The sequence below is a fragment of the Deinococcus apachensis DSM 19763 genome (assembly GCF_000381345.1).
Classification (GTDB): Bacteria; Deinococcota; Deinococci; order Deinococcales; family Deinococcaceae; genus Deinococcus; species Deinococcus apachensis.
Genome location: NZ_KB906399.1, coordinates 1 through 53684, shown reverse-complemented (window position 1 = coordinate 53684; position 53684 = coordinate 1). Strand labels below are relative to the sequence as shown.

59 protein-coding genes, 1 tRNA gene and 1 pseudogene (1 of these 61 running past the window's edge) are annotated in these 53684 nt (G+C 69.9%); 30 read left to right on the top strand and 31 right to left on the bottom strand.

The window, feature by feature from the left end; genetic code table 11:
- From F784_RS0104795 to F784_RS0104785, 3 genes are all read left to right on the top strand, one after another.
- On the top strand, window positions 1–691 hold the 3' portion of the coding sequence (locus F784_RS0104795) for a hypothetical protein (RefSeq protein WP_019585572.1). The gene continues 260 nt to the left of window position 1, outside the view; 691 of the gene's 951 nt are visible here — the last part of the coding sequence; the start codon falls outside the window, past its left edge; it ends in the stop codon at window positions 689–691.
- Between the two features lie 63 nt (window positions 692–754).
- Window positions 755–1573 carry an alpha/beta fold hydrolase gene (locus F784_RS0104790; protein ID WP_019585571.1) on the top strand — a complete coding sequence of 273 codons (819 nt, stop codon included), beginning with the start codon at window positions 755–757 and terminating at the stop codon, window positions 1571–1573.
- A gap of 10 nt (window positions 1574–1583) precedes the next feature.
- Complete coding sequence (locus F784_RS0104785; RefSeq protein ID WP_019585570.1) at window positions 1584–2990, top strand: MFS transporter; 1407 nt, start codon at window positions 1584–1586, stop codon at window positions 2988–2990.
- Here F784_RS0104785 and F784_RS0104780 read toward each other — a convergent pair.
- From F784_RS0104780 to F784_RS0104765, 4 genes are all read right to left on the bottom strand, one after another.
- Complete coding sequence (locus tag F784_RS0104780) at window positions 2976–3443, bottom strand: DinB family protein (RefSeq protein WP_019585569.1); 468 nt, start codon at window positions 3441–3443, stop codon at window positions 2976–2978. The two genes, F784_RS0104785 and F784_RS0104780, sit on opposite strands and share 15 nt — an antisense overlap.
- Before the next feature lie 8 nt (window positions 3444–3451).
- Complete coding sequence (gene recQ, locus F784_RS0104775; protein ID WP_019585568.1) at window positions 3452–5698, bottom strand: DNA helicase RecQ; 2247 nt, start codon at window positions 5696–5698, stop codon at window positions 3452–3454.
- 53 nt (window positions 5699–5751) lie between these two features.
- A complete protein-coding gene (locus tag F784_RS0104770; RefSeq protein WP_019585567.1) occupies window positions 5752–6759 on the bottom strand; it encodes an MDR family oxidoreductase in 1008 nt (335 codons plus the stop codon).
- Between the two features lie 265 nt (window positions 6760–7024).
- Window positions 7025–7720: a tryptophan-rich sensory protein gene (locus F784_RS0104765; protein WP_019585566.1), complete on the bottom strand. Its 696-nt coding sequence runs from the start codon at window positions 7718–7720 to the stop codon at window positions 7025–7027.
- A 118-nt stretch (window positions 7721–7838) separates the two neighbouring features.
- Between F784_RS0104765 and F784_RS24405 the strand changes: the two genes are divergently transcribed.
- Window positions 7839–8435, top strand: coding sequence for a TetR/AcrR family transcriptional regulator (locus F784_RS24405; protein ID WP_019585565.1), 597 nt, complete (start codon window positions 7839–7841; stop codon window positions 8433–8435).
- A gap of 17 nt (window positions 8436–8452) precedes the next feature.
- On the opposite strand, the gene F784_RS0104755 is transcribed toward F784_RS24405, so the two are convergent.
- Window positions 8453–8899, bottom strand: a complete 447-nt coding sequence (locus F784_RS0104755) for a hypothetical protein (RefSeq protein WP_026332274.1) — start codon at window positions 8897–8899, stop codon at window positions 8453–8455.
- A gap of 78 nt (window positions 8900–8977) precedes the next feature.
- Here F784_RS0104755 and F784_RS22325 point away from each other — a divergent pair, with 78 nt between their 5' ends.
- The 3 genes from F784_RS22325 to F784_RS0104745 are packed head-to-tail and all read left to right on the top strand — an operon-like array spanning window position 8978 to window position 10971.
- Entirely contained in the window at window positions 8978–9547 is a 570-nt protein-coding gene (locus F784_RS22325; RefSeq protein WP_019585563.1) for a carbohydrate kinase family protein, read from the top strand.
- Window positions 9453–9779 carry a PfkB family carbohydrate kinase gene (locus tag F784_RS27500; protein WP_281166694.1) on the top strand — a complete coding sequence of 109 codons (327 nt, stop codon included), beginning with the start codon at window positions 9453–9455 and terminating at the stop codon, window positions 9777–9779. Before F784_RS22325 ends, F784_RS27500 begins: the two co-directional genes overlap by 95 nt.
- Before the next feature lie 52 nt (window positions 9780–9831).
- Window positions 9832–10971, top strand: a complete 1140-nt coding sequence (locus F784_RS0104745; protein ID WP_019585562.1) for an acyl-CoA dehydrogenase family protein — start codon at window positions 9832–9834, stop codon at window positions 10969–10971.
- Window positions 10972–10990: 19 nt separating this feature from the next.
- Here the strand turns inward: F784_RS0104745 and fni are convergent, their stop codons facing one another.
- Complete coding sequence (gene fni, locus F784_RS0104740) at window positions 10991–12019, bottom strand: type 2 isopentenyl-diphosphate Delta-isomerase (RefSeq protein ID WP_019585561.1); 1029 nt, start codon at window positions 12017–12019, stop codon at window positions 10991–10993.
- A 105-nt stretch (window positions 12020–12124) separates the two neighbouring features.
- Here fni and F784_RS0104735 point away from each other — a divergent pair.
- Window positions 12125–12201: transfer RNA gene (locus F784_RS0104735), tRNA-Met, on the top strand.
- Between the two features lie 155 nt (window positions 12202–12356).
- Here the strand turns inward: F784_RS0104735 and F784_RS0104730 are convergent.
- The 3 genes from F784_RS0104730 to hpf all read right to left on the bottom strand — a co-directional run bounded on the left by F784_RS0104730 (window position 12357) and on the right by hpf (window position 14479).
- A complete protein-coding gene (locus F784_RS0104730; protein WP_026332273.1) occupies window positions 12357–12731 on the bottom strand; it encodes a hypothetical protein in 375 nt (124 codons plus the stop codon).
- A 1-nt stretch (window position 12732) separates the two neighbouring features.
- A complete protein-coding gene (locus tag F784_RS0104725) occupies window positions 12733–13812 on the bottom strand; it encodes a butyrate kinase (RefSeq protein ID WP_019585559.1) in 1080 nt (359 codons plus the stop codon).
- A 100-nt stretch (window positions 13813–13912) separates the two neighbouring features.
- Window positions 13913–14479 (bottom strand): ribosome hibernation-promoting factor, HPF/YfiA family, encoded by a 567-nt coding sequence (gene hpf / locus F784_RS0104720; RefSeq protein WP_019585558.1) that lies wholly within the window; start codon window positions 14477–14479, stop codon window positions 13913–13915.
- Between the two features lie 423 nt (window positions 14480–14902).
- Here hpf and F784_RS0104710 point away from each other — a divergent pair, with 423 nt between their 5' ends.
- On the top strand, window positions 14903–15823 hold the full coding sequence (locus F784_RS0104710) for a nucleoside hydrolase (protein WP_019585556.1): 921 nt from the start codon (window positions 14903–14905) through the stop codon (window positions 15821–15823).
- A gap of 45 nt (window positions 15824–15868) precedes the next feature.
- Here the strand turns inward: F784_RS0104710 and F784_RS0104705 are convergent, their stop codons facing one another.
- Window positions 15869–16627: an SDR family oxidoreductase gene (locus tag F784_RS0104705; RefSeq protein WP_019585555.1), complete on the bottom strand. Its 759-nt coding sequence runs from the start codon at window positions 16625–16627 to the stop codon at window positions 15869–15871.
- 93 nt (window positions 16628–16720) lie between these two features.
- Here F784_RS0104705 and F784_RS0104700 point away from each other — a divergent pair, with 93 nt between their 5' ends.
- A complete protein-coding gene (locus F784_RS0104700; protein ID WP_040382465.1) occupies window positions 16721–17122 on the top strand; it encodes a winged helix-turn-helix transcriptional regulator in 402 nt (133 codons plus the stop codon).
- 451 nt (window positions 17123–17573) lie between these two features.
- Here F784_RS0104700 and F784_RS0104695 read toward each other — a convergent pair whose 3' ends face one another.
- Complete coding sequence (locus tag F784_RS0104695; RefSeq protein WP_019585553.1) at window positions 17574–18776, bottom strand: acyl-CoA dehydrogenase family protein; 1203 nt, start codon at window positions 18774–18776, stop codon at window positions 17574–17576.
- A gap of 193 nt (window positions 18777–18969) precedes the next feature.
- Complete coding sequence (locus F784_RS0104690) at window positions 18970–20652, bottom strand: acyl-CoA carboxylase subunit beta (RefSeq protein ID WP_019585552.1); 1683 nt, start codon at window positions 20650–20652, stop codon at window positions 18970–18972.
- 100 nt (window positions 20653–20752) lie between these two features.
- On the opposite strand from F784_RS0104690, the gene F784_RS0104685 reads away from it, so the two are divergent.
- Entirely contained in the window at window positions 20753–22096 is a 1344-nt protein-coding gene (locus tag F784_RS0104685) for a cytochrome P450 (RefSeq protein WP_019585551.1), read from the top strand.
- A 52-nt stretch (window positions 22097–22148) separates the two neighbouring features.
- Here F784_RS0104685 and F784_RS0104680 read toward each other — a convergent pair whose 3' ends face one another.
- A complete protein-coding gene (locus tag F784_RS0104680) occupies window positions 22149–22778 on the bottom strand; it encodes a CoA transferase subunit B (protein ID WP_026332271.1) in 630 nt (209 codons plus the stop codon).
- Between the two features lie 3 nt (window positions 22779–22781).
- Window positions 22782–23516 (bottom strand): CoA transferase subunit A, encoded by a 735-nt coding sequence (locus tag F784_RS0104675; protein WP_019585549.1) that lies wholly within the window; start codon window positions 23514–23516, stop codon window positions 22782–22784.
- Between the two features lie 207 nt (window positions 23517–23723).
- On the opposite strand from F784_RS0104675, the gene F784_RS0104670 reads away from it, so the two are divergent.
- Window positions 23724–24791 (top strand): SGNH/GDSL hydrolase family protein, encoded by a 1068-nt coding sequence (locus F784_RS0104670; protein ID WP_019585548.1) that lies wholly within the window; start codon window positions 23724–23726, stop codon window positions 24789–24791.
- Between the two features lie 40 nt (window positions 24792–24831).
- Here F784_RS0104670 and F784_RS26555 read toward each other — a convergent pair.
- Together F784_RS26555 and F784_RS0104660 are read right to left on the bottom strand one after the other, a co-directional pair.
- A pseudogene (locus F784_RS26555) lies at window positions 24832–25203 on the bottom strand (Imm7 family immunity protein); the annotation flags it as partial.
- A 17-nt stretch (window positions 25204–25220) separates the two neighbouring features.
- A complete protein-coding gene (locus tag F784_RS0104660; RefSeq protein WP_026332270.1) occupies window positions 25221–25961 on the bottom strand; it encodes an alpha/beta hydrolase family protein in 741 nt (246 codons plus the stop codon).
- Window positions 25962–26064: 103 nt separating this feature from the next.
- Here F784_RS0104660 and F784_RS0104655 point away from each other — a divergent pair, with 103 nt between their 5' ends.
- Window positions 26065–26592, top strand: coding sequence for a pyridoxamine 5'-phosphate oxidase family protein (locus F784_RS0104655; protein ID WP_019585545.1), 528 nt, complete (start codon window positions 26065–26067; stop codon window positions 26590–26592).
- 67 nt (window positions 26593–26659) lie between these two features.
- Here F784_RS0104655 and aspS read toward each other — a convergent pair whose 3' ends face one another.
- Window positions 26660–27979, bottom strand: a complete 1320-nt coding sequence (aspS, locus tag F784_RS0104650) for an aspartate--tRNA(Asn) ligase (RefSeq protein WP_019585544.1) — start codon at window positions 27977–27979, stop codon at window positions 26660–26662.
- Window positions 27980–28215: 236 nt separating this feature from the next.
- On the opposite strand from aspS, the gene F784_RS0104645 reads away from it, so the two are divergent.
- From F784_RS0104645 to F784_RS0104625, 5 genes are read left to right on the top strand one after another with little or no spacing between them, the layout of a single operon-like run.
- A complete protein-coding gene (locus F784_RS0104645; protein ID WP_019585543.1) occupies window positions 28216–28764 on the top strand; it encodes a TetR/AcrR family transcriptional regulator in 549 nt (182 codons plus the stop codon).
- Window positions 28749–30041, top strand: coding sequence for an MFS transporter (locus F784_RS0104640; protein ID WP_019585542.1), 1293 nt, complete (start codon window positions 28749–28751; stop codon window positions 30039–30041). Before F784_RS0104645 ends, F784_RS0104640 begins: the two co-directional genes overlap by 16 nt.
- Window positions 30038–31075, top strand: coding sequence for a 3'(2'),5'-bisphosphate nucleotidase CysQ family protein (locus tag F784_RS0104635; protein ID WP_019585541.1), 1038 nt, complete (start codon window positions 30038–30040; stop codon window positions 31073–31075). Before F784_RS0104640 ends, F784_RS0104635 begins: the two co-directional genes overlap by 4 nt.
- Before the next feature lie 5 nt (window positions 31076–31080).
- A complete protein-coding gene (locus F784_RS0104630) occupies window positions 31081–31647 on the top strand; it encodes a GNAT family N-acetyltransferase (RefSeq protein ID WP_019585540.1) in 567 nt (188 codons plus the stop codon).
- A complete protein-coding gene (locus F784_RS0104625; RefSeq protein ID WP_019585539.1) occupies window positions 31628–32518 on the top strand; it encodes an NAD(P)-dependent oxidoreductase in 891 nt (296 codons plus the stop codon). Before F784_RS0104630 ends, F784_RS0104625 begins: the two co-directional genes overlap by 20 nt.
- On the opposite strand, the gene F784_RS22315 is transcribed toward F784_RS0104625, so the two are convergent.
- The 3 genes from F784_RS22315 to F784_RS0104610 form a co-directional block, all read right to left on the bottom strand.
- On the bottom strand, window positions 32515–33141 hold the full coding sequence (locus F784_RS22315; RefSeq protein ID WP_019585538.1) for a DUF4037 domain-containing protein: 627 nt from the start codon (window positions 33139–33141) through the stop codon (window positions 32515–32517). The genes F784_RS0104625 and F784_RS22315 overlap by 4 nt on opposite strands.
- Window positions 33142–33461: 320 nt before the next feature.
- Window positions 33462–34583 carry a tRNA 2-thiouridine(34) synthase MnmA gene (gene mnmA / locus F784_RS0104615; RefSeq protein WP_019585536.1) on the bottom strand — a complete coding sequence of 374 codons (1122 nt, stop codon included), beginning with the start codon at window positions 34581–34583 and terminating at the stop codon, window positions 33462–33464.
- Window positions 34584–34637: 54 nt separating this feature from the next.
- On the bottom strand, window positions 34638–35798 hold the full coding sequence (locus tag F784_RS0104610) for a S1C family serine protease (protein WP_026332269.1): 1161 nt from the start codon (window positions 35796–35798) through the stop codon (window positions 34638–34640).
- Window positions 35799–36007: 209 nt separating this feature from the next.
- On the opposite strand from F784_RS0104610, the gene F784_RS0104605 reads away from it, so the two are divergent.
- The 5 genes from F784_RS0104605 to F784_RS0104585 all read left to right on the top strand — a co-directional run bounded on the left by F784_RS0104605 (window position 36008) and on the right by F784_RS0104585 (window position 40822).
- Window positions 36008–36982, top strand: coding sequence for an HD domain-containing phosphohydrolase (locus F784_RS0104605; RefSeq protein ID WP_019585534.1), 975 nt, complete (start codon window positions 36008–36010; stop codon window positions 36980–36982).
- Window positions 36983–37029: 47 nt separating this feature from the next.
- The gene (gene lysA, locus F784_RS0104600; RefSeq protein ID WP_019585533.1) at window positions 37030–38172 is read left to right on the top strand and encodes a diaminopimelate decarboxylase; all 1143 of its coding nucleotides are present in this window, start codon (window positions 37030–37032) and stop codon (window positions 38170–38172) included.
- Window positions 38173–38216: 44 nt separating this feature from the next.
- On the top strand, window positions 38217–39206 hold the full coding sequence (locus F784_RS0104595; protein ID WP_019585532.1) for a nuclease-related domain-containing protein: 990 nt from the start codon (window positions 38217–38219) through the stop codon (window positions 39204–39206).
- A gap of 48 nt (window positions 39207–39254) precedes the next feature.
- A complete protein-coding gene (locus F784_RS0104590; RefSeq protein ID WP_019585531.1) occupies window positions 39255–39869 on the top strand; it encodes a TetR/AcrR family transcriptional regulator in 615 nt (204 codons plus the stop codon).
- A 182-nt stretch (window positions 39870–40051) separates the two neighbouring features.
- Window positions 40052–40822 carry a TerC family protein gene (locus tag F784_RS0104585; RefSeq protein ID WP_019585530.1) on the top strand — a complete coding sequence of 257 codons (771 nt, stop codon included), beginning with the start codon at window positions 40052–40054 and terminating at the stop codon, window positions 40820–40822.
- 45 nt (window positions 40823–40867) lie between these two features.
- Here F784_RS0104585 and F784_RS22310 read toward each other — a convergent pair whose 3' ends face one another.
- Complete coding sequence (locus F784_RS22310) at window positions 40868–41614, bottom strand: endonuclease III domain-containing protein (protein WP_051086929.1); 747 nt, start codon at window positions 41612–41614, stop codon at window positions 40868–40870.
- Between the two features lie 107 nt (window positions 41615–41721).
- Window positions 41722–42294 (bottom strand): hypothetical protein, encoded by a 573-nt coding sequence (locus F784_RS0104575; RefSeq protein ID WP_019585528.1) that lies wholly within the window; start codon window positions 42292–42294, stop codon window positions 41722–41724.
- A 141-nt stretch (window positions 42295–42435) separates the two neighbouring features.
- Here F784_RS0104575 and F784_RS0104570 point away from each other — a divergent pair, with 141 nt between their 5' ends.
- Both F784_RS0104570 and hisG read left to right on the top strand, forming a co-directional pair.
- A complete protein-coding gene (locus F784_RS0104570; protein ID WP_019585527.1) occupies window positions 42436–43575 on the top strand; it encodes an ATP phosphoribosyltransferase regulatory subunit in 1140 nt (379 codons plus the stop codon).
- Window positions 43572–44225 (top strand): ATP phosphoribosyltransferase, encoded by a 654-nt coding sequence (hisG, locus tag F784_RS0104565; RefSeq protein ID WP_019585526.1) that lies wholly within the window; start codon window positions 43572–43574, stop codon window positions 44223–44225. The genes F784_RS0104570 and hisG overlap by 4 nt, the downstream gene beginning before the upstream one ends.
- A gap of 31 nt (window positions 44226–44256) precedes the next feature.
- On the opposite strand, the gene F784_RS0104560 is transcribed toward hisG, so the two are convergent.
- The 6 genes from F784_RS0104560 to F784_RS0104535 all read right to left on the bottom strand — a co-directional run bounded on the left by F784_RS0104560 (window position 44257) and on the right by F784_RS0104535 (window position 47824).
- Complete coding sequence (locus F784_RS0104560) at window positions 44257–44757, bottom strand: DUF2262 domain-containing protein (RefSeq protein ID WP_019585525.1); 501 nt, start codon at window positions 44755–44757, stop codon at window positions 44257–44259.
- Window positions 44754–45968 carry a MalY/PatB family protein gene (locus tag F784_RS0104555; RefSeq protein WP_019585524.1) on the bottom strand — a complete coding sequence of 405 codons (1215 nt, stop codon included), beginning with the start codon at window positions 45966–45968 and terminating at the stop codon, window positions 44754–44756. The genes F784_RS0104560 and F784_RS0104555 overlap by 4 nt, the downstream gene beginning before the upstream one ends.
- A gap of 35 nt (window positions 45969–46003) precedes the next feature.
- Window positions 46004–46684 (bottom strand): Crp/Fnr family transcriptional regulator, encoded by a 681-nt coding sequence (locus F784_RS0104550; protein WP_019585523.1) that lies wholly within the window; start codon window positions 46682–46684, stop codon window positions 46004–46006.
- A 98-nt stretch (window positions 46685–46782) separates the two neighbouring features.
- Window positions 46783–47190 (bottom strand): group III truncated hemoglobin, encoded by a 408-nt coding sequence (locus F784_RS0104545; RefSeq protein ID WP_019585522.1) that lies wholly within the window; start codon window positions 47188–47190, stop codon window positions 46783–46785.
- Window positions 47187–47591, bottom strand: coding sequence for a hypothetical protein (locus F784_RS0104540; protein ID WP_019585521.1), 405 nt, complete (start codon window positions 47589–47591; stop codon window positions 47187–47189). Before F784_RS0104540 ends, F784_RS0104545 begins: the two co-directional genes overlap by 4 nt.
- A complete protein-coding gene (locus tag F784_RS0104535; protein WP_019585520.1) occupies window positions 47588–47824 on the bottom strand; it encodes a ferredoxin in 237 nt (78 codons plus the stop codon). The genes F784_RS0104540 and F784_RS0104535 overlap by 4 nt, the downstream gene beginning before the upstream one ends.
- A 146-nt stretch (window positions 47825–47970) precedes the next feature.
- Between F784_RS0104535 and ada the strand changes: the two genes are divergently transcribed.
- The 5 genes from ada (at window position 47971) to F784_RS0104510 (ending at window position 51953) form a co-directional block, all read left to right on the top strand.
- A complete protein-coding gene (gene ada / locus F784_RS0104530) occupies window positions 47971–49032 on the top strand; it encodes a bifunctional DNA-binding transcriptional regulator/O6-methylguanine-DNA methyltransferase Ada (protein ID WP_019585519.1) in 1062 nt (353 codons plus the stop codon).
- A gap of 65 nt (window positions 49033–49097) precedes the next feature.
- Complete coding sequence (locus tag F784_RS0104525) at window positions 49098–50000, top strand: DMT family transporter (protein WP_019585518.1); 903 nt, start codon at window positions 49098–49100, stop codon at window positions 49998–50000.
- A 153-nt stretch (window positions 50001–50153) separates the two neighbouring features.
- Entirely contained in the window at window positions 50154–50849 is a 696-nt protein-coding gene (locus F784_RS0104520; RefSeq protein ID WP_019585517.1) for a 5'-methylthioadenosine/adenosylhomocysteine nucleosidase, read from the top strand.
- 2 nt (window positions 50850–50851) lie between these two features.
- Window positions 50852–51232, top strand: coding sequence for a CidA/LrgA family protein (locus F784_RS0104515; RefSeq protein WP_019585516.1), 381 nt, complete (start codon window positions 50852–50854; stop codon window positions 51230–51232).
- A gap of 64 nt (window positions 51233–51296) precedes the next feature.
- Window positions 51297–51953, top strand: a complete 657-nt coding sequence (locus F784_RS0104510; RefSeq protein WP_019585515.1) for an LrgB family protein — start codon at window positions 51297–51299, stop codon at window positions 51951–51953.
- Window positions 51954–51959: 6 nt separating this feature from the next.
- Here the strand turns inward: F784_RS0104510 and F784_RS0104505 are convergent, their stop codons facing one another.
- The 3 genes from F784_RS0104505 to F784_RS27685 form a co-directional block, all read right to left on the bottom strand.
- Entirely contained in the window at window positions 51960–52634 is a 675-nt protein-coding gene (locus F784_RS0104505; protein ID WP_019585514.1) for a phosphatidylserine decarboxylase, read from the bottom strand.
- A 46-nt stretch (window positions 52635–52680) separates the two neighbouring features.
- Window positions 52681–53352, bottom strand: a complete 672-nt coding sequence (locus F784_RS0104500; RefSeq protein WP_019585513.1) for a peptidylprolyl isomerase — start codon at window positions 53350–53352, stop codon at window positions 52681–52683.
- An 81-nt stretch (window positions 53353–53433) separates the two neighbouring features.
- A partial coding sequence (locus F784_RS27685) for a transposase (protein WP_019585512.1) occupies window positions 53434–53684 on the bottom strand: 251 nt, incomplete at its 5' end.

The window sequence follows — 53684 nt, the reverse complement described above, 5'->3', positions numbered from 1 at the left end:
CGCAATGACCCACAGCGACGCCACCCTCACCGGCCTGGTGACGGGCGGCCTGCTCGTGCTGCTCTCGACCCTGTTCGCCTTCAACACCGCCAGCCGACTGATCGGCACCGCGAGCAACATCGTGGGCAACGTGGCGGGCGCGGCGGCCAACGCGGCGGGGACCGCGGCGGACGCGGCCGGGAACGCGGCCAACCAGAATGGCGGCATCCAGAGCTTCCTGAACGGCATCGACCAGCAGGACGTGTCGAACCTGATCGCCGACGCCAGCCCCAACCTGGGTCAGGAGCAGGTGACGGCCGCCGCCAACGTGGTGACCGGCATTTTCCGCCGCGCGCAGTATGACCTGGGCAACCAGAGCCTGGGGAACATCACCGACTTCGCCACCGCCCGCGTGAACGCAATCAAGAACGCGCTCACCGGCGAGCAGTTCGTGAGCCGCCTGACCCGTCAGGGGCTGAGCCAGGCCCAGGCCGAGGAAGTTCGCACGACGGTAACGAACGAGGTCGACCGCCTTCAGAAGCAGGCGACCGACCTGGCGAACGCCGCCGAGCAGACCGCCCGCACCACCGCGCGCAACACCGGCCTGGCCTGGCTGCTGGGCGCGGGCCTGACGCTGCTCCTCGCCACGATGGGTGCTCGCGGCGCCGCCACCCACCGCGCGATCTCCACCCTGCCCACGGATCGCCGCTAAAGCCTTCCTCTCCCGCGCCGCCCTCCTCCCGGGGGCGGTCTTTCTTTGCCCTACGCTGGCCCCATGTCTCGCCTCCAAGGCCGCCTCTCCTTCTCGCCCCGGCTCCGCACGGTCCTGGCCCTGATCCTGGTGCTCCTCGTGGGCGGGGCGGTCGGCAGGCTGAGCACGGTCCTCCTGCGCCCACCCCTGGTGTTGGGGCAGGACGCGGCCTATCCGGGCGCGGTAGCGACGGTGAGGCTGGAGGGGGAACCGCACCCCTTCATCGACATTCGGCCTCGGAACGGGAGGGCGCACACCCTGCTCGTCCTCTACCCCGGCGGGCTGGTGCGGCCCCAGGCGTACGAGTGGCTGGGCCGCGCGCTCGCAGCGGACGGGGTGCAGACAGTCATCCCGGTCTTTCCGCTCGACCTGGCCGTGCTGGGGGTGAACCGGGCGGGGGAGTTGATCTCGCGGTTCGGACAGGGCAAGCGGGTCGTTCTCGCCGGGCACTCGCTGGGCGGGGCGATGGCTGCGAGCTATGCGGCGAAACACCCACAGGACCTCTCCGGCCTGATCCTGATGGCCGCCTACCCGGCGCAGAATGTGAGCCTGCAGAATGCCCCTTATCCAGTTCTCTCCCTCCTCGCCGAACGGGACGGGGTGGCGAGCGCGGCGGACGTGCGGGGTGGCCTCGCCCGGCTGCCACCGGACACAACCCTGACGGTACTGCCAGGAGCGGTCCACGCCTTCTTCGGGCGGTACGGGCCGCAGAGGGGGGACGGCCAGCCCACCGCCACCCGGGAGGAGACCGAGCGGCGGATCGTGACGGCGGTCAGAGCGTTCCTTCATGCTTTGCCAGAAAGAGATGCGGCATCCAGGCAGCCCGCTCACCAGGGACGTTAGCCTGCGCCCCATGAGTGAGGCCTCCCCCCTGTCCCCCGACGCGCGGCGTGCCCGACAGATCGCCACCACTGGCCTCGTGCTGGGCGTGTTTCTCGCTGCGCTGGAATCGAGCGTGGTGGCGACCGCCATGCCCAGCGTGATCGCGGACCTGGGGGGCCAACGGCTGTACGCGTTGCCCTTCGCGGTCTACCTGCTCACGAGCACCGTGAGCAGCCCGCTGTGGGGCCGGGCGTCGGACGTGCTGGGGCGCAGGCGGCTGTACCTGATCGGGGTGGTGCTGTTCCTGCTGGGGAGCGCGCTGTGCGGCCTCGCGCAGAGCATGGGCTGGCTGGTGGCGGCGCGGGCGCTCCAGGGACTCGGGGCGGGGGCAGTGCTCCCCCTCACGCTGACGATCATCGGGGAGACGTACTCGCTCGCCGAGCGCGGGCGGGTGCAGGCCTTCATCAGCGGGGTGTGGGGCCTGTCGGGCCTGCTGGGTCCGCTGCTGGGCGGGTGGCTGACGGACACGCTGTCGTGGCGCTGGACCTTCTACGCGAGCCTGCCGTTCGGGCTGGCCTCCCTGCTGATCGCCTGGCGGCACCTGCGCGAGACGGGCACGCCGCGCCCCGCGCGGCTGGACTGGGCGGGGGCGGCCCTCTTCACGCTGGGGAGCGGCCTGACTGTGTGGGGTCTGGAGGGCCGCGCCTGGCCGCTCGCCCTGCCCGGCCTGCTCATCCTGCTCGCCGCCGTGGCGGTGGAGCGGCGGCACCCGGACCCGCTGCTCCCCATGCGGGCACTGGCCCGGCGGGCGACGGCCATCGCCTTTACCGGCAACTTCCTGGGCGGCGCGGCCTACTTCGGCGTGATCGCCTATCTCCCACTGTACGCGCAGGGCGTGGGCGGGGGCGGCGCGACGGGCGCGGGGGCAATCCTCACCCCCATGCTGGTGGGCTGGACGCTGACGAGCATCCTGAGCGCGCGGCTGCTCACCCGGGTGCCGCTCGCCCGGCTGGCGCAGGTGGGCTTTCTGGTACTTACCGGAACGTTCGCCCTCCTCACGCTGGTGGTCCACGCGCCGCTGTGGGTCACGTCGGCCCTGGGCTTCGTGGTCGGCATGGGGATGGGCTTTGCGATGCTCAGCCTGCTCCTCTCGGCGCAGGAGGAGGCGGCCCGCCCGGAACTCGGCGCCGTCACGAGCGGCGTGCTGTTCGCCCGGCAGATGGGCGGCGCGCTGGGTGTGGCGCTGATGGCCCTGCTCATCGGCTCGGCGGCCATTGCCGCAGGCGGACCGGCACTGGCGGAGGGGCTCAGGCGCGCTTACGTCTTTGCCTTCGTCCTCGTGGCGGCGGGCTTCGCGCTTAGCCTCGTGCTGCGGGCGGGGAAGCCTGCCGTAGCCCAGACGCCGGGTGCGGCCCGGGAAACGTCAGGCGCCGACTAAGGCCGCCACCCGCCGCAGCACCGCGAGTTGCCCCGCGTGCGTGGCCTCGTGCCAGGCGAACTGGTCGAGCAGGTCCGCCAGCGGCAGGGCGCCGAAGGGCGACTCGCTGGGAACGGACAGGTTGGCCGTGGACAGCGCCGACTCCAGTTGTGTCTGCGAGGCCTCCAGCCAGCGCAGCAGGTCGGTGAGGAGCCAGGCGGCGTCCGGGTACGGCGCCGTCCCCCGGCCGTAGCAGCCCCGGACAGCCGACACGTCCAGCCCCTCCGGCAGGGCACCCAGACTCTCCAGGATGCGGGTACGGCTCGCCAGGCAGTGTCCGACCACCCAGTTCAGGCTGCTGCCCTCCCCCGCTCGGACGAGAGCGGCCTCCTCCGACACGTCCCCGGTGTGCCGGGTGATCAGGCCGAGGTTGCGGCGAAAGGCGTGACTCAGACGCAAGGCAGTGGCGGACATGCCCCAGGCTACCCGTCCAGCGCGGTCAGCACCGCGTCGATGATCCGCTCGCCGTAAGCCTCAATGCGCTTCTCGCCCAGGCCGGGGAGGCCCCGGAGGTCCGCCAGCGTGCGGGGTTGCCGTTCCGCCAGTGCCGCCAGCGTCGCGTTGGGAAAGATCACGAAGGCGCTGAGCCCCGTCTCGCGGCAGAGTTCTTTGCGAAGCTCGCGCAGGGCTTCGGCGACCCCGTGGTGAGGTTGTGGGTCGTCGGCTGCGGGTTGTGGGGACGGCGAGTCCGGAAAGAGGGTCGAAGGCCAGGTTCCGACTTCGGGGGTGGGGGCTGGGGGCCTGACACTTCCGCGCAAGAGTCCCAGCACCGCCGCATTGCCCGCCGCGCCGCGCTCGGCCTCGGTGGGCTGACGACCGGACATCGGACGAGGCCCGCCCGAATGCCCCCGCACCACCCCCAGCACCTCCTCGCCGTAGGCTTCCAGCTTGCGCCCGCCGACGCCGCTTACTGTTCCCAGGATTTGCAGGCTGCCGGGGCGCAGTTCGGCGATGGTCTTCAGGGTCGCGTCGCTGAAGATCACGTAGGGCGGGACCGACTGCTCGCGCGCCTTGCCCAGCCGCCACTGCCGCAGGGCCTCGAAGAGCGGCTGATCCTGGGCACCCACCGGGGCACGGTTCTGCCGGGCCGAGCGGTCGCGCCCCGCCCGGGCTGGCTTCGGGGCCAGCGTCTCCTCGCGCAGCTTGAGCGTCTCCTCGCCCTTCAGCAGCGCGCGGGCCTTGGGGGTGGCGCTCAGGCCGTGGTGTTCTCCCGCCGCCAGATACCCCAGGCTGACGAGTTGGCGCAAGAGCCCCCGCCAGGTCTTCTCGTCGTGCTCCTTGCCGACGCCGAAGGTGGGGAGCTGGTGGTGCCCCATCGCCCGGACTTTCTCGGTTTCACGGCCGAGTAGAACGTCCGTCAGGTGGGCCGCCCCGAAACGGTTGCCTGTCCGGACCGCGGCCGAGAGGGCCATCTGCGCCTCGCGGGTGGCGTCGCGCACACGGGGAGGGTTCAGGCACACGTCGCAGTTGCCGCAGGGCTTTTCCAGCGTCTCGCCGAAGTACGCCAGGAGCACCTGGCGGCGGCAGGTCGCGGCCTCGCAGTAGGTCAGCAGGGCGTCGAGCTTGGCGGCCTCGATGCGCTTCACGTCAGGGGGCGCCAGGCTCTGGTCGAGCATCCGCTTGACGTTCACCACGTCGGCGAGGCCGTAGACCATCCAGGCCGTGCCCGGCAGGCCGTCGCGCCCGGCGCGGCCCGTCTCCTGGTAGTACCCCTCCAGGCTCTTGGGCAGGTCGAGGTGGGCGACGAAGCGCACGTTCGGCTTGTCGATCCCCATCCCGAAGGCGACGGTCGCCACGACGACCAGCCCCTCCTCGTTCAGGAAGCGGTCCTGCGCGTGGTTGCGCTCGCGCGGCGAGAGGCCCGCGTGGTACGGCAGCGCGTCCACCCCCTGTGCCTGGAGCCACCCCGCCGTCTCCTCCACCGAATTGCGCGACAGGCAGTACACGATACCCGCGTCCCCCTCGTGCTCAGTGCGGATGAAGTCAAGGAGCTGCGTTTTCGGCCCCTCCTTGGGCATGACCCGGTACTGGAGGTTGGGCCGGTCGAAGGAGGAGATGAACTGCGGCGCCCCGTGCAGGCCGAGGACGCGCAGCATGTCCGCCCGGGTGCGCTCGTCGGCGGTGGCGGTCAGGGCCACGCGCGGGATGTGCGGAAACCGCTCCGGCAGCACGTGAAGCTGCCCGTACTCCGGCCGGAAATCGTGCCCCCACTGGGAGACGCAGTGCGCCTCGTCGATGGCGAAGAGGGCCACCGGAGCCCTGTCGAGCAGGTCGAGGGTGCGCGGGAGCAGCAGCCGCTCGGGCGCCACGTACAGCAGGTCGAGGTCCCCGGCGGTCAGGGCCGACTCGACCTCCCGCACCTCCTGGGGGCCGAGGGTGGAGTTCAGGAAGGCCGCGCGCACGCCGACCTGCCGCAGCGCGTCCACCTGGTCCTTCATCAGCGCGATCAGGGGCGAGACCACAACGCCCACCCCACTCCGCAGCAGCGAGGGAACCTGGTAGCACAGGCTCTTGCCACCGCCCGTGGGCATCAGCACGAGCGCATGGCCCCCCTCCACCACCGTGCGGACGATGTCGGCCTGCACGCCCCGGAAGGCGTCATAACCCCATACGCTTTTCAGGGTTTGCAGGGCGCGCTGGTCGGTGGTGGAAGGGGCGGTGGCGGTCATCGAGGACAGAATAACGCGTTACGCTGCCCGCGTAATCACTAAACGTGCGGAATTTAGCTCCTCACGTCGATCACCGTGCGGCCCCGCACCCGCCCGGCCAGAATCGCCCTGGCGAGTGTGGGCACGTCGCTCAGCGGGCGAATCTGCGTCACGTCTGCGAGACGGGGGGCGGGAAGATCGCGGGCCAGACGTTCCCAGGCGGCGCGGCGGCGGGGAGTGGGGCAGTTCACCGAGTCGATGCCCAGGAGGTTCACGCCGCGCAGGATGAAGGGAAAGACGGTGGTCCCGAGGGCACTCCCCCCCGCCAGCCCGCAGGCCGCGACCGACCCGTGCGTGCGGGTGCTGGCAAGTGCCCCGGCCAGCGTCTCGGCCCCCACGCTGTCCACCACGCCCGCCCAGCGTTCCTTTTCGAGGGGCCGCTTCAGCCCAGGCAGTTCCTCCCGGCCAACGACGTTCGAGGCGCCCAGGGAGCGCAGGTATGCCTCCTCCTCCCGCCGTCCGGTGCTGGCCGTGACCGTATAGCCCGCCGCCGCGAGGAGGGCGACTGCCGTGCTGCCCACGCCTCCCGCCGCGCCGGTGACCAGCACCTCGCCGCTTTCAGGGGTCAGGCCGTGGTCTTCCAGCGCCAACACCGCCAGCATGGCCGTGAAGCCCGCCGTGCCGACGCTCATCGCCCACTCGGCGGTGGTTCCCTCGGGCAGGGGGACCAGCCACTCGGACCGGACCCGCGCATACTCGGCATACCCCCCGTCCTGCCGCTCGCCGATGCCCCAACCGGTCAACAGCACCGCGTCGCCGGGCTGGTAGGCGCCCGTCTCGTCGTTGACGACCGTCCCGGCCAAGTCGATTCCCGGCGTCATCGGGTACGACCGCAGCACGCCGGGCTTCCCCGTCACCGCCAGACCGTCTTTGTAGTTCAGGCTGGAGTGGGTGACGCGGACGACTGTGTCGCCACCCGGCAGGTCCGCGGGCGTGAGCTGCCGGACCTCGGCGCGGAAGCCCGCATCGTCCTTCACGGCGCGCAGGGCACGAAACGATTCGGGCAGGGTAGGCTGGGTCATGGGGTGGGAACCTCCTGGGAAAGCGGCGGCTGGGCTGGAATGGCTGCCCCAGGCTACCCCGGGAGGGGCGACAAACCGCGTTACCCACGAGGTACGGAGGTTCTCCCACCCGGCCCACAGGAGGGCGTCTCTGCACGCCCGGACCCCACTGGCCAGCAACCACGAGGCGCCCTGACGGGCCGACTGCAGCTCTGCGCGGAGGAAAACCTGAAGGTCAGGCTGCGGACCGGGAACGTCAGTGTGTCGTTGACTTGCCGGAGCTGCTTCAAGCACCCGTCGCAGCGGTGTCTGCCGACCCACTCCCGTGGACGCCCGGGGCCGCCTGCCCGTTTCGGCCGTCCTCGCGGCCAGCGCCTCGCCGCAGGAAGCGCGGGTCGGGGTTCGCAAACGGGCCGACTCCGTAGAGATCGTCACGGTTCCACAGCATCTGAAAAAAGGCCACGGGTGACGCGAGCGTCAGCCAGATGAAGAGCGTGGCGAGCGAGAGCGCGACCTGGCTGTCCCGCAGCCGGAACGCCGCCACCCACACGCTGGCGATGGTGAAGACCAGGAGGAGCACCGTGAGGACCAGGCCGTGAATGGGGGAGCGCACGGCGAAGTAGGCGGCATTCCAGATCACCAGGTCCAGCCAGGAGAGTGCCTGGAGGGTCAGAAACTCGTCGCGGCCCCGCGTACCCCTGGGCCGGTTCAGCGCGCGCAGGAGGCCGTAGATCGCGCTGGCGTTGTTCACCGCCCAGACGGGGAGGAACGCTTCTGAGGGTGGGGCGAAGCGAGCATTCCGGAGGGACTTGAAGTACGGGCCGAAGCTCGACGGGCGTGAGCGGCCCGGTGTGCCGCGGGCCTGGCTGACCAGTTCACCCAGGATGTAGCCGACCGCATTCTGAGCGAGGTAAAAGGCCAGGCCGTGGTACCAGCGCCAGCGCATGGGCGGAGCGGCGGGCGAATCAACGGGCGCAGTCATGGCATCCTCCTGGGCGGGAACGGGCAACCTGGACGCAGTCTCGGTAATTGAATTGATGTTCAATTTAGGCCTGAGGGTTGTCCCCCCACTGCACGATGAGCCACAGTGAGACCACGCCATGATCCACGCCCCCAGCCGCGGTCGCCCCCGCAAAACCGCCGCCGACCGCGATGTGGCGGGGGCGGCTCGGCAGGCCATCAAGCAGCTCGTCGCCCAGCGCGGCTACGCGGCCACCCATATGCGCGACGTCGCGCGGGCGAGCGGCGTGACGCCCGGCGCCCTCTACCACCACTATCCCAACAAGGAGGCCCTGCTCGTCGCGGCCATCGAGGAGGTCCTTGCGGGCGAGGCGGACGCCCTCGAACAGCTCCTGCCCGCGGCGTTGCCCGCCCCGGAGGCCCTGCTGCGTCTGCTGCGGTACGGCCTGACCAACCTGCAGGGGCACGAGGTGTTGCGCCGCGCCGCCCTCGAATTACCCGACCCGCACCGGGCCCGGGTGCAGTTCTTCTTCGCCCGCTCGTTGTTCGCGCGCGTCGAGCAGGTGCTGCGCGTGGGGGTTGAGCGGGGCGAACTTCGGCCGCACGATACGGCGGTGAGCGGCTGGACGTTTCTGAGCGTGCTTTCCGGGTTGGCGGAGGTTCCTCAGGGGGTCACGGCCGACCTGCCCGAGGCGGTGCTGGATATGTTGCTGTTCGGCCTGCGGGCAAAGGACTGACGGGGTCAGCCCTCCCCTCAGCGCACGTCCTCGAATTCGGTGACGGCGTGGGCCAGGGCGTCGGTCGTGGTGGCCTGGTACCCCGCCCAGGCGATCCACAGGGCGTACAGGGCCTGCCGCGCGGCGAGCAGGGCGGCCTGGACGCCGGGAGTGTTCTCGTGCCCGGCGGCGGCGAGCGTGACCGTCAGGTGCAGCTTGGCGTTGAGGTAACGGGTCAGCTCGGTGCGGGTACCGTCGTACACGTACACGACCTCCTCCCAGTTCGGGTGGAAGTCCTCCCAGATCAGCCCCGTGACGGCCGGGTGGCTCCCCAGACAGAGGATATGGGCGGGAGTTCCGTCGGGGGCGGACAGCCCGCCCTCCTGGCACTGCCCGGCGGCGAGGCCGCTGACGTCGCGGTCCACGCTCTCCCGAAAGCGGGCCTGGATGACGGCACGTGCGGAATCTCGTGAGGCCTTAGACATAGTGACAATATTATATTCTGTTTCAAGCGAATCCGGGAGGGGGGTACACTGGCCAGGTCCTCCTCCCCGCTACGGGCCGTGGTCCGCGGGAATGTCAATCTGGAACCGGGCTTCGCGGCCTCCTCGCCGACGCTGCCCGCCGTCGAGCGCGCGGAGTATCCCGGTGCCCTGACGCTCGGGGTGTCCGGGGTGGGGCTCAACGTGGCGAACGCCCTGACACGGCTGGGGGCGGAGGTGCGGCGGCTGGCCTTCCTGGAAGACGACCCGGCGGGAAAGGTCATTCGGGAGACGGCGGGGAGAGCGGGAATCCAGCTCCACCCCGTGCTCGCGCCCGCCACGCCGCTCTCGCTGGTGCTGAGCGCGCCCGAGGGTGTCCGGCAGATTTACCGCGACCTGAAGGGCCTGCCAGAGCGGGCGGCTCCCATCCCGCTCTCTCAAGATGCGCTGGCGGAAGCCCAGGTCGCCGTTCTCACCAACGCCACGTGGACCCGCGAACTGCTTCCCCTCGCGCAGGCCGTGGGCGTTCCAGTCGTCACCGACCTCCAGGCGACGCCTGGACCTACCCCTGAGCGGGGCAAACCTCTCGCTGCCCCCCGCCGGACACGTTACGGGCCTACCGCGGGGCCTGGGACCCGGAACTCGTTGTGATCGGGCTGGGGGCGGAGCGCTGCTCTCGAAGCGGGGGCGGTTGCCCTGGCACCAGCCCGCCGTGCCCACGCGGCCGGTCGTCAGCACCGACGGGGCGGGAGACGCGCTCCTGGCCGCGTTTGTCCGCGCCTATTGCGGGGGTCTTGGGGCGCGGGAGGCGCCGCGGCTCGCCTGCACCTTCGCCTCTTGGAAGTGCGGCGAGCTGGACGGCGCGGCACCTCACCCGGCCTGAACTGTCCGCGCTGACATAGGCGGGGCCGGGTGCAGACGCTACCCTGCCGGGCGTGACGCACGTCCTCTCCCCCACCCTGCAAGACGTGACTGACCGCGCGGCCCGGGCCATCCGCTCCCACGCGGAGGCCTGCGAGGCCGCGCAGGACGTGACCCCGGCGGCGGCGGCGGCCCTGCGGGCGAGCGGGTACACCCGGCTGACCCTCCCGCGGAAGCGGGGAGGCCTGGGCGCCACCCTGGAGGAGTACGCGGCGGCGCAACTCACGCTCGGCCAGGCGAACGCCGCACTCGCCCTGGTGCTGGCGATGCACACCCACGTGGTCGGCGCGGCCTTTCAGGGGGGCACGTTGCCTGGGCCAATGCTCGCAGCCCTCGCGCGGGCGAGTGTGGAGGGGCGGTTGGTGAACGCCCTGGCGAGCGAGCCGGAACTCGGCAGCCCCTCGCGCGGCGGCCTGCCCCGCACGACTGCCGTGCCGGAGGGGGACGGCTGGCACCTGACCGGGCGCAAGACCTGGGCGACGGGGGCGCGCGCCCTCGACCTCGCCGTGGTGAGCGCGGCTACCCCGGGGGGCGAGGTCGTCCGGCTGCTCGTGGACATGCACGCCCCCGGCGTGGGGATCGAGCCCACCTGGACCGGGGCCCTCGCCCTGCGCGGCAGCGGCAGCCATGACGTGACGTTCGCGGGGGTCCACGTGCCCGGCGACCTCCTCGCCCCACCCGTACCGGGGCATCCGGCGAGCAGCGCGTGGTTCTGGACGGCCATCGCGGCGACGTACCTGGGCGTGGGCTTCGCGGCGCTGGGTGCCCTGGTGGGTTACGCCCGGGAACGGGTGCCGACCGCTTTGGGTGCCCCCATCGCCACCCTGCCGCGAGTGCAGGAGAACGTGGGGCGCATCGCGGGCGAGTTGCGGGCGGCCCGCGCCCTTCTCCTGGAGGCCGCGCGGGGCTGGGACGACGCGCCGACCAACGAAGCCGTTCCCGCCCTGGCCGTCGCCAAGGCCTACGCCACGAACGCCGCGGTGAGTGCCACCGACCTCGCCGTCCGGACGGCGGGGGGAGCGGCCCTCACGCCCGCGCTGCCGTTGGAACGCCTGCTGCGCGACGCCCGCGCGGGCCTGACCCACCCCCCCGCCGACGAGGTGAGTTACGGCAGCCTGGGGGCGCAGTTGCTGGGGGTGGAGGCGCGGCGCTGAGGCCCGGGTCCGTTCCTCCTCAACGCGCCGGGCTCGCCGTTCCCCTGGCCGCCCCGACACCCGAATATCCCCCGACGAACAGGGCAATCCGCAACTCGTGAATGAAACGGGAGAGCCAGGCTTCCACCGCCTCGGCGCTCTCCAACGCGGGTTCGAGCAGGGGCCGGGCGAGCGCGACAACCCGCGCGCCGAGGGCCAGGGCACGGGCCGCGTCCAGACCGGTGCGGATGCCACCGGACGCGATCAGGGGCGTACCAGGCGCTGCGCGGCGGGCGTCCACCAGGGCCTGGGCGGTCGGAACGCCCACCTCACACAGGTCGGGCATGAGGACCTCGCCGTACCGGACGAGCTGTTCCACCCGCGCCCAACTCGTGCCACCCGCCCCCGCCACGTCGAGCGCCGCGAAGCCCGCCCCCGCCACAGCCCGAATGGTCGCCCCGTCCAGCCCGTGCCCCACCTCCTTGAGGATCACCGGGAAGGGCAAGGCGGGGACGACCTCGGCGAGCCGCGCAGCCAGACCGGCCCAACGGGTGTCGCCCCCCGATTGCATGGCCTCCTGGAGCGGATTCACATGGATCGCCAGGGCGTCCGCGCCCACCCCGCGCACTGCCCGCTCCGCCTCCCCGGCGCCATAGCCCAGCCCGAACTGCGCCGCCCCGAGGTTCCCGACCAGCAGCACATCGGGCGCCAGTTCGCGCACCTGGAAGCTGGCGGCCGTACTGGGGCGCTCCAGCATCACCCGCTGCGAACCCAACATCAGGCCGACCCCCAGCCTCTGCGCGGCAATGGCGAGGTTCCGGTTGATGACGGCCGACCGCTGCGCCCCGCCTGTCATCGCTCCGATGAGCACGGGGGCCGCCAGCGTCCGGTCCAGGAAGGCCGTCTCCAGGCTCACGTCTTCCAGATCAAGGTTCGGGAGCGCCCGGTAGGGCCAAGGCACCCGCTCCAAGCCGGTCGTCACGCCCGCATATTGGCTTTCCGGCAGCAGGCAGGCCTCGATATGGCGGAGCTTGCGCCCCTGAATGCTCTCCGGGCTGGTCTCCGTCACGGCCCCAGCCTAGCGCCGCATCGCTCACCGGAGCGGCAGTTGACATATTTTTGAACCCGCGCTACTATTCCTGAGCGCCAAAAAAGGCGCGCAAGCAAGAGGTAACGCAGGGTAGAGCAGTCTGGTAGCTCGTCGGGCTCATAACCCGGAGGTCACAGGTTCAAATCCTGTCCCTGCAACCACAGAACCCCACCATCCGGTGGGGCTTTTTCTTTGGTTGTGGAGGGAAAGCTCTGCCAGCGCGTCGGCCCACAGGGAAGCGGGTCTTCTCTTCCCCGCCGGAAATGCCGCGCCTTAGTCCAGGATCACCTGCACGGCGGGGCACCGACGGCTGTTCCTACCTCATCCGGTCGCGCACCTCCTGCATGGTGTCCTCGAAGGCGTCCTGAAAGTCGTCCTCCAGGGCGCGGTCGCGGATCAGCTCGTCTTGCAGGGTGGTGGTCTGCTCGCGCGCCCAGCGCACCCGGGCCTGCCGGGCGCTGGAAACATTGCCCCTTCCGGCGATGAAGCGCGCGGCGTGGCGCAGGGCCTCCGGGGGGTCGTCGGTGGGGGCCACCACGCTGAGGTTTCGCAGGCCGCCGCGGTCGTTCACCAGCGAGCAGGTGACCTCAATGCGCTGGCCGCGCCGGGCGAGGAACACCTGATCTACCCGCCACATGCTCGTCGCGCGGATGGGTTCGGGGGCCGGGCGAGGCGGGCGGCGGCGGGCCACGCTAGCGGCTTCCGTCCGGGTCAGGGACGGGGGGCGTCCAGTCCCGGGGCGCCTCCAGGCCCAGCAGCACCCGGCCCGCGCCCTCCGCCAGCGCCTCAAGTTCCAGCTCACCGGGGACGATGATCACGGGGGCGATCCAGCCGAGGCGCCGCTCAATGCGGTCCACCACGGCCTCCCAGTGGGCTGCCCCCCCGGTGATTGCCAGCGCGTCCGGTCGGCCCGGCAGCGCCCCGCACTGCTCCCCGATGGCCTTGCACGCCTGGTGGACGAAGGCGGCGGCGGCGGCCTGCACGGCCGGGTCGCTCTCCTCGCGCGCCTCCAGTTCCCTCAGGTTCGCGCTGCTGGTCAGGGCCAGGAAACCGCTCTCGGCGGCGAGAGACCGGAGCAGCTCGGTGCGGGGGTGTTCCCCGGCCAGCCGCAGCAGGGTGGTGGTGGGCAGCGGCCCGGCTTGGCGGGCCCCCAGCGGCCCACCGTCGGGCCCCATGCCGCTGGTGTCGATGGCGCGGCCCCGGTCGAAGGCCGTGACGCTGGTCGTGGCCCCCAAATGCGCGACGACCACCCGGGCGTCCTGGAGCCGCAGGCCGACTTCGTGCGCGGCGCGGCGAGCGACCACGCGGGCATTAAGCGCGTGGAAGCGGGCCTCTCGCGTCACCCCCCGCACCCCGGTCACCCGCGCCTCGGGAAGCAGTTCGTTCACGCTCTGGGGGTCCACCACGAAGGCGGGCACCCCCCGCGCCTCCCCCACCCCCAGGGCAAGGACGCTGCCCAGGCCGTCGCGGTCCTCGTCAGCCGCATAGCGCGCGAGTTCCGGCGTGACCCGGTAAGTGCCCGCCGCCACCCGCCCCAGCCAGCCCCCCCGGGCCACGACGGCGTCCGGGGCAGGCCAGCCCGCGGTCATGTCCAGCACCGCGCGGGTCAGGGCGCTGATGTCCTGCTCGCCCGGAGGCCCCTCCAGAGGCACCTCGGCGCGGGTCAGGCTCAGGCGCAGTTGGCCGGGCAGGGCCGGATTCTCGCTGGGCTGGAGGTCGGCGCAGGCGAGTTTCACGCTGCTCGATCCGGGATTGATCACGTGCGCGATCATGAACGCCCCAGCGTAGCAGATGCCGGGGGACAGGCGTCCCAATGCATGAGAAAGACGTGAGGGTGAGGGGGACAGTGCCCCCCCACCCCCGCGGCCTCCCTCAGCTTGGCTCGATCAGGCCGTAGTTCCCGTCGCGCCTGCGGTACACCACCGCGCAACTGTTCGTGTCCATGTTCTTGAAGACGTAGAAGTCGTGGCCCAGGGCCTCCATCTGGGTCACGGCGTCCTCGGGGCTCATGGGGCGCAGGCTGAAGCGCTTCTGGCGCACGATTTCGGGGCGGAACTCGGTCACCTCGTCGTCCACCCCGGCATTCACGTCCGCCTCCGCCAGGCCCACCTCGGGCTGGGGCGCGGCGTCCTGGCGGTGCTTGAGGTAACGGGTCTTGAACTTGCGAAGCTGGCGCTCCAGCACGTCGGAGACGCGGTCGATTGCCGCGTACATGTCTGCGTGGTGTTCCTCGGCCCGGATGATGCCGTTGGGCACATTGAGCTGGACCTCGACGCGGTTGCGCCGCCCGGCGTCGCGCACGTCCCGGACGGTCAGAATCACGCGCGCGTCGGTAATCTGGTCGCTGAAGCGGTCCAGGCGCGTGAGCTTCTCCTCCACGTAATCGCGCATCGCATCGGTGACGTCCACGTTCCGGCCTGACAGCTGATAAATATGCACGGCTTCACCTCTTTCCGTTTCTCCGGGGCCAGAGCTCAGGGGAGTTGGGCCCGGGAGTTCACTCTAGGGTCCACGTCAGGTGAAAGTCAGGCGAATGGTCCACAGCGAACCCTCACGCGCAGGGGTATGGTGGAGGAGTTGGGCTGCCTTTTCGCCGGAGACGCCAGAAAAACGCCCACCCGGGCGGGGTGGACGGGAAAAGGTGGAGGAGGTGGCCCGGTCAGCGACGGTCGCGCACGCGGACGGGAATGGGCACCGGCTGGGGTTGGGGCGCGCCCTTGAGCGCCTCCCGCAGCCAGTCTATGAACTCACGCAGGCCCTTCATGACTCCAGTGTAGTGGCCTCTTCCTGACGCGGATGGCACAAAGCTTACGGTCAATTTATCCAGGCCAGTTAAGGGATGAAACAATACCCGCCATGCCTATGAACGTCATCCTTGACGGCGACCCCGGCCACGACGACGCCGTGAACTTTCTGCTTGCCTTGGCAAGCCCGGAACTGCGAGTGCTGGGCCTGACCACCGTGTTCGGCAACGTGGGACTCAACCGCACCACCCGTAACGCGCTGATCGTGCGCGAACTCGCCGGGGCGAACGTGCCGGTCCATCGGGGCGCGGGCCGCCCGCTTGTCGTGCCGCCCATCAGCGCTGAACTCGTGCATGGGGAGAGCGGGCTCGACGGCCCGCACCTGCCCACGCCGAGCCGTGGTCTGGAGGACGAACATGCCGTCCACTTCCTGATCCGGGCCGTGCGCGAGCATCCGGGCGACGTGACGCTGGTGCCCACCGGCCCGCTCACCAATGTCGCCCTGGCCCTGCGCCTCGCCCCCGATATCGCGCCGCTGATCCGGCGGGTCGTCTGGATGGGAGGCTCCACCGACACCGGCAACTGGACGCCCGCTGCCGAGTTCAACGCCCTGGCCGACCCCCACGCCGCCCACATCGTCTTCACCTCCGGCGTGCCCCTCACCATGATCGGCCTGAACGCCTCGCATCAGGCCATCGCACACCCGGCCCGTGTGGCGGCCTTTCGCGCCCTGGGCACCGAGGTCGGCGAGTTCGTAGCCGTGCTGCTGGAGTTCTTCGCCGAGCACCACCGCGTGCGCTACGGCTGGGAGGGTGGAGCCCTGCACGACCCCCTCACCGTGGCCTGGCTGCTGCGCCCCGAACTCTTCAGGACACCCCCCATGCACGTGGAGATCGACCTGACGGAAGGCCCCAGCCGGGGGCGCACTGTCGCGGACGTGTGGGGCGTGACCGGCAAGGCCCCCAACGCCGAGGTGATGACCGATGTGGACGCGGACGGCTTTTTCGCGCTGCTGGTGGAGCGGGTGGGGAAATACTAGAGCTTCGGCCTTCTCGTCGGGTGGGGCGGCCCCGTCCGCAGGCCCTCAATGGGTCGAGCTGGCGTCGTTGAACTGCCGGAAAAAGGCCGGGTAATTCCCCCCCGCTTCGGCAAAGCGCAGCGGCCTGACCCGCTCCACCAGAATCTCGGTCGCGTCGGGAGAGGAATCGAGGATTGCCATCACCTCGTCGATAAAATCCCTCAGGGGCATGGCGTTAGGATCACTTGCCTGCCCGGGTCCCATCAATTCCGTCTGCACGTAGGGCGGGATCAGTTCGATCACCTGGACGGACGTGTCCCTGAGCTGATGGCGCAGCGATTGCGTGTAGGAGTGGACGGCGGCTTTCGTCGCGCTGTAGGTCGGGGTCGCCGCCAGCGGCAGAAACGCGAGCCCGGACGAGACAGTGATGATCGCCGCGTGCGGCTGGGCCAGAAGGTGCGGCAGCAGCGCCGCGGTCAGGCGAATGGGACCCAGCAGATTCGTCGCCACTGTCGCCTCGGCATCATCCAGTGAGCTGTCCTGAATGGCCTCGGCGCGCATGATGCCCGCGTTGTGGATGACCACGTTCAGGGCCGGGTGGTCCAGCTTGAGTTGTTCCGCGAAATCGCGTATCGCGTCCGCGTCTTCGATATCGAGGACCGCCGATTCCATACCGGGATTGGCCGCCGTGACTTCATCGAGCACCTGCTGGCGGCGCCCCGCGATGACGACCTGATTACCGCGGCCATGAAACGCCTCGGCCAGCGCCCGTCCAATCCCAGAACCCCCGCCCGTAATCAGGATGGTATTGCCGCTCACTTGCATAGTGTTCCTCCTGACTGGGAGGATAGGTCCTCCACTTACTAAAGGGAAGTAGGCACCCGAAAGTGCCATACTGAATCGAAGGAGAGTGACGTGATGTACGGCATAAAGGAGGACCACAGCACCCGGCCCGAGCAGGCCGATCCCGAGTTGGACGCCCTCGTCCGGGAGATCATCGGGAGGGTGGCCGATAAATGGACGATGCTCATTCTGGAGACCCTGGAGGAGCACGGACGCTTGCGCTTCACACGCCTGGGTGAGCTCGTGGGGGACATCAGCCAGAAGATGCTGACCAAGACCGTGCGCCAGATGGAGGCGGACGGGCTGGTGGTCCGCACCGTGTACCCGGTAATTCCGCCCCGGGTGGAGTACGAACTTACCGACATGGGCCGGAGCCTGAGCGCCGCCTTCTGTGGGGTCTGGCTGTGGGCCGAGCAGCACCGGGAGGCAATCATGGAGGCGCGGCGGGCTTCTCAGGGGCGCGACGAGGCGTCTTAAACCGCAGTTGGAAAACTGTTCCTGCAAATCTATTTGAAGAGTTATGCCGAGTTCTCTTTGGGAGGGCGTTGGGAGGCGGCTCCATTGGAAACGGAGTTTGAGAGGCAGGGCGTCTTGGGTCAATTTGCCCACACCCCCAGCCCCTACCTCCCCAGGGAGCAGGGGAGCTTGTCACTGCGCCAGGCAAGGTTCCTACCCATCGCGCCCGTGGTCGCTCTTCTCAGCCCGCACTGTTTGATCTTGCTGTTCTCTCAGTCACCAGCCCACCGTCTCGCTGCGCGAGCAAGGCGGGGTGAAGGCCATGCGAGAGCGAGGCACGTGCAGGAATCGGCCGTTCACAGGAGAGGGTTTTGAGAAGCCACAGCTTTCGCCCTTTTGAACTCTTGTGGAGGTTGGAGAAACGGAAGGGGGCGGGGCACCCTCCATCGCCCCGCCCCCTTCCCTTTGCTTCTTACTCCGCGAACCGCTTCATCACGTCGCGGCTGATGACCAGGCGCTGCACCTCGTCCGTTCCTTCCCCGATGCGGGTCAGGCGGTTGTCGCGCCAGAAGCGCTCAACGGGGTATTCCTTGATGTAGCCGTAGCCGCCGAGCATCTGGATCGCCTCGTCACAGGCGTGGACTCCGGCCGTCGTGGCGAACAACTTGGCGCGGGCGACGGCCACGGTGAAGTTCTGCCCCGCGTCCTTGAGGTCGGCGGCCTTGCGGATCAGCAGGCGGGCGGCCTCAAGCTGGGTGTCCAGGTCGGCCAGGCGGAAGGCGATGTCCTGGTTGTGGGCGATGGGCTTGCCGAACTGCTCGCGCTCCAGGGTGTACTTCGAGGCGTACTCGAAAGCGGCACGGCCCAGCCCCAATCCCATCGCCGCGATTCCGACACGGCCACCGTCCAGCACCCGCATCACGTCCTTGAAGGCGTTGCCACGCTCGCCCAGCAGCGCGTCGGCGGGGAGGTGGATGTCCTCGAAGATGAGCTGCGCCGTGTCGCTGCTCCGCAGGCCCAGCTTGTCCTCCTTGCGGCCGATGGAGAAACCCGTCACCTCGTCGCGGTTGAAGACGAAGGCGCTGATGCCGTCGTTCTTGCCCTTGCCGGGGCGGGGCGGATCGGTGCGCGCGAGGATGACGTAGGTGCCGCCCACACTGCCCTGGGTGATGAAGTTCTTGGAGCCGTTGAGAATCCACGACCCGTTCGGCTGCTCCACCGCCCGCGTCTGAAGGCCGCCGCTGTCGGAGCCGCTGCCCGGCTCGGTCAGGCCCCACGCCCCCAGCTTCCTGGCGGAGGCCAGGTCGGGGAGGAACTTACGCTTCTGCTCCTCCGTGCCGCCGACCAGGATGTGCCCCTGGCACAGCGAGTTGTGCGAGGCGACGGTGAGGCACAGCGAGCCGTCCACCGCCGCAACCTCCTCGATGATCATGGCAAAGGTGGCGGTGTCGAGCCCCGCCCCGCCGTACTCCTCGGGCGTCTGGGCGCCCATAATGCCCATCTCGCCGAGTTCGCGGACGATCTCGAAGGGAAATTCGCCCGTCTGGTCACGCTCGGCAGCCCCCGGCTCCACCCGGTTCTTCAGGAAGCTCTTGAGGGCGCCGACGATCGCGCGCTGGTCGTCGTTCATGGGAGAGACGTTGGGGCTGACGGGACGGTCAAGGGTGCTGGTCATGGGGAGCCTCCTGGAGAAGGGGAATTGAGGGCTTTTTTCTCCTCCCTCTTGAGGGGGGAGGCCGGGTGGGGGTGAACCGTCGCGCCCTCCCGGCGGGGTTTGAATGGGTGGCAGGGCGTCTTGAAACAGCTTGAGTGGCTCACACGCCCCCTCACCCCGGCCCTCTCCCACGAGGGGAGAGGGATTACAGGCACTACACCTGGAACACGCCCACGCGGAACTCCTCCTGCTCGGGGTTCTGCGCGCAGGCTTCCAGGGCGCGAATCAGGCGGTCACGGGTGTCATTCGGGGGAATGATCTCGTCCACCCAAAGGCGGGCGGCGGCGTAGCGGGGGTCGAGTTCGGTGTCGTACTTGGCCTTGACCTCCTCGTACAGGCGGGCAAGTTCCTCGTCGTCGGGGGGGTGGCCCTGCCGCTTGAGGGCCGCAACCTGGATATCGAGCAGCGTCTTGGCCGCCGCGTTGCCGCTCATGACGGCGTACTTGGCGCTGGGCCAGGCGAAGAGGAAGCGCGGCGCGTACGCCTTGCCGTTCATGGCGTAGTTGCCCGCGCCGAACGACCCACCCGTGATGATGGTGATTTTCGGGACAACGGAGTTCGACACGGCATTCACCAGCTTCGCGCCCCGGCGGATGATGCCCTCCTGCTCGGAGTCGCGGCCCACCATAAAGCCGGTCACGTCACTCAGGAACACCAGCGGCACGCCCGCTTGATTGGCGTCGAGGATGAAGCGGGCGGCCTTGTCGGCGGAGTCGCCGTAGATCACGCCGCCGACCTCGATGCGGGTGCGCAGGCCGGGCTCGCCGCCACTCTTGAGCTTCTTCTTGATGACCGTCCGCTGGTTCGCCACGAAGCCCACCGGGTAACCGCCCACCCGCCCGAAGCCACACACCAGCGTCTCGCCGTACTCGGCCTTGAACTCGTGGAACTCGCCGCCGTCGGTCAGGGCGGTGATGAGGTCGCGCACGTCGTACGTCTTGGCGCCGTCAAAGCCGACGAGTTCGGTGAGGTCGCGGCTCTCCGGCTCGCGCACCTCCGCCCGGCGTCTGGCCCAGGGCGCCACCTCTCCCGGTGCGTAGAGGTCCGCGAGCGCGCGAATCCGCCGCAGCGCCGCCTCGTCGTCGGGCTCGCGGTAGTCCACCGTTCCGGCAATCCCGGCGTGCATGGCCGCGCCGCCCAACTCCTCCGAGTCCACAACCTGCCCGATGGCGGCCTTCACGAGGGCGGGACCCGCGAGGTACAGGCCCGAGCCCTCGGTCATGATCAGCGTGTCGCACATGACGGGGAGATAGGCGCCGCCCGCCACGCAGTTCCCCATGATCGCGGCAATCTGCGGAATCCCCTTCGCGCTCATCCGGGCGTTGAGGTAGAACACCCGCCCGAAGTCATCCTGGTCCGGGAAAATCTCGTCCTGCATGGGCAGGTACACGCCCGCCGAGTCCACCAGGTACACCACGGGCAGCCGATTTTCGAGCGCGATGGTCTGCGCCCGGATCACCTTCTTGGCCGTGATCGGGAAGAACGCCCCCGCCTTCACCGTCGCGTCGTTGGCGATGATCATCCACGGGCGGCCCGCGATGGTGCCGACACCGGTGACCGTGCCGCCGCTGGGGCAGCCGCCCACGTCCTCGTACATGCCGTACCCGGCGAAGGTCATCAGCTCGTCGAACACGCTGCTGGGGTCGATCAGGCGGCCAACGCGCTCACGGGCCGTCAGGCGTTGTTTCTCGTGCTGGCGCTGCTGGGCCTTGGGGCCTCCACCCGCCCGCACACGGGCCTGATCGGCGGCGAGGCGCGCGAGGGCGTCCGCCCAGGCATCCTGGGGAGGGACCTTGCCATTGGAGGGCGCCGGGGCGCGGGTGTCAGGCTGGGTCATCTGTAGTCCCAGTCTAACAAACGGTCGTTAGGGGTGTGAGGGGGACGGGCAGCCCAGCATAGATGGACGCCCGGCCCAGTTCCCACGCGATAATGCCGACATGACCCAGAGTTCAGGTTGGCCGGACGGCCCACGCGGACACCCCCTGCTCGGCCACCTGTCCGAGCTGCGGCGGGATGCCCTCGGGTTCCTGCGGCACACCCGCGCCGCCTACGGGGACGTGTTCCCCATTCGCTTCGGCCCGCGCGAGGTGCTGGCCGTGGCGGAGCCCGGCGCTGCCCGCGAGGTGCTCGTGACCAAGGCCGCCAGCTTCCGCAAGGGGCGCGGCATCCAGAAGATGGAGCCGTTCCTGGGCACCGGCCTCCTCACCTCGGAGGGCGAGGTCTGGCGCAGGCACCGCCGCCTGATGCAGCCCGCCTTCCACCGGTCGGCCTTGGAGAGCATGGCGGAGGACATCGTGCGGGCGACCGATCCGCTGCTGGAGCGGCTGAACGAGGCGGCGCGGTCGGGGGAACCGGTCAGCGTCGCCTCCGAGATGCTGCACGTCACCCTGCGCGCAGTCGCGGCGGTCCTGTTCGGCACAGCGCTGGCCGAGGAGGACCTGCGGGTGGTTGAGCGCGAGTTGCCGCCCCTGTTGGAAAGCACGACGAACCGGGTGCGGTCGGTGGTGGACTGGGATCTGCCGACGCCCGCCCGCTTTCGGGAAAAGGCGGCCGAGCGGGCGCTCGACGGCATCGTAAACCGCATCATCCGTGAGCGCCGCGCGGCGGGCGGGGAGGGGCGGGACCTGCTGGGAATGCTGCTCGCCGCCCGCGACGAGGAGGGCGGGGGTGGCCTGACCGACGCCGAGCTGCGCGACGAGGTGATGACCCTCTTCCTTGCGGGGCACGAGACGACGGCCACGCTCCTCACCTTCCTGTTCCTCAGCCTTTCGCGTCACCCGGAGGCGCGGGAGCGGGCACAGGCGGAGGTGCGGGAGGTGCTGGGGGACCGTACGCCCACCGCCGCCGACACCCGCCATCTCCCCTACCTGAACGCCTGCATCCAGGAGACGCTGCGCCTGTACCCGCCCGCCTGGCTGGTGCCCCGGCAGGCAACCCAGCCCGTGACGGTCGCGGGCGTGCCCCTGGCCGAGGGGACGAACGTCAGCGTGAACATCTTCCTGCTGCAACGCAACGCCCGGTACTGGCCGCAGCCGGACGCCTTCCAGCCCGAGCGATGGCTCCGGGGCGAGCGCACGCCCGACGCCTTCATGCCCTTCGGGGCGGGGGCACGCATGTGCATCGGCAACCACCTCGCCCTGCTGGAGGCGGCCCTTATCGCCGCGCTGGTGCTGAGGGAGTACACGCTGGACGTGCCGGGCGGCGGTCCCGCCAGCCTGGTCGCGGGCGTGACCCTCAAGCCGGACGGGCCGGTGCTGGCGGAGGTGCGAGCCCTGTCCTAGCAGGAGGGGGGCGCTGGACGATCAGCCTCTTGTTCAGCACCCCCTGCCCAGTTCAGCTCTGAATCTCCGCTCCCGTCTTCGCCCGCACTTCGTCCAGCGAGACTCCGGGCGCGAGTTCGACGAGCTTCAGGCCGTCCGGCGTCACGTCCAGCACGCCGAGGTCGGTGATGATGCGGTCCACCACGCGCTGGCCGGTGAGCGGCAGGGTGCATTCGTGGAGGATCTTGTGCGCGTCCCCCTTCGCCACATGCTCCATCAGCACGACGACGCGCTGCACGCCCGCCACAAGGTCCATCGCGCCGCCCATGCCCTTGACCATCTTGCCGGGGATCATCCAGTTCGCCAGGTCGCCCTTCTCCGACACCTGCATCGCGCCCAGGATGGCGAGGTTCACGTGTCCGCCGCGGATCATGGCGAAGCTCTCGGCGCTGGAGAAGAAGCTCGCGCCGGGCAGGGCCGTCACCGTCTGCTTGCCCGCGTTGATCAGGTCGGGGTCCACCTCGTCCTCGGTGGGAAAGGGGCCGATGCCCAGCAGGCCGTTCTCCGATTGCAGCCATACCGAGACGCCCTCGGGGATGTGGTTGGCGACCAGGGTGGGCAGGCCGATGCCCAAGTTCACGTAGTAGCCGTCCCGCAATTCCTGCGCGGCGCGGCGGGCCATCTCATCTCGACTCCAGGGCATGACTCAGACCTCCTCTCCGGCGGCGGATGAGGCTCCCGCCTCCACCTTCCGAACGGTGCGCTGCTCGATGCGCTTCTCGGGCTGCGGGTTGAGCACGACGCGCTGCACGTAGATGCCCGGCGTGTCGATCTGGTCGGGGTCGAGTTCGCCGATCTCCACGATTTCCTCCACCTCGGCGACGGTCACCCGGCCACAGGTGGCGGCGAGCGGGTTGAAGTTCTGCGCCGTCTTGCGGTACACGAGGTTGCCCGCGCGGTCGGCCTTCCACGCCTTGACCAGCGCCACGTCCGCCCGAATGCCACGCTCCATGATGTAGGTCTCGCCGTCGAAGTCCTTGTGCTCCTTGCCCTCGGCGACCAGGGTGCCCACGCCCGTTTTCGTGTAGAAGCCGGGAATTCCCGCGCCACCTGCCCGCATCCGCTCGGCCAGGGTGCCCTGCGGCGTGAATTCAAGTTCCAGTTCTCCGGCGAGGTACTGGCGCTCGAACTCCTTGTTCTCGCCGACGTAGGAAGAAATCATCTTCCGAATCTGGCGGGTCTGGAGGAGCAGACCCAGGCCCCAGCCGTCCACGCCCGCGTTGTTGCTCACGGCGGTGAGGTCCTTCACCCCGCTGTCTCTCAGCGCGAGGATGAGCTGTTCGGGAATGCCGCACAGGCCGAAGCCCCCCACGGCCACCGTCTGTCCGTCCTGCACCACGTCTTGCAGCGCCTCCGCGGCGCTCGAATACTCCTTGTTCATGTCGGCTCTACTGTAACGGCCCCCCGTCACAAACGATGAACAGCAACAGCGGGAGACGATCGGATGGTCGTAAGGGGGGCGAGTGGCGGCGCCTGCCGATGCTCCTCGGTCAGGGAGTAAACACACATTCCAGCCCCCGGAAACAGGTGTGAACTCAGGGGAAGCTCTTCCGCAGCAGTTCACGGCCTCTCCCCGAAAGGTGGTCCCATGAAGCGAATCCTGCCCCTCGCCCTGCTGCTGCTCGGTGCCTGCGCCCCCATGCGGACGGCGCACACCCCGCGCCCGGACGCCACGCCGTTTACCCGCTACGTCGCCCTGGGGGACAGCATCACCGCTGGGTTCCAGTCGGGCGGGCTGAAGGCGGAGTCGCAGCGGGCGGCGTACCCGCACCGGCTGGGCGAGCGGGCGAGGCTGGACGTGCCCATGCCGGAGGTGCAGGACCCCGGCTGTCCTCCCCCGGTGGGCGTGAAGGGAGAGAAGAACTGCACGCTGCGTCAGCCGGGCATCGTGTCGCCCGTGGTCGCGGTGCCCGGCGCGAAGGTCAGCGACGTGCTGAACAGCACCGACACCCAGGTCACCGACCCGGACCCACAACTGTACGACGCCGACCTCTACCGGGCGATCCTGGGGCCGGGCACCACCCAGCTCCAGGCAGCGCTGGCCCGCAAACCGCTGTTCGTCACCGTCTGGATCGGCAACAACGACGTTCTGCTGCCCACCCTGCGCGGACGGCCCGATCAGGCCACGCCACTGGACCGCTTCCGCGCCGACTACACGACCCTGGTGGACCGGTTGCTGGCCGGGGGTGTTCAGCACCTCGTGGTGATGACCGTGCCGGACGTGACGCGGGTGCCCGCGCTGATCCCGGTGCGCCAGCTTCGCCTGGCCGGAGTGGTGGACGACAGTTGCCGGGGTCAGGACGTGTATTTCGGCAGCGTGGTGGTGGCCCGGGCGAGCAAGGAGTCCCCCCTGTCCTGCAATGCCCCCGAGGCGTTGACCGCCGCCGAGTACCGGCAGGCCCAGGGCATCGTGGATGGGTACAACGCCGCCATCCGCGAGATCGCCGACGCCCGGGGTGTGCCCGTCTTCGACGTGACCCGCGTGCTCGATATGCTGCCGGGGTGGCCCCTGATCCCCACGGCGGCCTCCCCCTTCGGGCGGTCCTTCAGCCTCGACGGCGTGCATCCGAGCAACTTCGCGCACCAGCGCTTCGCCCGAGAACTCGCCGTGTTCATGAACCAGCAGTTCGGAACGGGTTTGGATACGCGGCCCTGAGGAGGGTTGCTCTAATTCCTTACTCCGGTTCTGGCAGCCACTAGTCCTCGATGGTCGGGATGATCGGAGACAGGAACGGGTCCGAGTGGTCAGCGAGACGACCCCGGGTCATGACGCGGACCTTGAAATCGTTGTTGCCCTCCTCCGGGTCGCGCCAGTACATCACTCCGTAGGAGCCCGGGGCGTCTTCCCCCACGGCCAGGAGCAATTCGTCCAGTTCCGCGCCGACAATGCCCCTCCGGTTCTTGTTGCCGTGCAGGAACAGAAAATACGTTCCATTCATGGGGCGGACCTCTGCCGAAAGGTTCCCCTCCCACTCCAGTCGTCTGATGCATTCCCGAAGGCGCGAGACGATGCCCCACATCCCCTGGTCGTCAGGCTCATACGCCGAGTCCCGGACCGCGAACCAGCCGTGGAACTCGAACGCCCCTACCCCCCCGTCAAAAACCGCGCCGTTTCCCGGTACAGCATCTCGACCGCTTCCAGCGAATCGAAGGTGTGGTTGGCACCGGGAATGGCGATGGCGTCACAGCCGAGGGCCTGGGCATAACGGACCCCGTGGACAGGGGGCACGACTGGGTCGGCGTCGCCGTGAAAGACCCGGGCCACGCCACTCCAGCGCGCGGCGGCCTCCAGCGGTTTCATGCGCGGCATCTCCAGCAGGAACTCGCGGCTCAGGGGCCAGCCGCCGTGGTCGAGGATGACGGGAGGCGCGAAGCCCCCGCGCAGGTAGGAGAGCCACAATTCCGGCAGGGCGGGCGCCCACAGGGCGAGGCGGTGGGGCCGCACCCGCTCGGCGGCGAGGGCTGCGACGAGCCCGCCCATCGAGAAGCCCAGGAGCATCACCCGTTCGGGGTCGATCAGGGGCAGGCCGCGCACGTACTCGAAGGCGGCCTCCACGTCCTCGACTTCGCGGGCCACGGTCATCTCACTGAATTCACCCTCCGACTCTCCGCTGCCCCGGAAGTCGAAGCGCAGGGAGGCCACCCCGTGCGCCGAGAGGTAACGCGACAGCAGGGGAAAGAGGCGGTGGGGCTCAATGCGGTTGCCGGTAAAGCCGTGCAGCATGACGACCGAGGGCCAGCCGCGCGCGGGCCGCTCGCCTTCGGGGACATGCACCATGCCGTAGACCCGCTGACCGCCGACCGTGAACTGGGCAAACTGTTCCATGCGGGTGATGATGGCAGAGGTGAGAGCATGGGCGGCCAACGCCTAACCTCCGCTCAAAATGCCCTCCGGCGAGCGCGACTACACTGCCCGGGAAGGAGGCGACATGACCGAGCCGCAACACGTCGACGATCCGCAGGAGGCCGCCCGACTCCTCGCCGAGAAGATCAGGGGCGTCCGCTTCGCCACATTCACGACCGTCTCCGCCGACGGCAGCCTGCACGGGCGGCCGATGGCGACCCAGGAAGCCGAGTTCAGCGGCGAGCTGTGGTTTTTCACCTACCGTGACAGCCACAAGGTTGGGGATATACGGCTGAATCCGCAGGTCAACCTGGGCTACAACAACCCCGACAAGAACCTGTGGGTGAACGTGACAGGTATCGCCGAGCAGGTGGACGACCGCGCCAAGATGCAGGAACTGTGGGAGCCGCCCCTCAAGGCCTTCTTCCCCGACGGGGTGGACGACCCCAACCTGACGCTGCTGAGGGTCACGCCACAGCGGGCCGAATACTGGGACGGCCCGGCGAGTGGCATCGGCAAGGTGGTCGCCTTCGCCAAGACGCTCGCCAGCGGGGGCAAGACACCTCCCGGCAAGGACGTCAAGCTAGACCTTGAAGGGCAGGAAGGGCAGTAGGAGGAAGCAGAAGGCGGAGGGCTCGTGCGATAAGCCCTCCGCTTTCGACCTTCTGCCTTTGCCTGCCTCAGGGCGTCAGCCGGTGCCGGTCGCGGGGGAAGGCGCGGGCGTACCGTACGTTCGCAATCCCCAGCAGCTTCGCCGTCAGCCGCTCGGCCCCGATGGCGAAGCCGCCGTGGGGGGGCATCCCGTACTTGAAGACCTCGGTATAGCCCGTCAGCGACTCGGGGTTGAGCTTGTAGGCGGCAATTGAGTCCATCAGCATGGGGTACTCGTGGATGCGCTGGCCGCCCGAGGTGATCTCGATGCCCCGGAAGAGGAGGTCGAAGCCCCGCGTGATCTCGGGGTTGACGGTGCCGTCGGAGTTGAGTTCCGGGTGCGCGTAGAAGGGCCGGGCGGCACGGGGGTACTTCGTCACGAAGACGAAGTCGGTGCCCTCCGTCTCCGCGTAGTGCTGGCTCAGCAGGCGTTCGCCCTCCGGGTCGAGGTCCTTGCCGCCGACCGCGTGGCCGTACTTCTCGGTGACGAGTTGCCGGGCCTCCATCAGGGTGATGCGGGGAATGCGGGCGGGCACATCGGGAATGGTGGCGCCGAGCAGGGCGAATTCGGCCCCGGCCCGCTCCCTTAGCCGGGTCATGACTGCCGCCAGCACCCGGGTTTCGAGGTCCATCACGTCCTCTTCCGACTCGATAAAGCCCATCTCCACGTCCAGGGACAGGTACTCGTTGAGGTGGCGGGAGGTCGCGTGTTCCTCGGCGCGGTAGACGGGCGCGACCTCGAACACGCGCTCGAAGACGCCGACCATGATCTGCTTGTAGAGCTGCGGGCTCTGCGCCAGGTATGCCGGGTGCCCGAAGTAGTCGATGGGAAAGAGGTTCGCTCCACCCTCCGCCCCCGCCGACACGATCTTCGGCGTGCTGATCTCGGTAAAGCCCTCGGAGATGAGGTGATCACGGAAGGCCGCCACGAGTTCGGCCTGGACCTTCAGCGCCGCCCGTTCCTTCAGGCCGCGCACAGTCACGACCCGGTAGTCGAGCATCGTTTCCGGGTTGACGTTCCACTCCATCTTGGGAATCTCGACGGGCGGGGGTTCGACGGCGGCGCTCAGGACGCGCAGGCTCTCGATCTGCACCTCGAAGCCGCCGGGGGCTTTGGGATGCGCCTTGACCTTGCCCACGACCTCGATGCTGCTCTCGGGCAGGGGGAGGTCGAGGCCGCTGCCGACACACTGGGCAACGCCGCTCACGTCGCGCAGGACCAAAAATTGCACGCCCCCCAGGTCGCGGCGGGCGTGCAGGAATCCCTGGAGTCTGACGGTCTGCCCCTCATGCCCGGGCAGCTCCCGGGTAAGGGTGCGCTGAAGTTGGACGGCGGGTTCGGTGGTCACGTTCGGCTCCTTTAATGAGAAAACCCCCGACTCCTGGGTGGGGTCGGGGGCGCGGTGTGCGGCGAGGCGTCCCCTATTGGGGATCGTCATTCACGTTGTTCGCGTGCGCCGCAGTCATGCCGGGAAGTGTAGCGGGGGCACAGTGGGCGGGTCAATGCCGGAGACTAGGCAGGAGGCAGCCAGGGTCAGATCCGTAGCCTCATTTTTACCAACCGTCCAGACGGTATGCTGTTGGTATGGTTCGAACCCGCAACCCCGAACTCACCCGCTCGACGCTGCTGGAGGCGGCGGGACGGGTGCTCCAGACGCAGGGCGCCTCCCTTTCGCTCGACGCGGTGGCCCGCGAGGCGGGGGTGAGCAAGGGTGGGCTGCTGCACCACTACCCCAGTCGGGAGGCGCTGCTCTCGGCCCTGGCGCTGGCCCTGGTGGACCGTTTCCGGAAGCGGGTGGCCGAGGCCCACGCCCGGGAGCTGGCGCATGGGGGGACGCCTGGGGCCTGGCTGCGCGCCTACATCGAGGTGAGCTTCACGCCCGAGGCGGGGGAGGAAGCGCTGTGCGCCGCCCTCGCCCCACTCGCCGGGCACCCGGACCTCATCGCCGGGTTGCGGGAGGCGCAGGCCTTCGTGGTGGGGGCGGAGGACGACGGCCTCCCCATTGGCCGCGCCCACGCCATTCGCCTCGCATGCGACGGGTTGTGGTTGGGGCCGCTGACAGGCATGCCGGACCTGAGCCCGGGGGCGCGGGCCGCCCTGCACGAGGAGCTGCTGACATGGACGCGGACGTAACGGCGCTCTCCCCCGCCCGGCACCCCGAGCCCGGACCCGGCTGGCAGCGGCGCTTCTGGTCCATCTTCGCGGGGCAGGCGCTCTCGCTCACGGGCTCGGCGCTGACCCAGTTCGTGCTGCTGTGGTGGATCACCGACACGACGGGGAGTGCGGGGGCGCTGGCGACGGCGGGGATGGCAGCGCTGCTCCCGCAGGCACTCCTCGGCCCGCTGGGCGGCACCTTCGCCGACCGCTACAGCCGCCGCCTGCTGATGATCGGGGCCGATACGGTGAGCGCCCTGTGCATGGTGGTGCTGATCTTCCTGTTCGCCACCGGACGGGTCGAACTCTGGCACGTCTACACGATGATGTTCATTCGGAGTTCAATGCAGGCGTTCCAGGTTCCGGCCGCGGCGGCGAGTACGGCGATGCTCGTCCCGGCGAATTTCCTGCCCCGGGCGGCGGGCCTGAACCAGAGCCTCCAGGGCATCATGACGGTGGCCGCCGCGCCCCTGGGGGCCCTCGCCATCAGCGTGATGCCGCTGGGCGCGGCGCTGAGCATCGACGTGGTGACCGCACTGCTCGGCATCCTGCCACTGCTGTTCTTCCGTATCCCGCAGGTGCGGGTGCCACGCGATCAGCGGGCGGGCGTCTGGGCCGAGTTCCGCGAGGGCGTCCGGCTGGTGTGGAGGCACCCCGGCCTGCGTCACCTCTACACCGTGCTGGCCGCCGTCGTGCTGACGGTCATGCCGACCTTTACCCTGACGCCGCTGCTCGTCAAGACCCACTTCGGCGGCGGTCCCGGGCAGGTCGCGCTGATGGAGGGTCTGTCGGGCATGGGGATGATCGTGGGCGGGCTGGCCGTCACCCTGCTCGCCCCGCGGCGACGGGTGGTTACGGTGCTGGTCGCCTTCGCGCTGTCCTGTTTCGCCGTGGCGCTGACGGCCCTGGCCCCGGGGAAGGCCTTCTGGCTCGCCGTGGTGTGGTGGGTGGTGAGCGGCGTGACCTTCAGCTTCGGCAACGCGCCCATGACGGCCGTGCTTCAGACCGTCATCCCCAACCAGCTTCAGGGGCGGGTGCTGTCGCTGCTCTCCACGGTGATGGGGCTGGCCGGACCGGTCGGGTTGGCGCTGGCGGGGCCGCTGGGCGAACTTATCGGCGTGCGGGGCCTCTTCCTGGTGGCGGGCGTGCTGTCGGCCCTGGCGAGCCTGGCAGGGTTCCTCTCGCCCGCGCTGCTGCGGCTGGAGGAGGCGCCTGTCGTGACGCGCGGCGGGGCGCGGGTATCCTCGGAGGCATGACGTTGAACGAAGAACGGCAGGTCGCCACCCGGCTGGCGCTGGAGGCGGGCGAGTTGCTGAGAACGCACCTGGCGCGCGGGCTGATCGTCGAACACAAAACTGGCGCGGACGATCCCGTGACCGCCGCCGACCGCGAGGCGTCCGACCTGATCCTGGCCGGGCTGCGGGCCGCCTTTCCGGGAGACGGGCTGCTGAGCGAGGAGGCGGCCGACAGCCCCTCGCGCCTCGGGGTTGAGCGCGTCTGGATCGTGGACCCCATCGACGGCACGAAGGAATTCACCTCGGGCAGCCCCGACTACGCCGTGAGTATTGGCCTGGCGGTAGAGGGGGAGCCGGTGCTGGGCGTGGTGTACGTCCCCGCGACGGACGAGCTGTTCGTGGGGGTGGTGGGCGAGGGTGTCACGAAGAATGGCGCGCCTGCGGGCTTTAGCGACCGAACTGAGTACGTGGTGAGCGTGTCAGACACCGAATTTAAGCGGGAACTGCACCGCCACGAACTGCCCGGCATGGCGCCCAGCGGCTCCATCGCCCTCAAGCTGGCGCGGATCGCGGCGGGCGAGGCGGATGTGACCTTCACCATGAGCCCGCGCTCGGAGTGGGACATCGCGGCGGGGCACGCGCTCGTGCGGGCGGCGGGGGGCGACCTGCGGCGGCGCGACGGGCGACCCATCCGCTACAACGTCGCGCGGCCCCACATCGAGCAGGGCATCATCGGGGGGCGGCTGGAGGCGATGGAGTGGCTGGAGGGTGAGCTGAGCGTGCGGAACCTCCCGACTGCGCACCTGGGCCTGAAGGCCACCGATCCCGCCTGGACTGTCCTCCCGCCCGAAGATCAGACCGCCCTCGACGGACATCCCGGCATCTTCGTGCGCCACGCGGGGGGCCGGGCACTCGCGCTGCTGGTGGTCGGTCCGGGCGGCAGCGTGGAGCGGGCGGAGGGGGACGCCTTTCACCTCGAACGCCTGACGCGGGACGTGACGCGGGCGCTGGGGCCGCTGGACCGTCAGCCTCTGAGGGCCGGGGGGCTAGACTGACACGCATGGCGGCTGAAGGCATGCCTCTTCAGTGGGGCCGCGTCACCCTCAAACCCGTTCAGGAGTTCACGCCGAAGGAGTGGCGCACCCTCTACCGCTTCTTCCGTGACCGCGAACTCGCCGACTGGAACGACGCCAAGCCCATTCGGCTCCCCGAATGGCTCTTTCGCCGCGTGATGCTGGAGGAGGAAGGCTCGGGCGAGCGCGCGGGCTTCGGCGTGCTGAACGAGCAGGGGGAACTCATCGGCAGCACCGAGCTGTACGACCTGCGCCCGCCCCCGCCGCTCAGGCCGACCATCGGCACCCTGGGCGTGATGATCGGCGTGCGCCCGCTGTGGGGCCAGGGGTACGGCCGCGAGGCCGTGATGGCGCTGCTGGCCTGGGCCTTCACCGGGCGCGAGGCGCCGCTCTCGCGGGTGCGCCTCACCACCTTCGGGCACAACCGCCGCGCCCAGCGGGCCTTTCTGGCGTGCGGCTTCCGCGAGGTGGGCCGCTCGGAGGGGCCGGGCCGCACCGACGTTCACATGGAAATCACGAGGGGAGAGTGGGAAAGTGCGCGTGCTGGTGCCTGACCGGGAGGAATTTCGAGCGCTGGAGGTGGAGGGTGTAGAGTTGGCTTTCTACAGCCCGGAGCATGGGCCGGAGGGCGGCGCGGACGGCGTGGTCCTGTGGCTGGCGCCCGCCAGGTTGCGGGACGAGTTGCTGGCCCTCCCCGGCTTGAAATGGGTCCTGACCCTCACGGCAGGCATCGACCACGTCGCGGACGCGGTGCCCCCGGGCGTCACCCTCTACAACGCCCACCGCCTGCACGACCGCGCGGTCGCCATCCATACCCTCGCCGGGATGCTCGCCGCCGAGCGCGGCCTGCACCGCTTCCGCGACGCCCAGCGAGGGGGCCGCTGGCTACGGACGATGGACCTCGGTACGCTGGACGGGGCGCGGGTGGCGATCTGGGGGTATGGACATATCGGGCGGATTCTGGAGGAGCTGCTGGAGCCGTTCGGGGCGAAGGTGACGGGCATCCGCTCACGCACCCCGGAGGCCGAATGGGACGTCGCTCTGGCGGAGGCCGACTGGGTCGTCCTGCTGCTGCCCAGCACGCCGGAGACGAAGGGCATTGTGAACGCGGACGTGCTGGCCCGCCTGAAGCCCGGCGCGTGGATTTCTAACCAGGGACGCGGGAACCTGATCGACCAAGGCGCGCTGCTCGCCGCGCTCGACTCCGGGCATCTCGGCGGAGCGGTCCTCGACGTGACGGACCCGGAGCCGCTTCCCGAGGGGCATCCACTGTGGGAGCAGGAGAACGTCATCATCACCCCGCACATCGCCAGCACCACCCGGGACCTGATTGCGCGTGGGGCCGAGTACAGTCAGGCCTTTCTGGAGGCGATGGCGGCGGGAAGGGAACCGGAAGGGCGGGTGGAGGCGGGGCAGAAGTATTAGGGTGGGCCAGCGAAGGTGGGCATCTGACGTCGCTTTTTGAGGAGCCGCAGCAGCGGAATTACTACCGCTTCAATGTGATTCGGGACCTCATGCAATGTGGCCTTGGTGAAGGACAGCAGGCGCTCAATGTCCCGTGCTGCATTCAGCGGCACATCAGCCAGGGTTGAGATGAACGTGAGCTGTCGTTTCTCGCCTGGATGCAGAGTACGGTTGAGCGCGAAGAGCACGTCGAAGTAACTTGCGAGCAGCTTCGTCAGGGCGCTATTGACAGCCACCATATCGCCTCGTCGGGCGGCCAGCTTCGCTTGAGCGGCGCGCGAGTTGATAGCACCATGGAGCAAAGGAACGTTCAGCGCGATGATGGCGCGCGCCAGTTCCTCCGGGTAGGGTTGGTCGGTCTGCTGCTGCAACCGGGCGAACCAGCCTTCGCGGTCGAAGAGAATGGTGGACGACCGGACGTTGTGCCACACTGCAGTCGAGTACCCAGGTCTCGCCTCGAACTTCTCAAACAGGTACAGGAAGTGAGCCTCGAAGGAGGCCACGGGCCGAAACATCACATCAACCTGGATACCACTCTCGCGTTCGATCCACTCATCAGCCGTTTCCGCAATGCGGTTGTCCACCTCGAACCGTGAGGCCCGGCGGCTTACAAGCGTCCTGCGGAGCGGCACAGGGACTTCATCGCGGCTGTACACGTATAGATCAAGGTCCGAATCTTCATCCTGTCGCCGGGAAGTGCCGACCCACTGTAGACAACGGCCAGCACCTCTGGGATGGTGGCGTACTGGGCCGCGAGGTCATGGAGCAAGCCTTCGAGGGTCATGGTTCAGTGTGAGGCATGGCGTTTCCCCGGCCCGCTCCGTTGGGTGGACGGCGTACCCGAGACGAAGTTCTTTGCTCAAAAGACAACAGGCTGTGACCTCAGGGTCCGCGTCCTCCCCCATCAAGGGGAGACAGCCACGGGCCGCGCATTCTCGACCATCGGCAACTCCCGCGCGTGGTCCGCGATCAGCCCCCCGCCCAGCAGCCGCGTCCCGGCATATAGCACGGCGCTCTGCCCCGGCGCGACCGCGAACTGCGGTTCCTCGAACCTCAGCTCGAAGCCGATCTCATCAGCATGGATCACCGTTGCCCGCACCGGCTTCGTGCGGTAGCGCACCTGAACCTCGACTTCGCGCGGCAGCTCGGAAAGGTCGAGAAGGTAGTTCGCCCCCTCGGCCCTCAACCCCGTCCACAGGCAGTCCTCGTAGTCGCCGACCCAGACCGTGTTTGTCCCCGGGTCAAGGTGGACGACGTGGCGGACACGGTGCGTCTGGTACAGGCCCAGCCCCTTCTTCTGGCCCAGAGTGTAGAACTGGGTGCCCAGGTGCTCGCCGACGACCTCGCCGGTCCGAATCTCGCGGATGTAGCCCTGACTCTGCGGGAGATGCTCGGCCACGTAATCCTGCACCTTGCCGGGCACGAAGCAGATGTTCTGGCTCTCGGGCTTGCGGGCGGTCAGCAGGCCCTTCTCGGCGGCGATCTCGCGCACGCGGGGCTTTTCCATCTCGCCGACCGGGAAGAGGATGTACGGCAGGGCCTCGCGCGGGGTGCCCCACAGGAAGTAGGTCTGGTCCTTGCGGGGGTCGTCGCCGCGGTGGAACTCGACCGCGCCGTCCTCCCGTTCCACCCGCTTGACGTAGTGCCCGGTCGCCACGTAGCGGCAGCCCAGCATCCGCGCCTTCTTCACGAGTTCGTCGAACTTGACCCGCGTGTTGCAGTTCACGCAGGGGTTGGGCGTGCGGCCCCGCGCGTACTCGTCCAGAAAGGGGCCGACGATGTGGCGCTGGAACTGCTCGCGGTAGTCGAGGAGGTAGAAGGGAACACCCACCTGCTCGGCCACCCGGCGGGCCTCGTAGGCGGCGTCGGGCGAGCAGCAGGTGTCGAAGGTGTCCACGCGCTTGCCGTCGGGCCAGAAGCGCATCATCGCGCCGATGACCTGATAACCCCCGTCTTTCAGCAGCGCCGCCGTGACGCTGGAATCCACCCCGCCCGACATCGCGCACAGCACCCGTTCGCCGCTCATACCGCCGTGGAGCTTAGCAGGCGCGGGGGCGAAAGACCGTGAGGGGAAGGGGGGTCAACGGGTGCCGGTAGGCGGCGTGCCGGGCGCGAGCGTGACGGGCAGGGTGACGGTCTTGCCCGCCCGGTTGATCCTGAGGGTCACGCGCTCCCCGGCCTTCCGGCTGAAGAGGTACTCGCGCAGGTCCGCCGACGTTTCGACCGCCTGACCGTTGACCGACGTGATCACGTCGCCACCGAAATAGACCGGCCCGATGGGCGTCGTGACCTGCGCCGTGCCGCCCTTGACGCCTGCCCGCGCGGCGGGACCGCCCGCCTCCACCCGGGAGACCAGGGCACCCGCGCGGGGCAACTTGTACTGTTGCCGCACCTGCTCGGTCAGGTCGGTGAGTTCGAAGGGGGCGAGCGTGACCCCGATGACCGGGCCGACGACGGTCTGTCCGGCCTGGAGCCGGGTCAGCAGGCTCTTGGCGACGTTGATGGGGATGGCAAACCCCACGCCCGCGTTCTGGCCGATCCCGGTCGCGGCGCCGCTGGGCGAGAAGATTAGCGTGTTGATCCCGACCACCCGCCCCGCCGAATCGAGCAACGGACCACCACTGTTGCCAGGGTTGATGGCCGCATCGGTCTGAATGGCGTTCTGGGGGATTTGCCGCACACCGGTCGGAATCGTGCGCTCCAGGGCCGACACGATGCCGGTGGTCGCGCTGAATTGCAGGCCGAAGGGGGCCCCCAGCGCGATGGTCGTCTGCCCGACCCGCAGCGTGTCGCTGTTGCCCAGCGGCAGCGGGCGGATCAACTTGGCGGGCACCCCCTGCACCCGGATCAGCGCGAGGTCGTAGTCGGGCGCGGTGCCGACCACCCGGGCCGTGAAGTCCTGCTTGCTGTCGCGCAGGTTCACCGTCAGGCGGGTGGCTCCCTCCACCACGTGGTAGTTGGTGAGGGCGTAGCCCTGCGCGTTCACGAAGAAGCCGCTGCCACTGTCCTGCTCCCCCTGGGCACCGGGGTCGGCGAAGATGGGGCTGGAAAAGGTGCCCTGGGCGGTGCTGGGCACCGTGGCGGTGATGTACAGGACGCTTGCCAACGTCCGGTTGATAACGTTGACGGTGGCCTGCTCGGCAGCCGGAAGGGTGGAGGCTGGGGCCGTCGAGGTGGACTGCGCGGCGGCGAGAGGCGAGGTGAGGGAGAGCAGCACGGTCAGGACCAATGCTCTGGGCACGCACGAACCTCCTGGTGCCCCGTCCGGGCACTGGGCGCATTCTTGGGTGGGGCCGCCCCCCGGACTGTAAAGGAAACTAAACTGCCCTTGGGAAAGCTGTGGTGGAGCCGCACAAACCGGTCAAGCTCCGGGAAAGCCGGGGGACTACCTCCCGTTCTGCCCGCCACCGCTGAGCTTGAGACGAACGCTTAAGCTCGACACAATAACCCATGACCTCAGCCGGAACCTCGCTGCATCCCCTGCATGACCTCCAGGCGCCGCACCCCTACCTGCGCCTGCTCGAAGCGATGCCGGTGATGCTGTGGACGGCCGACACGGCCGGGGTCTGGCACCACGTCAACCGCCACTGGGCGGAGTACACCGGCCTGACGAGCGAGGCGTGGGGCTTCGGCTTCGAGGAGGCCCTGCACCCGGACGACGTGGCGCCAACCCAGGCGCGCTGGAAGCAGTCCATCGAGAGCGGCGAGCCCTACGCCATCGAGTACCGGGTTCGCGGACGAGACGGCACCTACCGCTGGTTCCTGATTCGGGGCGCGCGGGTCCTGGACGAGGAGGGGCAGGGCCTGGCCTGGGTGGGCACCTGCACCGACATCGAGGCCCAGAAGCGGGCCGAGCAGGAGGCGCTCGCCACGCGCGAGGCCGCGCTGCGTGCCCTGGGGCTGGCCCTGGAGGCCCGCGACCGCGAGACCCAGGGCCACACCGACCGGGTGACGGCGGAGGCGACCCGGCTGGGGCGGGCACTGGGGCTGGGCCCCGAGGGGCTGGGCGCCCTGCGCCTGGGCGCGTACCTGCACGACCTGGGCAAGATGGCCGTGCCCGACCGCATCCTGCTCAAGCCCGGCCCCCTGACCCCCGAGGAGCGGGGGGAGATGCAGACCCACGCGGCCGAGGGCGAGCGCCTGGCGGGCGAGCTGGGCTTCATCCCGCCCGCCGCGCTGGAACTCGTGCGTCACCACCACGAGCGCTGGGGCGGCGCGGGCTATCCCGACGGTCTGGCAGGCGAAGACATCCCGCTGCTGGCCCGGCTGTTCGCGGTCGTCGATGTCTACGACGCCCTACTCAGCGAGCGACCCTACAAGCGGGCCTGGAGCCGCGAGGAGGCGCTGGCAGAGTTGCGGGCCCAGGCGGGCAGACAGTTCGACCCCCGGGTGGTCACGGCGTTCCTGGGGCTGCTGGGAGGCTGACTCGCGGCCTGACTCCGCCTGCCCCCCGGACCTCTACACTGTCGGGCGTGATCCCGCGCCCCCAGTTCCTCGACGCCGCCGCCCGTTTCGGCACGCCCCTCTACGTGTACGACGCCGCCGAATTGGACGCGGCGCTAGCGAGGGTGAGGGCCGCCTTCGGAGACGCGCGGGTCTACTACGCGATGAAGGCGAACCCGAACCTCACGCTGCTGCGCCGGATGCGGTCGGCGGGCGTGGGGTTCGAGTGCGTGAGCGCCGGGGAGATCGCGCGGGCCGAGCAGGTGGGGGCAGGCGGCGATCAGGTCCTTGTGAATGGCCCCGCCAAGTTGGCGGAGGAATACGCGGCGGGGGCGCGGCTGGGTGCGACCTTCATCGTGGACCGGGTGGAGGAGGTGGGGCTGCTGCCGCCCCGATCACGGGCGCTCGTGCGGGTGAATCCAGCCCTGAGCGTCAGCACGCACGACCACCTCGCGACCGGGGCGGCGGGGAGCAAGTTCGGGGTGACGCCGGAGCAGGCGCCGGGGATGCTGTCCGCCCTGCGGGAGGCCGGGCACGATGCACGGGGCCTGCACGTCCACATCGGCAGCGCGATTCGCAACGCGGCGGATTTCAGCGCGGCCTTCGCGCGGCTGGCCGAGTTACGGCCCCAGACGGGCAACCTGGAGGTGCTGGACGTGGGCGGCGGCTGGGGGGTGGACGCCGACCTCCCCGGTATCGCACGGGAGGCGCGGGCGGCGGCCTCCGTCTTCGGGGCGGCATTGTGGGTGGAACCGGGGCGCTATCTGGTCGCGCGGGCGGGAACGCTGCTCACGCGGGTGGTGGGCACCAAGCACACGGGCCGCAACTTCCTGCTCACCGACGCGGGCATGACCGAACTGCTGCGGCCCATGCTGTACGGCGCCGCGCACCCCGTCACCGCGCTGTGGGACGGCGGGGCGCGGGAGACTTGGGACGTAGCCGGGCCTGCCTGCGAGAGCGGCGACCTCCTCGCGCGGGACGTGCCGCTGCCCGAACCCGCGCCCGGCGACCTCCTCGCCGTCGGGGAGGCTGGCGCCTACGGCGCGAGCATGAGCAGCACGTACCTCACCCGCTCCCGCCCCGCCGAGGCGCTGTGGGACGGGTCGGGCTGGACGCTGATCCGCCGCCGCGAGACGCCGCAGGACGTGTGGGCGGCGGAGGTGGGGGCGTGAATTGAGAGTCTGGTCAGACTTGCTCGCATAGGCTGCGGGCACCCATGATCGTCAAGGAGCTTGAACCGCAGGCCTACCCGAATTCCTTCCGCCGCGCGGGGCACGAGGCCGAGCGCCAGATGGCCCACTACCTGAAGCGGGCCTTCGGGGACGACCGCTACAAGTTCGTGCTGAACAACCTGAGGGTGGAACGTGAGGGGGAAGTCGCGCAGCTCGACCACCTCGTCGTCCACCGGCACGGCCTGATCGTGGTGGAGAGCAAGAGCGTGGCGGGGCAGATCAGTGTGAACGAGCAGGGCGAATGGACCCGCTGGTGGAAGGGGCAGGGGCGCGGTATGGCTTCTCCCATTCTGCAGGCGCGGCGGCAACTCGACCTGCTGGTCCGCCTGCTGAGCGACCACACGGAAGAATTGCTCGACCGGGGCGTGTTCGGCCTGCGTCAGCGCCGCTTTGACACGATGCGCCGGGACGTACTCGTCGCTATTTCGGACGGGGGCCGCATCACCCGCAAGGGCACGCTGGCGGAGGTCGTGAAGGCCGATCAGGTGCCCGACCGCGTGCGGGAGATCGTGGGGGCGGCGGGGGGTTTTGGGGCCTTCGCCTTCAGTGACGCGGAGCTCACGCGCTTGACGGCTTTCCTGCGGACACGTCACCAACCCCTGGCCGCTCCGACTGCGGCAACGGACGACATCTCGGGAGTGCATGGCCCACAGGAGGAGTCGGTTCCCGCCGTGGTCAGCACCCCCGGGCTGGCCACGCCCGGGCAGGTCCGCACCGCTCAAGAGCGCCAGAGCCAGGCGTGTCCCACCCCGGACTTGGGCTGCCGGACGTGTGGGTCCGCAGAACTGACCGTGCTGTACGGCAAGTACGGCCACTACCTGAAGTGCCGGGCCTGCGGGGGCAATACCCCGGCCAAGCCGATTTGCCCCACCTGCGGGCAGCCGGGACGACTGCACAAGGCGGGACGCGAGTTCACGGCACAGTGTTCCGGTGGACATAGCTGGCCCTACTTCACCAACCCGTCGGACACCTGACTTCCCTTTCCCCGGGACGTTCGCCCCTCCCCGGGCTATCATGCGGCTGTGACCGTTCCGCCCTCCCTGCCCATCTCCCCCACGCCCGACACGACCCGCGCCCGCATCCTGACCGAGGCGGCGCGGCTGTTCGTGGCGAGCGGCTACCATGGGGTCAGCATGCGCGAGGTGGCGGCGGCGGTGGGCGTAACCAAACCGGCGCTGTACCACCACTACGAGGACAAGGAGGCCCTCTTCCTGGCGATGCTGGAGGGCACCCTGGCGGGCCTCGCGCGGCTGGTTTCGCACGCGCAGGCGCAGAGCGGGGTGCGGGCGCAGCTGGAGACGCTGGTGGGCGACCTGCTGGCAAGCGCTCCCGAGCAGCGGCTGGGCCTGCAACTGGCGGGCGAGTTGCGGCACGTGTCCCCAGAGCGCCGCGCCGCCTTCGAGAATGAGTACCGGCAGGTCTGGATGGGCGGGCTGACCCGCTTGATTGAGGGAGCGTCGGGGCGGGGGGAGTTGCGGGGCGACCTCTCCCCGGCGGTGCTGACGCGGGCGCTGCTGGCCCTGCTCTACCCGCTGGTGATGGGGGCGCCCCCCGCCGATCCCCAGGGCACGGCGCGGGCGCTGCTGAGCGTGTACCTGGACGGGGCCGTCAAAAGGGAGCGCCCGGACCGAACATAAAGGTCCTTCATCTCCCATTTAAGATTCGTGCACAACTTCTCCCGGACGATGGGGAGTAACGCGCTTTCGCAGCGCGCCGCGGGGTGACCCGCCTGCCTCTCCATGCCGCCTCAGGCGGCTCCGATCCGTTGTGGTTCGCATAACCGCGTTCCACCGCTCGTCCTTTTCACCAGGAGTTTCCTGTGATTGAATCCCTGTTCGGCTGGGTGACCCAGCCCGAAGCCTGGCTCGCCTTTGGCACGCTACTGCTGCTGGAAGTGGTGCTGGGCATCGACAACGTCATCTTCATCAGCATTCTGGCGGGCAAGCTGCCGCGCGAGCAGCAGCAGCGTGCGCGGACGCTGGGGCTGCTCGCCGCCATGCTGATGCGCCTGGCCCTGCTGTTTTCCATCACCTGGATCTACCGGCTGCAAAACGACCTGTTCGAGGTCTTCGGGAAGGGCTTCTCGGGCCGCGACCTGATATTGATCCTCGGCGGCCTCTTCCTGCTGTACAAGGCCGTCAAGGAGATGCACGAGCAGCTTGAAGGCCCCGGTGCGCATGAGACGAGCGTGGTGCGGCAGGGCGCAGCGAACTTCGCGGCGATCATCGGACAGATCATGCTGCTGGACATCGTGTTCAGCCTCGACTCGGTGATCACGGCGGTCGGCATGGCCGACGACATCGGCGTGATGGTGGCCGCCGTCGTCGTGACGGTGGGCATCATGCTCGTCGCGGCGCGGCCCATCGGGGACTTCGTGCAGGCGCACCCGACGGTGAAGATGCTCGCGCTCGCCTTCCTGCTCCTCATCGGCGTGAACCTGATCGCCGACGGCTTCGGCTTCAAGATTCCCAAGGGCTACACCTATTTCGCCATGGGCTTTGCGATCATGGTCGAGTTGCTCAACCTGCGTGCCCGCCGGGGCAAGCCGGTCCACCTGCACGAGACCCAGCGCCACCCTGACGCGGGCTGAGCGCGCCGGAAAGGAGGGGGGCCGGACCTGCGGGTCTCCGGCCCCTCAACGTGTATCCGGTCCGTCTTCCAGGAAAATCCCCGCCGAGGGGCAGAGGTCGCGCAGCACGCAGACCTCGCAGCGGGGGCGCCGGGAGAGGCAGGTCTGGCGCCCGTGCCGGATGGCCGAGACGTGGAAGGTGTAGCGGGTCGCCCAGTCGCGCGGCAGCACCTCGTCAAACCAGCGCTCGGCCTTGAGGACGTTCCAGCGCGCAGGAATCAGGTCGAGCCGCCCGGCGACGCGCCAGATGTTGTTCTCCACGGGGATCGCCGGGCGAGCCAGATCGAACAGCAGGAGGAGACTGGCCGTCTTCATCCCCACGCCGGGCAGCGACTCCAGCAGGGCGCGGGCCTCGGCGTCGTCCATGCTCCGCAGGGCGCGCAGGCTGAGGGGACTGCCCTCCTCCCCGGGTGATTGCAACTCCTCCAGCCGGTGCAGCACGTTCCAGATGTAGTCGGCCTTGATCCGTGCCAGGCCCCCACCCGCCGCGCGCAGCACCGCCTCCACCCCGTCGGGACCGTCAGCGAGGGCCGCCTCCCACACGGGATAGGCGGCCTTGAGCGCCGCGAACTGCCGCCGCGTCAGGGCCGAGGTGTTCTGCTGCGCAAGGATGGTCTCCACGAGGTCGTCCAGCGGCTCAGGGCTGACCCGGGGTGCGGGGGGAGACGGCAGGTAAGCTTCCGCAAGACGGCGCAGAATTTCCGGCAGGTGGTCGGGCGGGGGGGCCTCCTGAGCAGGAGTGGGCCGGGGCACGCGCCCCTTCGGCGCTAGACGAGCGGGGGCTTCGGCAGACGGGACGCGCGGCACGCGGTCAGGCTAGCGGGCGGGCAAACGGGTGACTGTGCCCGGCTGCCGTCGCCTCAGCGCCGCGCCCGCAGCTTGGTCACATTCCCGGCCCCGTCGGTCACCGCGATATCCGCGTACACGCCGCTCGTCTCGGCATAGAAATCCACCCGGGTGCCGGGGGTGATGTTCAGGCGCTTGCCGTCCACACTGACCTCGGTGACCCGGGCGTTGTCGGTGGCGACGCCGGTCACGCGCACGACGTTCCGCTCCCGCTCGAAGCGCGTCACCTTGACCGTCGGCGGCGTGCCGTCCACGGCGATGGGCAGGACGAGCGCGCCGCGGTTGCCCGCCGCGTCGCGCGCCGCGATGGTGTACTCGCCGCGCCCCCCCGCCAGTTGCGTCTGGAACTGGAAGTTGGCGATCTTGCGGCTCCCCGACTGGATGGGGATGGACCGGCCGTTCACCGTGAGCTGCGTAACGCCCTGATCGTCGAGCGCATAGCCCTTCACGGTGAAGGAACGCGCCCGGCTCACCCCGCCCCCGTCGGGACTCGTGATCACGATGCGCGGCTTGAAGGTGTCCGCCGTGCGGGTACAGCCGCCCAGCAGGGGCGCGAGCAGGAGGAGGGCGAGCGGGGCACAGCGCATGGGGGGAGTATAGGGTGGTGAGCTGTAAGCCTTGAGCTGATACCCGAAGAGGTTTGGCGATAACCCTCTTTTTCCCGGCTCACGGCTTACACCCTTTACGGCTCATCGCCCCACCCCCTCCCCGCGCGCCGGAGTGCTTTAATGCCCACCGTGAGCCTGCCCGCCCGCCCCCCCACCCCCACCCGTGTTCCCGAGGGCACCCGCGACGTGCTGCCGCCCGAGTGGGCCTGGCGCGAGCATCTGCGCTCCCGGCTGGCGGGCGAGTTCGCCGCGTGGGGTTACCGGGGCGTGGAGGTGCCCGCGCTGGAGTTCGCGTCGGAGGCTCACCCGCAAAACGCGCGGGCCTTCAAGCTGATCGACGCGAGCGGCGAGGTCCTGGCGCTTCGCAGCGAGTTCACGACGGCGATTGGGCGGCTGGTGCGGGCGCGGTTCCCAGAGGGTCCCTTTCCCCTGCGCCTCCAGTACGGCGGGCGGTTGTGGCTGCGGACGCTGACGAGCGAGCTGGGGAGACTGCGCGAGTTCGGCCAGGTGGGGGTGGAACTCGTCGGCGTGGCGACGCCGCAGGCGGATGTGGAATTGCTGCTGCTGGGCACCCGGGCCTTAAAGGCAGTGGGGGTGGAGGCGGTGATGGAGGTGGGCTACCCCGGCTTCGTGGACGCGGTGCTGGAGGACGCGGGCCTGCCTGGAGGAGTGCGAAACGCCCTGCACGACGCCATAGACCGCAAGAGCGGGGCGGACGTGGACCTGCTCGCCGCCGCGCATGGGCTGAGCCGCGACGTGACGGTGACCCTGCACGCCCTGACGGATCTGTACGGCGGGCGGGAGGTGCTGGCGCAGGCGGGAACGCTAGCTCGGGGCGAGCGGGCGCGGGGGGCGGTGGCGCACCTGGAGGCGGTCGCCACGTTGTACGGCCCAGGCCTGCTGTTCGACCTGGGGGCCAGCCGCCGCTACGGGTACTACACCGGGATCACTTTCCGGGCCTACGCCGAGGGTCTGAACCAGCCCGTGCTGGGCGGCGGGCGCTACGACCTGGGCGGGCTGCCGGGCGCAGGTTTCGCCATCGGGCTGGAGCGGCTGACGGAGGTCACGGCGGCGACCCTGCCCCGCGAGCCGGAGGTTGTGCTGGCCCTCGACGCCACCGGGGCGGAGACGGCCCGCGCCGCCGGTCTTGTCGCCGAACTCGCGTGGACGGAGGACCGTGCCGAACTCCTCGCTTACTGTGCCCGCCGGGGGATTCGCCGCTGGGTACAGGGGGATGAGCTGAGCGAGGTGAGCGCATGACGCCCGCCCCGCCCCGCGGTCCCGACCACCTCACCCTCGCGCTGCCCAAGGGGCGCATTCTGGAGGAGGCCGTGCGCCTGCTGTCGCTCGCGGGGCTGCCCCTCACCCTGCCGGAGAAGTCGCGCGCGCTGCGGCACGAGTTTCCCGGCGTGACCGTGCTGGAGCTGCGGAATCAGGACGTGCCCGTGTACGTGGACCTGGGCGTGGCGGACGCGGGCATTGTCGGCAAGGACGTGCTGATCGAGTCGGGCCGCACCGTGTACGAGCCGGTGGACCTGCGCTTCGCCGCCTGCCGCCTCTCGCTGATCCGGGAGGTGGGGGCAAACGGGCCTATCGGGCGCGTCGCCACGAAGTATCCGCGCTCGGCCCGCGCTTACCTCGCCGCGCGGGGCATTCCCGCCGAGGTCGTCAAGCTCTCCGGCAACATCGAACTCGCGGCGCTGACGGGCCTGGCCGACGCCGTGGTGGACCTCGTGCAGACCGGGAGCACGCTGCGGGCGAACAACCTGGAGGAGGTGGACGTGTTGTTCCACTCCAGCGCCCGCCTGGTGGTGAACCGGGCGGCCCTCAAGCTGCGGCGGGAACGGCTGCGGCCCCTGATCGAGCGGCTGCGGGAGCTGACGGCGGAGGAGACGCAGGCCGGGCGTTGAGAACCATGGTTCCCGCACGGTTGACGGTGTCTCATCCGGGAATGTCGGTGTTGATCAACGTGCCATCCACACCGAACACGGCCTGGATCGCGTGCCCCGCGAAGACCTCCCCATCGTCGTCGTAGTACACGGTGAGCTGGTCCTCCTCCTCGGCGACGACGGCCTCCAGGCGCATCAGGCCCAGAAACGTCTCGACGGTCAGGGGCGTCTCGCTCACCTCGTCGCCGCGCGCGGCCCACCAGTCGCCTGCCAGGTCGAGCAGGGCGGTCGCCACCTCGCGGCGGGCGCTCTCCTCGCGTTCGAGGAAGGCGAGCATCCGCTGACCCGCCCGCGTCACCTCTTCAGGCGAAAGGGGCGACCCGTCCTCGTACAGCGAGAGCTTCACCTGCTCGCCGCGCCTGTCCAGCTCGGCCTCCCAAGACACCAGGACCAGCTCGCCGTAGGGGCCGCCCACCGGTCCCCCGTACGAGCGGTCCACCTCGTGGCGAAAGGTGCCGAGACCGGGGACGTGAACGCTGTCCGGACCACTCACTCAATGACCCCCAGCGCCCCTGCCATCCGCTCCAGTGCCTCAATCAGCAGGGCGCGGCTGGTGGCGAAGTTCAGGCGGATGTAGCCCTGGTAGCGTGGCTTGAGGTCCTCAGGCGCGAAGATGGGGCCGTCATGGATGGCGATTTTGGCCTCCTCCAGCAGAAACTTCTGGATCTCCCCGGCCCTGGGGTGCGCCCGCAGGTCGAGCCAGGCGAGGTAGGTCGCCTCGGGCGGGCTGAAGCGCACCCAGGGGAGCTGGGCCTGGAGGAAGGCCGCCATCACGTCCCGGTTGCCGCGCAGGTACCTGACGGTGTCCGCCAACCACGGCCCACCCTCGCGCAGCGCGGCCTGCCAGGCGGTCACACTCAGCGCCGAGGGGTGGCCCATCAGTCCCCCGGCGGCGGTCTTGACCCGCTTCACGAGCGCCGGGTCGTGTCCCACCATCGCGCCGATGCCTAGACCGGCGGTGTTATACGCCTTGGCGGGTCCGGTCAGGGTTAGCGTCCGGTCACGCACCCGGGGGTCGGCCGCGAACGCCTCGAAGGGGGCGTCGGTGTAACGCAGGTCGGCGTGCAGCTCGTCGGACACCACGTAGAGGTCGTGTTCCAGCACGAAGTCGCGTAGGCGGGCGAGCTCGGCAGCGTCCCAGACCCGCCCCGTGGGGTTGTGGGGGTGACACAGCATCAGCAGGCGGGCACCCTCGGCGGCGGACTCCAGGGCCTCCCAGTCGATCTCCCAGCGCACCTCCCCCTCTCGCAGCGGAGCGGCGGCCACCCGGCGGCCCTGCTCGGTGATGCCCAGGTGAAAGGGGTGGTAGATGGGGGTCATCGTCAGCACGGGCTCACCGGGTTCGGTCAGACCGTTCACGGCCGCGTACAGCCCCGGGACCACCCCCGGCAGGAAGGTCAGGCCGTCCTCCGGCAGGTCGGTGAGACCCTGGGTGGCGAGGTGTTGCCGCAGGGCCGTGCTTAAAGTGAGGTCGCCCAGGAGCTGGTGGTAGCCCAGCCCGCGCGTCAGGCGCTCCTGCAACGCGGCCACGATGGGCGGCGCGACCGGGTAATCCATGTCCGCGACCCACAGCGGGATCACGCCCTCCCTGTAGGCGGTCCACTTCAGACTGTCGGGGTGCCGCAGCGTGGCGGGGTCGAGGGTGCCGTAGGGGTCGGCCACGCTGGCGTCGGGCATCAGTTCGGGCAGCGGCGCGTCGGTCATGGGGCGAGGATACGCCTGAAGCGGGCGCTCCCCCGCTACCCCTCGCGGTTTCCCCGCGCCAGCCGGGCGAGCTCGGCCAGGTCCAGCACCCGCACCCGGCGGCGCTCCAGGTGGATCAGGTTCAGGCGGTAGAACTCGCCCAGTTTGCGGCTGACGAGTTCGGGCACCGTGCCCAGCAGGGCGGCGAGTTCACTGTTGGTGGGCAGGAGGTGCGGCTCGGTGGCGTGTTCCAGCAGGTACGCGGCGAGCCGCTCACCGAGTTCGCTGAAGACCAGCCCCTCGACCCGGGCGAGCAGTTCGGCTTGGCGCCGCGCGAAGTACGTGATCACGGCCCGCGCGAGGGCGGGAGTCCCGTACACCCGTTCCCGCACCCTGTCGGCGGGCAGGCATAGCACCTCGGTGGGAGTTTGCAGCGCAACCGCACTCGCCGGGGCCTCGGCGCGGCTCTGGAAGGCGGCGACCCCCGCCACGAGTTGCCGGGGTCCCTCCACATGCAGGGTGAGGTCGCGGGTGCCACCCCGCGCCAGGCGGTACACCCGCACGCTGCCGGAGCTGACGAGATAGACGGTGTCCACCGCGTCCCCCTCGCGGAAGAGGTGTTCGCCCCGCACCAGGGTGCGGAAGACGGCCAGGGCGGCCAGGGGGTCCAGATCGGCGGCCTCCGCTCCCTGGAAGACCGGGGCATGGCTCAGCAGCAGTTCGGCGCGGCCCGTCACGGCCCCTGATGTTGCCACGTCGAGCCGGGGCAGAAGCGTGCCTCTCTCCTACCGGTCAGCGGGCCGCGTGACAGGAACCTGGGGGGACAGGACGGGGTTCACTCCTGCCCCGACCGCGCGTGCCGCTCCAGGTTCCCACGCATCCGCCGGGCGAGGGTGAGGAGCGCCTCCGCCTCGGGAGGATCGAGGTGTTCGCGCAATGTCTCCTCCCACAGGGTCAGCCAGCGGTCGAAGTGGGGGGCGCCCACCCCCAGGTCCGCGTGCGCCGGGCCGGGTTGCCCCCGGTAGGCGCTCGGTCCACCGGTCACCGCCCGCCAGAAGCCTTCCAGCCGGGCGATGTGCAGCGGCCATCCTGCACGCGGAAAGGGGCCGATCTTGCGGGTGAAGACGGGGCCGAGCAGTTCGTCCGCCGTCACCTTCGCGTAAAAGGCCCACAGCACGCGGCGCAGCGCCTCGTCGCCCAGGCGGGCAAAGACGGCGTCCGAGGGAGTGACGGGGAGGGTCATGCGGAAGCCACCATGGCGAAGGCGCACAGCAGGGCACTCGCCGCCAGGGTGAGGTTCGTGATCCAGGCGGGGGGCCGGGCCTGGGCCTGTCCCCAGCGGACATGCAGGGCAACCAGGCCCCCGATGCCCAGCAGCAGGACGAGTTCGGCGAGCAGCGCGACGTCAAAGCCCTGCTTGACCCCCAGCGCCACCACCGTGGCGAGCAGCAGCAGGGTCAGGGGACCATTTACCCGCGCGTAGTACCGCCCGACGAGGCGGCGGTTGGCGGTGCGGGTGGCGGCATCGGGAAACAGTTCCGTGAAGGCCGGGCTCACCACATAGGTCGTGAACAGGTACATGCCCACCCAGATGCCGACGAGCAGCACGTTCAGGGCGGCAAGCAGAGGGGCGAACGGGGTCATACCCCGAAGAAGGCCTTGTTCTTGACGATGAACTCCTCTTCCCCGGCAGGCACGTCCTCTTCCGGGAAGATGGCGCTCACCGGGCAGGCGGGCACGCAGGCGCCGCAGTCGATGCACTCGTCGGGGTGGATCAGGTACTGGTCGCCGCCGTCGTAGATGCACTCCACGGGGCACACTTCGGTGCAGGCCTGGTCCTTCACGCCGATGCAGGGGCTGGTGATGATATGCGTCATGACCCTAGCCTGCCGCGGGGCGGGGCGGGGCGACCATGACCCAGGTCAAGGTCTGTCCCGCCGCGACCTTCTGGCCTTCAATTCCAGCGCAAGAAACGGATAGTCCCGTTCGGGCCTTGCGGGTACGCTTGGTCACAGGAACCCCCATGACTCAAGTGCTCTCGCCCACCCCCCAAGACGAGGTCCGCTGGCAGGCCGTGCTGAACCGCGACGCTTCCCAGGACGGGCAGTTCTACTACGGCGTGCGCTCCACGGGCATCTACTGCCACCCCTCGTGCCCGTCACGCCGTCCCAGGCGCGAGAACGTCCGGTTCTTCGACGACCCGCAGGGGGCCCAGGTGGCGGGCTTTCGTCCCTGCCTGCGGTGCAGGCCCGGCGAGGTCGGGGCCCGGCGCCGCGCCGTGATGCACGTGCAGCACCTCCTCGACACCGTGGAGCCCACGCCGTCCCTCGCGCAGCTCGCCGAGGCGGTGGGCCTCAGCCCCTTCCACCTTCAGCGGGTGTTCAAGGCGGAGACGGGCCTGAGCCCCAAGCAGTACGCCCTGGCACGGCGGGGCGAGCGCGTCCGGCGCGAACTCCGGGAGGGCGCGAGCGTCACGGCGGCCCTGTACGCGGCCGGGCACGCCTCATCCCGCACCCTCTACGACCGCTCGACCGACCAGCTCGGCATGACGCCGGGCCGTTACCGGGCAGGCGGGGCGGGCGAGACCATCACCTTTGCCGTCACCGGGAGCGTGCTGGGGCCGATGCTGGTCGCCGCCACCGGGCGGGGCCTCGTGGCCGTGAGGCTCGGGGAGGCCGGGGTGCTGGAACAGGAACTTCGCGCCGAGTATCCCCGGGCCACCCTGGTGCAGGACGCGGCGGCGCTCGGCGGGTATATCGAGGCCCTGCACGGGCACCTCGCGGGGGTCCGGCGTGACCTGCCCCTCGCCAGCGACGCGCCGGGAACGGACTTCCAGCGCCGGGTGTGGGCCGCGCTGCGCTCCATTCCCTACGGGGAGACGCGCTCCTACGCCCAGGTCGCCGAGATGATCGGCGAACCCAGGGCGGTACGCGCGGTGGCGCGGGCCTGCGCCGCCAATCCCCTGGCACTCGTCGTGCCGTGCCACCGGGTCGTGCGGGCGGGAGGCGACCCCGGAGGCTACCGATGGGGGACCGAACGCAAGCGCAGGCTGCTCGACCACGAGCAGGTGACCGCCGCCGACTGAACTGCCAACCGGTCGGTACGCCTCCCCAAGTCGACCTGCCCTCCGGAGGCAGGCCAGGAGTCCCCATGTCGCCCAAAGACCTGACCGCGCTGCTCGTCCTCTCCGCCCTGTGGGGTGGGTCGTTCCTCTTCATGCGGGTCGCCGCGCCCGTCCTCGGCCCGGTGGTCCTGATCGAGCTGCGCGTCCTCATCGCCGGGCTCGCCCTGCTGGCCTTTGCCGTCGCCACACGGTCCCTGCCTGCCTTTCGTCCGCACTGGAAACCATTTCTGGTGATCGGCGTGGTCAACTCGGCGCTGCCGTTCATCCTGATCTCGGCGGCGACCGTCCACCTCACCGCGTCCCTGGCGGCGACCCTCAACGCGACGACCCCCCTGTTCGGGGCGCTCGTGGCCGCCGCGTGGCTCGGCGAACGTCTGACCCCGGGCCGGACGGCGGGGCTGCTCCTGGGCCTCGCGGGCGTGACGGTCCTGGTGGGCTTCGGACCTCTCCCGCTCACGCCGCCCGTGGGGCTGTCGGTCGCGGCGTCCCTGCTCGGGGCGCTGTCCTACGGCGTGGCGGCCGTGTACACGAAGGTCCACATGGCGGACACGCCGCCCCTCGCGCTCGCGCTGTACAGCCAGCTCTGCGCGGCGGGCGTGCTGCTGCCCGCCGTGCCGCTGGCCCTGCCCGGGGCGGTGCCGTCAGGCGCCGTGATCGCCTCGGTGCTCGCCCTCGCCGTGCTGTCCACCGCCGCCGCCTATCTCCTGTACTTCGGCCTGATTCAGCGCGCCGGGCCGCTGCGCGCCACGATGGTGACGTACCTGTCCCCGGCCTTCGGCATCGTGTGGGGCGCACTCCTGCTCCGCGAACCGCTCACGGTCTGGAGCTTCGCGGGCTTCGGGCTCATCCTGGCGAGCATGGCGCTCACGACAGGCCTGGTGCCGCTGGGACGGACTGGGGCGCCGATCAGCGCCGGACCGAGGCCGTAGCAAGGCCCGGGCCACCCCATTACCCTGACGGCGAGGTTCCCGCGCGGGGCACAGGCATGGACCGGATTCTTCATGGACTGGGCAGGAGTGGGAAGAGGCCCCTCCTGGCTCTGCCGGACCCGCGAACTCCGCCTGGACCGTACACTGACGCCCATGCTGGCGATCATGGGCGCGATGGACGAGGAGATCGAGTTGCTGTTGGAGAGCCTGCAAGGCCGCGAGGACCTGGCCCGGCCCGGCGTCACCCTGTACCGGGGCACGCTGGACGGGGTGCCCGTGCTGCTCACCCAGGGCGGCATCGGCAAGGTGAACGCGGCGATGACGGCCACGTACCTGCTGCAGGAGGGCGCCTCCCGCGTGATCTTTACCGGGGTGGCGGGCGGCGTTCACCCCGACCTGCGGGTGGGCGACATCGTGGTGAGCAGCGACCTTGTGCAGCACGACGTGGACGTGACGGCGCTCAATTATGCCCTGGGCACCATTCCGGGCGAGACTCCCACCTGGGCCGCCGACGAGGCGCTGCGGACCGTCGCGCTGGAGGCGGCGGGCGAGGTGGAGGGCGTGCAGGTGCTGGAGGGCCGGGTGGCGAGCGGCGACCAGTTCATCGCCTCGCGGGAGGGGGCGCGGCGCCTCTGGGAGACCTTTGGCGCGGCCTGTGCGGAGATGGAGGGGGCGGCGGTCGCGCAGGTGTGTGCCAAGGCGGGCGTGCCCTTCGTGGTGATCCGCTCGGTGAGCGACACGGCGGATCACGACGCCCAGGTGGACTACCGGACCTTCATGCCCCGCGTCGCCCGGCACGCCAAGCAGGTCGTGCGCGGGATGCTCGCCCGGTTGGGTACCGGGGCCTGAGCTTGAGCCGCCCCGCCTCGCTGACGGCAAGTCTTCCGGCCCCCGCGCGCTTCGTGCTGGGGCTGGGACTGCTGACGGGCTTCGCGGCGCTGGGGACCGGGCTGGTTACCGCCCTGCACCTCCCCCTGCCGGGCTCAGTCGTGGGGATGGTCCTGCTGTGGGCGGCCCTGTCGCTGGGCGTGGTGCGGCTCCACTGGCTCACGGAAGCGGCGGACGGCCTGCTCGGCGTCCTGGGGCTGCTGTTCGTCCCGGCCACCGTCGGCGTGGTCGAGTACCTGTCGGCGGGCGCGGCCTGGGCACTGTGGCTCCTCGTCATGCTGGCGGGGCTGCTGCTGGGGGCGGGGGTGGCGGGACTGCTGGCGGCGCGGCTGGTGCGGGGATGAGGAGCCTGCAGCCGTCAGCGGTCGGCCGTCAGCCCTCTCCGCCTTCTGCGCCCGCAGGACCACTGTGACCTGGGTTGCCCTCACCCTCCTCGCCTTCGGCCTGGGCGTGGTGGCGCAGGTCAGGGCGCGGCATCCGCTCGTCAACCCGACGCTGATGGCGACGGTCATCGTCGCGGGCGTGCTGCTGCTCACGCGCACGCCGTATGAGGGGTACGCGGCGGCGGTACGCCCCATCTCCTTCCTGCTCGGCCCGGCGGTGGTGGCGCTCGCCGTGCCACTGTACCGGCTGCGGGCCCTGCTGGCGCGGGAATGGCGGGCGCTCGTGATGGGGGGCCTGGCAGGCACGCTGATCGGCGTGGGGGTGGACACCCTGCTGCCCCGCCTGCTGGGTCTCAGCGCCGAGGCGCAGCGGTCCCTCACCACGGCCCCCGCGACGAGCCCGGTCGCGGTGCAGCTCGCGGGGCTGACGGGCGCGCCGCCCGCGCTGGCCGCCACGCTCGCCGTGCTGTCGGGGCTGGTGGGGGCGCTTGTGTTGCCGCAGGCCCTGACTCGTCTCGGGGTGCGCCATCCCCTCGCCCGCGGCATCGCTATAGGCAGCGTCTCCCACGGCATCGGCACCGCCCGTGCCCGCGAGGAGGGCGAGACGACCGGGGCGGCGAGCAGCATCGGCATGGGCCTGGCCGCGCTCGCCGTGACGCTGGTGGTGGCGCTGCTGCGGTAGCCCCGCTCAGCCGAAGAGCGCCACGACCGTCTCCGCCCCGGTCACCCGGTCCCCCACGCTGACCTGCGGCACAGCATTGGCGGGCAGCGTGAGCAGGACGAGGCCGCTCCTCCCCAGGAAGGCGAGCTTGTGCCCCGCGCGAATCTCCGCACCCGGGCGGGCATAGGTGACGGCGCCCAGGCCACCCCTTCCCCCGACCAGAGTGACGCCCAGGTCCCCCGCCTCTTGCAAAAGGACGGTGGTGTGCCGCTCGTTCCGGGTAAGTCCAGGCGTTCCGAGCAGGTCGGCGGGCAGACCGACCAGGAGGCGCGCGGCTGTATGCGCTTCTGCAAGGGACGCGCTCCCCCGACTCCCGCCCCAGTGGACGGTTCGCGCCGTTCCGCCCGTCGGCGCGTAGCCGTGACGCACGTCCAGCGGCCCCACGAAGAGGCCGAGCAGCCAGCCCTCCCCCGCCTCTACCCCGGTGAGACGGGGAATGTCCAGCGGTGCGGCGGGAAATTCCACCTTCCCGTCCTCGATCCGGCGCACGAACGTGACCAGGCCGTCGGCGGGGCTCAGCACAGCTCCGGCTTGAGGAGGCGGGACCCGGACGGGATCGCGGAAACGGAGAACGTTTTGCCCGTACCAGGCGGCGGCACTCCCCAGGGCGACCAGGAAGAGGAAACGGCGTGTCAGACGCATGGCTCAAAGCTACCAGCGGTCGGCCAAAGCTGCCGAACACCTGCCCTTACTTCGACACGAGGATCTGCACGCTCTGAATTCGGTCCGGCTCGGCGCCCTGAATCGGCGTCTCGCCGCCCTGGCCGCTCGTCGCGGTGCGCGTGAGTTTGGCGAGCACGTCCTGTCCCGTCACGACCTTGCCGAACACCGTGTACTCGCCGTTCAGGAAGTCGGCGGGCGCCAGCGTGATGAAAAACTGGCTGCCCTGCGAGAAATAGCTCTGCGAGCGGGCCATGCCCAGCACTCCGGCAACGTTGAAGTTCAGCCCCTGGTCGAGTTCCACGAAAAAGCCGTACCCGGGGCCGCCCGTCCCCCACTGCGCCTTCTGCGCCGCATCCGCGCTGAGGGGGTCGCCGCCCTGCGCCATGAAGCCCTCGACGACGCGGTGAAAGCGCGTGCCGTCGTAGAAGTGATTCAGCGCGAGGAACACGAAGCTGTTGACGGCTTTCGGGGCCTGTTTCGCGTACAGCTCGACCGTCACGTCGCCTTTCGTCGTCCTCAGGACGGCGCGATAGGTCTTCGCCGGATTGATGACCCAGCCGGGTTCCTTGAAGGTGCGGACGGGCGCGGCGGAGAGGTACGGGACGGGGGTGAAGGTGGGCGCCGGGGTGGCGGGCGTCGTGGTCTGGGCGAACGCGGTGGACGTCATGAGCAGGGCGCTGAGCATCAGGGGACGCATGGGCCCCAGCCTAGCGTGTAGGCATCCGCCCCACTTCCCCCGGGGGTGTCCCGAGGTTTGTGGGTTGGGGTTCCGGAGTGATCACCGGGCAGGAAGGCGTCCTTCGAAGACGATTGTAAAAACGTTCAAGGCCGAGCGCCAGTCTTTGATCGGACCCGACCACTTCGCCGACGCCCGCTGGATCGCCAGATACAGCACCTTCAAGGCCGCGTCCTCACTCGGAAACGCCCCCTTGGTCTTGGTGACCTTGCGCAGCTGGAAGTTCAGAGCCTCCACGCAGTTGGTCGTGTACACCGCCCGGCGAATCTCGGGCAGATAGCCGAAAAACGGCG

Coding starts and splice junctions, on each gene's coding strand:
- F784_RS0104790 (WP_019585571.1), top strand. CDS start 755: ATGTCTCGCCTCCAAGGCCGCCTCTCCTTCTCGCCCCGGCTCCGCACG.
- F784_RS0104785 (WP_019585570.1), top strand. CDS start 1,584: ATGAGTGAGGCCTCCCCCCTGTCCCCCGACGCGCGGCGTGCCCGACAG.
- F784_RS0104780 (WP_019585569.1), bottom strand. CDS start 3,443: ATGTCCGCCACTGCCTTGCGTCTGAGTCACGCCTTTCGCCGCAACCTC.
- recQ (WP_019585568.1), bottom strand. CDS start 5,698: ATGACCGCCACCGCCCCTTCCACCACCGACCAGCGCGCCCTGCAAACC.
- F784_RS0104770 (WP_019585567.1), bottom strand. CDS start 6,759: ATGACCCAGCCTACCCTGCCCGAATCGTTTCGTGCCCTGCGCGCCGTG.
- F784_RS0104765 (WP_019585566.1), bottom strand. CDS start 7,720: ATGACTGCGCCCGTTGATTCGCCCGCCGCTCCGCCCATGCGCTGGCGC.
- F784_RS24405 (WP_019585565.1), top strand. CDS start 7,839: ATGATCCACGCCCCCAGCCGCGGTCGCCCCCGCAAAACCGCCGCCGAC.
- F784_RS0104755 (WP_026332274.1), bottom strand. CDS start 8,899: ATGTCTAAGGCCTCACGAGATTCCGCACGTGCCGTCATCCAGGCCCGC.
- F784_RS0104725 (WP_019585559.1), bottom strand. CDS start 13,812: ATGATCGCGCACGTGATCAATCCCGGATCGAGCAGCGTGAAACTCGCC.
- F784_RS0104710 (WP_019585556.1), top strand. CDS start 14,903: ATGAACGTCATCCTTGACGGCGACCCCGGCCACGACGACGCCGTGAAC.
- F784_RS0104705 (WP_019585555.1), bottom strand. CDS start 16,627: ATGCAAGTGAGCGGCAATACCATCCTGATTACGGGCGGGGGTTCTGGG.
- F784_RS0104700 (WP_040382465.1), top strand. CDS start 16,721: ATGTACGGCATAAAGGAGGACCACAGCACCCGGCCCGAGCAGGCCGAT.
- F784_RS0104695 (WP_019585553.1), bottom strand. CDS start 18,776: ATGACCAGCACCCTTGACCGTCCCGTCAGCCCCAACGTCTCTCCCATG.
- F784_RS0104690 (WP_019585552.1), bottom strand. CDS start 20,652: ATGACCCAGCCTGACACCCGCGCCCCGGCGCCCTCCAATGGCAAGGTC.
- F784_RS0104685 (WP_019585551.1), top strand. CDS start 20,753: ATGACCCAGAGTTCAGGTTGGCCGGACGGCCCACGCGGACACCCCCTG.
- F784_RS0104680 (WP_026332271.1), bottom strand. CDS start 22,778: ATGCCCTGGAGTCGAGATGAGATGGCCCGCCGCGCCGCGCAGGAATTG.
- F784_RS0104675 (WP_019585549.1), bottom strand. CDS start 23,516: ATGAACAAGGAGTATTCGAGCGCCGCGGAGGCGCTGCAAGACGTGGTG.
- F784_RS0104670 (WP_019585548.1), top strand. CDS start 23,724: ATGAAGCGAATCCTGCCCCTCGCCCTGCTGCTGCTCGGTGCCTGCGCC.
- F784_RS0104660 (WP_026332270.1), bottom strand. CDS start 25,961: ATGGAACAGTTTGCCCAGTTCACGGTCGGCGGTCAGCGGGTCTACGGC.
- F784_RS0104655 (WP_019585545.1), top strand. CDS start 26,065: ATGACCGAGCCGCAACACGTCGACGATCCGCAGGAGGCCGCCCGACTC.
- F784_RS0104645 (WP_019585543.1), top strand. CDS start 28,216: ATGGTTCGAACCCGCAACCCCGAACTCACCCGCTCGACGCTGCTGGAG.
- F784_RS0104640 (WP_019585542.1), top strand. CDS start 28,749: ATGGACGCGGACGTAACGGCGCTCTCCCCCGCCCGGCACCCCGAGCCC.
- F784_RS0104635 (WP_019585541.1), top strand. CDS start 30,038: ATGACGTTGAACGAAGAACGGCAGGTCGCCACCCGGCTGGCGCTGGAG.
- F784_RS0104630 (WP_019585540.1), top strand. CDS start 31,081: ATGGCGGCTGAAGGCATGCCTCTTCAGTGGGGCCGCGTCACCCTCAAA.
- mnmA (WP_019585536.1), bottom strand. CDS start 34,583: ATGAGCGGCGAACGGGTGCTGTGCGCGATGTCGGGCGGGGTGGATTCC.
- F784_RS0104605 (WP_019585534.1), top strand. CDS start 36,008: ATGACCTCAGCCGGAACCTCGCTGCATCCCCTGCATGACCTCCAGGCG.
- F784_RS0104595 (WP_019585532.1), top strand. CDS start 38,217: ATGATCGTCAAGGAGCTTGAACCGCAGGCCTACCCGAATTCCTTCCGC.
- F784_RS0104575 (WP_019585528.1), bottom strand. CDS start 42,294: ATGCGCTGTGCCCCGCTCGCCCTCCTCCTGCTCGCGCCCCTGCTGGGC.
- F784_RS0104570 (WP_019585527.1), top strand. CDS start 42,436: ATGCCCACCGTGAGCCTGCCCGCCCGCCCCCCCACCCCCACCCGTGTT.
- hisG (WP_019585526.1), top strand. CDS start 43,572: ATGACGCCCGCCCCGCCCCGCGGTCCCGACCACCTCACCCTCGCGCTG.
- F784_RS0104555 (WP_019585524.1), bottom strand. CDS start 45,968: ATGACCGACGCGCCGCTGCCCGAACTGATGCCCGACGCCAGCGTGGCC.
- F784_RS0104545 (WP_019585522.1), bottom strand. CDS start 47,190: ATGACCCTCCCCGTCACTCCCTCGGACGCCGTCTTTGCCCGCCTGGGC.
- F784_RS0104540 (WP_019585521.1), bottom strand. CDS start 47,591: ATGACCCCGTTCGCCCCTCTGCTTGCCGCCCTGAACGTGCTGCTCGTC.
- F784_RS0104535 (WP_019585520.1), bottom strand. CDS start 47,824: ATGACGCATATCATCACCAGCCCCTGCATCGGCGTGAAGGACCAGGCC.
- ada (WP_019585519.1), top strand. CDS start 47,971: ATGACTCAAGTGCTCTCGCCCACCCCCCAAGACGAGGTCCGCTGGCAG.
- F784_RS0104525 (WP_019585518.1), top strand. CDS start 49,098: ATGTCGCCCAAAGACCTGACCGCGCTGCTCGTCCTCTCCGCCCTGTGG.
- F784_RS0104520 (WP_019585517.1), top strand. CDS start 50,154: ATGCTGGCGATCATGGGCGCGATGGACGAGGAGATCGAGTTGCTGTTG.
- F784_RS0104505 (WP_019585514.1), bottom strand. CDS start 52,634: ATGCGTCTGACACGCCGTTTCCTCTTCCTGGTCGCCCTGGGGAGTGCC.
- F784_RS0104500 (WP_019585513.1), bottom strand. CDS start 53,352: ATGCGTCCCCTGATGCTCAGCGCCCTGCTCATGACGTCCACCGCGTTC.